The organism is Streptomyces sp. NPDC111628 (genome assembly GCF_055635195.1).
The window spans coordinates 314,801-369,163 of the sequence record NZ_JBVKBZ010000001.1 but is presented as its reverse complement, the minus strand read 5'-3'; the positions used below and the strand labels follow the sequence as shown (position 1 = coordinate 369,163).

57 protein-coding genes (1 of these 57 running past the window's edge) are annotated in these 54,363 nt (G+C 72.6%); 20 read left to right on the top strand and 37 right to left on the bottom strand.

Annotation, left to right across the window (positions count from 1 at the left end):
- Nucleotides 1–15 precede the first annotated feature (15 nt).
- Nucleotides 16–1,302 (bottom strand): acetyl-CoA C-acetyltransferase, encoded by a 1,287-nt coding sequence (locus ACZ7MF_RS01805; RefSeq protein WP_471473930.1) that lies wholly within the window; start codon nt 1,300–1,302, stop codon nt 16–18.
- A 140-nt stretch (nt 1,303–1,442) separates the two neighbouring features.
- Between ACZ7MF_RS01805 and ACZ7MF_RS01800 the strand changes: the two genes are divergently transcribed.
- Together ACZ7MF_RS01800 and ACZ7MF_RS01795 are read left to right on the top strand one after the other, a co-directional pair.
- Nucleotides 1,443–2,735: a 3-oxoacyl-ACP reductase gene (locus ACZ7MF_RS01800; protein ID WP_471473929.1), complete on the top strand. Its 1,293-nt coding sequence runs from the start codon at nt 1,443–1,445 to the stop codon at nt 2,733–2,735.
- Nucleotides 2,735–3,607 (top strand): MaoC family dehydratase, encoded by an 873-nt coding sequence (locus ACZ7MF_RS01795; RefSeq protein ID WP_471473927.1) that lies wholly within the window; start codon nt 2,735–2,737, stop codon nt 3,605–3,607. Before ACZ7MF_RS01800 ends, ACZ7MF_RS01795 begins: the two co-directional genes overlap by 1 nt.
- Here the strand turns inward: ACZ7MF_RS01795 and ACZ7MF_RS01790 are convergent.
- The 11 genes from ACZ7MF_RS01790 to ACZ7MF_RS01740 all read right to left on the bottom strand — a co-directional run bounded on the left by ACZ7MF_RS01790 (nt 3,592) and on the right by ACZ7MF_RS01740 (nt 12,572).
- The gene (locus ACZ7MF_RS01790) at nt 3,592–4,281 is read right to left on the bottom strand and encodes a TetR/AcrR family transcriptional regulator (protein WP_471473926.1); all 690 of its coding nucleotides are present in this window, start codon (nt 4,279–4,281) and stop codon (nt 3,592–3,594) included. The two genes, ACZ7MF_RS01795 and ACZ7MF_RS01790, sit on opposite strands and share 16 nt — an antisense overlap.
- A gap of 71 nt (nt 4,282–4,352) precedes the next feature.
- Entirely contained in the window at nt 4,353–5,675 is a 1,323-nt protein-coding gene (locus tag ACZ7MF_RS01785; protein ID WP_471473925.1) for a dicarboxylate/amino acid:cation symporter, read from the bottom strand.
- Between the two features lie 71 nt (nt 5,676–5,746).
- Nucleotides 5,747–5,848, bottom strand: coding sequence for a putative leader peptide (locus ACZ7MF_RS01780; protein WP_309546884.1), 102 nt, complete (start codon nt 5,846–5,848; stop codon nt 5,747–5,749).
- Between the two features lie 140 nt (nt 5,849–5,988).
- A complete protein-coding gene (locus ACZ7MF_RS01775; protein WP_104632392.1) occupies nt 5,989–6,288 on the bottom strand; it encodes a DUF4229 domain-containing protein in 300 nt (99 codons plus the stop codon).
- Between the two features lie 100 nt (nt 6,289–6,388).
- A complete protein-coding gene (locus tag ACZ7MF_RS01770) occupies nt 6,389–6,913 on the bottom strand; it encodes a GNAT family N-acetyltransferase (RefSeq protein ID WP_356855475.1) in 525 nt (174 codons plus the stop codon).
- A gap of 16 nt (nt 6,914–6,929) precedes the next feature.
- The gene (locus tag ACZ7MF_RS01765) at nt 6,930–7,568 is read right to left on the bottom strand and encodes a UdgX family uracil-DNA binding protein (RefSeq protein ID WP_471473923.1); all 639 of its coding nucleotides are present in this window, start codon (nt 7,566–7,568) and stop codon (nt 6,930–6,932) included.
- 204 nt (nt 7,569–7,772) lie between these two features.
- Nucleotides 7,773–8,936: an aminofutalosine synthase MqnE gene (gene mqnE, locus ACZ7MF_RS01760; protein WP_471473922.1), complete on the bottom strand. Its 1,164-nt coding sequence runs from the start codon at nt 8,934–8,936 to the stop codon at nt 7,773–7,775.
- A gap of 44 nt (nt 8,937–8,980) precedes the next feature.
- Nucleotides 8,981–9,439 (bottom strand): Lrp/AsnC family transcriptional regulator, encoded by a 459-nt coding sequence (locus tag ACZ7MF_RS01755; RefSeq protein WP_007443788.1) that lies wholly within the window; start codon nt 9,437–9,439, stop codon nt 8,981–8,983.
- 67 nt (nt 9,440–9,506) lie between these two features.
- Nucleotides 9,507–10,157, bottom strand: coding sequence for a UbiX family flavin prenyltransferase (locus ACZ7MF_RS01750; protein WP_471475167.1), 651 nt, complete (start codon nt 10,155–10,157; stop codon nt 9,507–9,509).
- A 55-nt stretch (nt 10,158–10,212) separates the two neighbouring features.
- Complete coding sequence (gene mqnP, locus ACZ7MF_RS01745) at nt 10,213–11,118, bottom strand: menaquinone biosynthesis prenyltransferase MqnP (RefSeq protein ID WP_471473921.1); 906 nt, start codon at nt 11,116–11,118, stop codon at nt 10,213–10,215.
- Nucleotides 11,115–12,572 (bottom strand): menaquinone biosynthesis decarboxylase, encoded by a 1,458-nt coding sequence (locus ACZ7MF_RS01740; protein WP_471473919.1) that lies wholly within the window; start codon nt 12,570–12,572, stop codon nt 11,115–11,117. Before ACZ7MF_RS01740 ends, mqnP begins: the two co-directional genes overlap by 4 nt.
- An 88-nt stretch (nt 12,573–12,660) precedes the next feature.
- On the opposite strand from ACZ7MF_RS01740, the gene ACZ7MF_RS01735 reads away from it, so the two are divergent.
- Nucleotides 12,661–12,969, top strand: coding sequence for a PLD nuclease N-terminal domain-containing protein (locus ACZ7MF_RS01735; protein ID WP_471473918.1), 309 nt, complete (start codon nt 12,661–12,663; stop codon nt 12,967–12,969).
- On the opposite strand, the gene ACZ7MF_RS01730 is transcribed toward ACZ7MF_RS01735, so the two are convergent.
- The 3 genes from ACZ7MF_RS01730 to ACZ7MF_RS01720 form a co-directional block, all read right to left on the bottom strand.
- Nucleotides 12,966–14,804 (bottom strand): serine/threonine-protein kinase, encoded by a 1,839-nt coding sequence (locus ACZ7MF_RS01730; protein WP_471473917.1) that lies wholly within the window; start codon nt 14,802–14,804, stop codon nt 12,966–12,968. The two genes, ACZ7MF_RS01735 and ACZ7MF_RS01730, sit on opposite strands and share 4 nt — an antisense overlap.
- A 128-nt stretch (nt 14,805–14,932) precedes the next feature.
- Nucleotides 14,933–16,708: a protein kinase domain-containing protein gene (locus ACZ7MF_RS01725; protein ID WP_471473915.1), complete on the bottom strand. Its 1,776-nt coding sequence runs from the start codon at nt 16,706–16,708 to the stop codon at nt 14,933–14,935.
- A 58-nt stretch (nt 16,709–16,766) separates the two neighbouring features.
- Nucleotides 16,767–17,174 carry a VOC family protein gene (locus tag ACZ7MF_RS01720; RefSeq protein WP_471475166.1) on the bottom strand — a complete coding sequence of 136 codons (408 nt, stop codon included), beginning with the start codon at nt 17,172–17,174 and terminating at the stop codon, nt 16,767–16,769.
- Nucleotides 17,175–17,276: 102 nt separating this feature from the next.
- Here ACZ7MF_RS01720 and ACZ7MF_RS01715 point away from each other — a divergent pair, with 102 nt between their 5' ends.
- A complete protein-coding gene (locus tag ACZ7MF_RS01715; RefSeq protein ID WP_471473914.1) occupies nt 17,277–18,284 on the top strand; it encodes a helix-turn-helix transcriptional regulator in 1,008 nt (335 codons plus the stop codon).
- 28 nt (nt 18,285–18,312) lie between these two features.
- Here ACZ7MF_RS01715 and ACZ7MF_RS01710 read toward each other — a convergent pair whose 3' ends face one another.
- Nucleotides 18,313–18,675: a DoxX family protein gene (locus tag ACZ7MF_RS01710; RefSeq protein ID WP_471473913.1), complete on the bottom strand. Its 363-nt coding sequence runs from the start codon at nt 18,673–18,675 to the stop codon at nt 18,313–18,315.
- Nucleotides 18,672–19,217: a cupin domain-containing protein gene (locus ACZ7MF_RS01705; RefSeq protein ID WP_471473911.1), complete on the bottom strand. Its 546-nt coding sequence runs from the start codon at nt 19,215–19,217 to the stop codon at nt 18,672–18,674. Before ACZ7MF_RS01705 ends, ACZ7MF_RS01710 begins: the two co-directional genes overlap by 4 nt.
- 81 nt (nt 19,218–19,298) lie before the next feature.
- On the opposite strand from ACZ7MF_RS01705, the gene ACZ7MF_RS01700 reads away from it, so the two are divergent.
- A complete protein-coding gene (locus ACZ7MF_RS01700; protein WP_471473910.1) occupies nt 19,299–20,180 on the top strand; it encodes a LysR family transcriptional regulator in 882 nt (293 codons plus the stop codon).
- On the opposite strand, the gene ACZ7MF_RS01695 is transcribed toward ACZ7MF_RS01700, so the two are convergent.
- On the bottom strand, nt 20,177–22,030 hold the full coding sequence (locus ACZ7MF_RS01695) for a serine/threonine-protein kinase (RefSeq protein WP_471473908.1): 1,854 nt from the start codon (nt 22,028–22,030) through the stop codon (nt 20,177–20,179). The genes ACZ7MF_RS01700 and ACZ7MF_RS01695 overlap by 4 nt on opposite strands.
- Before the next feature lie 177 nt (nt 22,031–22,207).
- Between ACZ7MF_RS01695 and ACZ7MF_RS01690 the strand changes: the two genes are divergently transcribed.
- Nucleotides 22,208–22,810 (top strand): TetR/AcrR family transcriptional regulator, encoded by a 603-nt coding sequence (locus ACZ7MF_RS01690; RefSeq protein ID WP_471473907.1) that lies wholly within the window; start codon nt 22,208–22,210, stop codon nt 22,808–22,810.
- 183 nt (nt 22,811–22,993) lie between these two features.
- Complete coding sequence (locus ACZ7MF_RS01685; protein ID WP_471473906.1) at nt 22,994–23,899, top strand: alpha/beta fold hydrolase; 906 nt, start codon at nt 22,994–22,996, stop codon at nt 23,897–23,899.
- A gap of 68 nt (nt 23,900–23,967) precedes the next feature.
- Here ACZ7MF_RS01685 and ACZ7MF_RS01680 read toward each other — a convergent pair whose 3' ends face one another.
- Nucleotides 23,968–24,570, bottom strand: coding sequence for an O-methyltransferase (locus tag ACZ7MF_RS01680; RefSeq protein WP_471473904.1), 603 nt, complete (start codon nt 24,568–24,570; stop codon nt 23,968–23,970).
- Between the two features lie 42 nt (nt 24,571–24,612).
- Here ACZ7MF_RS01680 and ACZ7MF_RS01675 point away from each other — a divergent pair, with 42 nt between their 5' ends.
- Both ACZ7MF_RS01675 and ACZ7MF_RS01670 read left to right on the top strand, forming a co-directional pair.
- The gene (locus ACZ7MF_RS01675) at nt 24,613–25,350 is read left to right on the top strand and encodes a MerR family transcriptional regulator (protein WP_471473903.1); all 738 of its coding nucleotides are present in this window, start codon (nt 24,613–24,615) and stop codon (nt 25,348–25,350) included.
- A 191-nt stretch (nt 25,351–25,541) separates the two neighbouring features.
- Nucleotides 25,542–26,963 (top strand): condensation domain-containing protein, encoded by a 1,422-nt coding sequence (locus ACZ7MF_RS01670; protein ID WP_471473901.1) that lies wholly within the window; start codon nt 25,542–25,544, stop codon nt 26,961–26,963.
- A 132-nt stretch (nt 26,964–27,095) separates the two neighbouring features.
- Here the strand turns inward: ACZ7MF_RS01670 and ccsB are convergent, their stop codons facing one another.
- From ccsB to hemL, 7 genes are all read right to left on the bottom strand, one after another.
- Nucleotides 27,096–28,238, bottom strand: a complete 1,143-nt coding sequence (gene ccsB, locus ACZ7MF_RS01665) for a c-type cytochrome biogenesis protein CcsB (protein WP_471473900.1) — start codon at nt 28,236–28,238, stop codon at nt 27,096–27,098.
- Entirely contained in the window at nt 28,235–29,977 is a 1,743-nt protein-coding gene (resB, locus tag ACZ7MF_RS01660) for a cytochrome c biogenesis protein ResB (protein WP_471473899.1), read from the bottom strand. The genes ccsB and resB overlap by 4 nt, the downstream gene beginning before the upstream one ends.
- Nucleotides 29,978–29,980: 3 nt before the next feature.
- The gene (locus ACZ7MF_RS01655) at nt 29,981–30,751 is read right to left on the bottom strand and encodes a cytochrome c biogenesis CcdA family protein (protein ID WP_471473897.1); all 771 of its coding nucleotides are present in this window, start codon (nt 30,749–30,751) and stop codon (nt 29,981–29,983) included.
- 1 nt (nt 30,752) lies between these two features.
- A complete protein-coding gene (locus tag ACZ7MF_RS01650; RefSeq protein WP_356855515.1) occupies nt 30,753–31,433 on the bottom strand; it encodes a TlpA family protein disulfide reductase in 681 nt (226 codons plus the stop codon).
- A gap of 66 nt (nt 31,434–31,499) precedes the next feature.
- Nucleotides 31,500–32,801 (bottom strand): polysaccharide deacetylase family protein, encoded by a 1,302-nt coding sequence (locus tag ACZ7MF_RS01645; RefSeq protein ID WP_471473896.1) that lies wholly within the window; start codon nt 32,799–32,801, stop codon nt 31,500–31,502.
- Between the two features lie 162 nt (nt 32,802–32,963).
- Complete coding sequence (locus ACZ7MF_RS01640) at nt 32,964–33,665, bottom strand: histidine phosphatase family protein (RefSeq protein ID WP_471473895.1); 702 nt, start codon at nt 33,663–33,665, stop codon at nt 32,964–32,966.
- Nucleotides 33,662–34,978 carry a glutamate-1-semialdehyde 2,1-aminomutase gene (gene hemL / locus ACZ7MF_RS01635; RefSeq protein ID WP_471473893.1) on the bottom strand — a complete coding sequence of 439 codons (1,317 nt, stop codon included), beginning with the start codon at nt 34,976–34,978 and terminating at the stop codon, nt 33,662–33,664. Before hemL ends, ACZ7MF_RS01640 begins: the two co-directional genes overlap by 4 nt.
- A 485-nt stretch (nt 34,979–35,463) precedes the next feature.
- Between hemL and ACZ7MF_RS01630 the strand changes: the two genes are divergently transcribed.
- Nucleotides 35,464–35,901 carry a hypothetical protein gene (locus tag ACZ7MF_RS01630; protein WP_003974483.1) on the top strand — a complete coding sequence of 146 codons (438 nt, stop codon included), beginning with the start codon at nt 35,464–35,466 and terminating at the stop codon, nt 35,899–35,901.
- 50 nt (nt 35,902–35,951) lie between these two features.
- Nucleotides 35,952–36,440, top strand: coding sequence for a hypothetical protein (locus ACZ7MF_RS01625; protein ID WP_471473892.1), 489 nt, complete (start codon nt 35,952–35,954; stop codon nt 36,438–36,440).
- 272 nt (nt 36,441–36,712) lie between these two features.
- Here ACZ7MF_RS01625 and arsB read toward each other — a convergent pair whose 3' ends face one another.
- On the bottom strand, nt 36,713–37,822 hold the full coding sequence (gene arsB, locus ACZ7MF_RS01620; RefSeq protein WP_471473891.1) for an ACR3 family arsenite efflux transporter: 1,110 nt from the start codon (nt 37,820–37,822) through the stop codon (nt 36,713–36,715).
- Nucleotides 37,819–38,127, bottom strand: a complete 309-nt coding sequence (locus ACZ7MF_RS01615) for an ArsR/SmtB family transcription factor (protein WP_471473889.1) — start codon at nt 38,125–38,127, stop codon at nt 37,819–37,821. Before ACZ7MF_RS01615 ends, arsB begins: the two co-directional genes overlap by 4 nt.
- A gap of 95 nt (nt 38,128–38,222) precedes the next feature.
- On the opposite strand from ACZ7MF_RS01615, the gene ACZ7MF_RS01610 reads away from it, so the two are divergent.
- The gene (locus tag ACZ7MF_RS01610) at nt 38,223–38,654 is read left to right on the top strand and encodes an arsenate reductase ArsC (RefSeq protein WP_471473888.1); all 432 of its coding nucleotides are present in this window, start codon (nt 38,223–38,225) and stop codon (nt 38,652–38,654) included.
- Here the strand turns inward: ACZ7MF_RS01610 and ACZ7MF_RS01605 are convergent.
- Nucleotides 38,623–39,012: a hypothetical protein gene (locus ACZ7MF_RS01605; protein ID WP_471473887.1), complete on the bottom strand. Its 390-nt coding sequence runs from the start codon at nt 39,010–39,012 to the stop codon at nt 38,623–38,625. The two genes, ACZ7MF_RS01610 and ACZ7MF_RS01605, sit on opposite strands and share 32 nt — an antisense overlap.
- 78 nt (nt 39,013–39,090) lie before the next feature.
- Between ACZ7MF_RS01605 and ACZ7MF_RS01600 the strand changes: the two genes are divergently transcribed.
- Both ACZ7MF_RS01600 and ACZ7MF_RS01595 read left to right on the top strand, forming a co-directional pair.
- On the top strand, nt 39,091–39,492 hold the full coding sequence (locus tag ACZ7MF_RS01600; RefSeq protein ID WP_471473886.1) for a DUF6153 family protein: 402 nt from the start codon (nt 39,091–39,093) through the stop codon (nt 39,490–39,492).
- 121 nt (nt 39,493–39,613) lie between these two features.
- Entirely contained in the window at nt 39,614–40,267 is a 654-nt protein-coding gene (locus ACZ7MF_RS01595; RefSeq protein WP_471473885.1) for a DUF305 domain-containing protein, read from the top strand.
- Between the two features lie 85 nt (nt 40,268–40,352).
- Here the strand turns inward: ACZ7MF_RS01595 and ACZ7MF_RS01590 are convergent, their stop codons facing one another.
- The 5 genes from ACZ7MF_RS01590 to ACZ7MF_RS01570 all read right to left on the bottom strand — a co-directional run bounded on the left by ACZ7MF_RS01590 (nt 40,353) and on the right by ACZ7MF_RS01570 (nt 45,381).
- Entirely contained in the window at nt 40,353–41,039 is a 687-nt protein-coding gene (locus ACZ7MF_RS01590; protein ID WP_471473884.1) for a response regulator, read from the bottom strand.
- A gap of 2 nt (nt 41,040–41,041) precedes the next feature.
- The gene (locus ACZ7MF_RS01585; protein ID WP_471473883.1) at nt 41,042–42,196 is read right to left on the bottom strand and encodes a sensor histidine kinase; all 1,155 of its coding nucleotides are present in this window, start codon (nt 42,194–42,196) and stop codon (nt 41,042–41,044) included.
- A gap of 30 nt (nt 42,197–42,226) precedes the next feature.
- Entirely contained in the window at nt 42,227–43,018 is a 792-nt protein-coding gene (locus ACZ7MF_RS01580; protein WP_471473882.1) for a hypothetical protein, read from the bottom strand.
- Nucleotides 43,019–43,147: 129 nt separating this feature from the next.
- Nucleotides 43,148–44,731 (bottom strand): oxidoreductase, encoded by a 1,584-nt coding sequence (locus ACZ7MF_RS01575; RefSeq protein ID WP_471473880.1) that lies wholly within the window; start codon nt 44,729–44,731, stop codon nt 43,148–43,150.
- Between the two features lie 62 nt (nt 44,732–44,793).
- Nucleotides 44,794–45,381 carry a hypothetical protein gene (locus ACZ7MF_RS01570; RefSeq protein WP_471473879.1) on the bottom strand — a complete coding sequence of 196 codons (588 nt, stop codon included), beginning with the start codon at nt 45,379–45,381 and terminating at the stop codon, nt 44,794–44,796.
- A gap of 154 nt (nt 45,382–45,535) precedes the next feature.
- On the opposite strand from ACZ7MF_RS01570, the gene ACZ7MF_RS01565 reads away from it, so the two are divergent.
- From ACZ7MF_RS01565 to ACZ7MF_RS01555, 3 genes are read left to right on the top strand one after another with little or no spacing between them, the layout of a single operon-like run.
- Nucleotides 45,536–46,186 carry a TetR/AcrR family transcriptional regulator gene (locus ACZ7MF_RS01565; RefSeq protein ID WP_471473878.1) on the top strand — a complete coding sequence of 217 codons (651 nt, stop codon included), beginning with the start codon at nt 45,536–45,538 and terminating at the stop codon, nt 46,184–46,186.
- A 45-nt stretch (nt 46,187–46,231) separates the two neighbouring features.
- A complete protein-coding gene (locus tag ACZ7MF_RS01560) occupies nt 46,232–46,639 on the top strand; it encodes a YciI family protein (protein WP_471473877.1) in 408 nt (135 codons plus the stop codon).
- 8 nt (nt 46,640–46,647) lie between these two features.
- Complete coding sequence (locus ACZ7MF_RS01555) at nt 46,648–47,799, top strand: RNA polymerase sigma factor (protein WP_471473876.1); 1,152 nt, start codon at nt 46,648–46,650, stop codon at nt 47,797–47,799.
- Here ACZ7MF_RS01555 and ACZ7MF_RS01550 read toward each other — a convergent pair.
- The 3 genes from ACZ7MF_RS01550 to ACZ7MF_RS01540 all read right to left on the bottom strand — a co-directional run bounded on the left by ACZ7MF_RS01550 (nt 47,771) and on the right by ACZ7MF_RS01540 (nt 51,960).
- On the bottom strand, nt 47,771–49,333 hold the full coding sequence (locus tag ACZ7MF_RS01550) for an MFS transporter (protein WP_471475165.1): 1,563 nt from the start codon (nt 49,331–49,333) through the stop codon (nt 47,771–47,773). The two genes, ACZ7MF_RS01555 and ACZ7MF_RS01550, sit on opposite strands and share 29 nt — an antisense overlap.
- 153 nt (nt 49,334–49,486) lie before the next feature.
- Nucleotides 49,487–50,572, bottom strand: coding sequence for a PP2C family protein-serine/threonine phosphatase (locus ACZ7MF_RS01545; protein WP_471473874.1), 1,086 nt, complete (start codon nt 50,570–50,572; stop codon nt 49,487–49,489).
- Between the two features lie 170 nt (nt 50,573–50,742).
- Entirely contained in the window at nt 50,743–51,960 is a 1,218-nt protein-coding gene (locus ACZ7MF_RS01540) for an MFS transporter (protein WP_471473873.1), read from the bottom strand.
- 88 nt (nt 51,961–52,048) lie between these two features.
- On the opposite strand from ACZ7MF_RS01540, the gene ACZ7MF_RS01535 reads away from it, so the two are divergent.
- The 3 genes in view from ACZ7MF_RS01535 to ACZ7MF_RS01525 are tightly spaced (at most 55 nt apart) and all read left to right on the top strand, a layout consistent with a single transcriptional unit that may run on beyond the window.
- Nucleotides 52,049–53,032, top strand: coding sequence for an ArsR/SmtB family transcription factor (locus tag ACZ7MF_RS01535; RefSeq protein ID WP_471475163.1), 984 nt, complete (start codon nt 52,049–52,051; stop codon nt 53,030–53,032).
- 10 nt (nt 53,033–53,042) lie between these two features.
- Nucleotides 53,043–53,564: a glutathione peroxidase gene (locus tag ACZ7MF_RS01530; protein ID WP_471473872.1), complete on the top strand. Its 522-nt coding sequence runs from the start codon at nt 53,043–53,045 to the stop codon at nt 53,562–53,564.
- Between the two features lie 55 nt (nt 53,565–53,619).
- On the top strand, nt 53,620–54,363 hold the 5' portion of the coding sequence (locus ACZ7MF_RS01525) for a MerR family transcriptional regulator (protein WP_471473871.1). Its footprint extends 135 nt past the window's final position; 744 of the gene's 879 nt are visible here — the first part of the coding sequence; it begins with the start codon at nt 53,620–53,622; its stop codon lies beyond the right edge, outside the window.

The window sequence follows — 54,363 nt, the reverse complement described above, 5'->3', positions numbered from 1 at the left end:
TTACCTGAGGGTAAGTCACGTTCGTTCCAGTATGGCGGTGACGCCCTGGCCGCCCGCCGCGCAGACGGAGATCAGGCCGCGCCCCGGTCCGTCCCGCTCGGCGAGCAGGGTGGCCAGGGTCGCCACGATACGGGCGCCGGTGGCGGCGAAGGGGTGGCCGGTGGCGAGGGAGGAGCCTGCCACGTTCAGGCGGGCCCGGTCCACCGGGGCCAGGCCGCGCTTCTCCCAGGCGGCCAGCGTGGCCAGCACCTGGGAGGCGAACGCCTCGTGGATCTCGACGAGGTCGAAGTCCCCGATGCCGAGCCCGGCCCGCTCCAGCATCCGCGGGACCGCGTACGCGGGCGCCATCAACAGGCCGTCCTCACCACCGGCCACATCCCCGCCGACGAAGTCCACGGCGGCCGTCTCGTACGCCGTGAGGTACGCGAGGGGTTCGACGCCCCGGGCCTCGGCCCACTCCTCGCTCGCCAGGAGCACCGTCGCGGCGCCGTCCGTCAGGGGTGTGGAGTTGCCCGCCGTCATGGTGGGGCCGGGGGCGTCGAGGCCGAACACCGGCTTGAGCGCGGCCAGTTTCCCGACGGTCGAGCCGGGGCGCAGGTTCTGGTCGCGGGCCAGGCCGCGGAAGGGGACCACCAGGTCCTGGAAGAGGCCGCGTTCGTACGCCGCCGCCAGCCGCTGGTGGCTCGTCGCGGCCAACGCGTCCTGGTCCTCACGGGAGATGCCCCAGGCCCGTGCGGTGACCGCGGCGTGCTCGCCCATCGACAGGCCGGTGCGCGGCTCGGCGTTGCGCGGGATGTCGGGGACCAGATGCCCCGGGCGGACCTTGGCCAGGGCCTTCAGTCTGCCGCCGGTGGACTTGGCCCGGCGGGCCTCCAGGAGGATGCGGCGCAGGCGGTCGTTGACGCCGAGCGGGGCGTCGCTCGCCGTGTCGGCGCCGCCCGCGATCGCCGACTCGGTCTGCCCGAGGGCGATCTTGTTGGCGGCGGCGATCACGGCCTGGAGCCCGGTCCCGCAGGCCTGCTGGATGTCGTAGGCGGGGGTGCGCGGGTCAAGGTCCGAGCCGAGGACCGTCTCGCGGGCGAGGTTGAAGTCCCGGCTGTGCTTGAGGACCGCACCGGCCACGAACTCGCCCACCGCGCCCGGGTCCTGGAGGCCGTGGCGCTCGACCAGCGCGTCGAGGGCCGCGGTGAGCATCTCCTGGTTGGAGGCGGTGGCGTACGGCCCGTCGGAGCGGGCGAAGGGGACGCGGGCGCCCCCGATGACCGCGACGCGGCGTGTGGGCTGGTGTGCCAGAGGACTCATCTCGACCTGCTCCTCACCCGTGACATAGGCTTACCTCCGGTAACCTTACTCCAGAGTAAGTAGCTCTGCGTAGGACTGCCTCGAAGCCCCCGAAGCCCCCGAAGACCTCTGGACCCGTCGCAACCGCCTGGGAGACAGACATGGCCGACCGCTATCTCAGCTTCACCGGCACCGCACCCGGCCGTTTCCTCACCCGCCGGCTGGGCCTGCCGCAGCCCGCGGCCCTGCGGCGGGACGCGCTCGACGGCGGCCTGCTGCACCTCACCGCCGGCAAGCCGGAGCTCGACCTCGCACCCGTCCTGGCCCGCACCGGCCTGCCCCGGGACGAGGACGGCCGGCCCGCCGCCGCCGTCCTCGACGCCACCGGCGTACGGGACGTCGACGCGCTGGCCGAGGTGCACGCCGCGCTGCACCCCGTCGTACGGTCCGTCGCCGCGAGCGGCCGTGTGGTGGTGCTCGGTGCCCCGCTCGACCCGGCCGACCACCACCAGGCCGCCGTCCAGCAGGCGTTGGAGGGGTTCACGCGCTCGCTCGGCAAGGAGATCGGACGGGGCAGGACGGTCAATCTCGTACGGCTCACCGACGCGGCGCCCGCCGAGTCCACCCTCCGCTTCCTCCTCTCCCCCGCCTCCGCCTACGTCAGCGGCCAGGTGATCGAGGTCGGGACGGCGGGCGGGGGCGCCGCCCCCGACGACTGGGCGCTGCCGCTCGCCGGACGCACCGCCCTGGTCACCGGCGCCGCCCGCGGCATCGGCGCGGCGGTCGCCGAGACGCTGGCCGGGCAGGGCGCCCAGGTCGTCGTCCTCGACGTGCCGCAGGCCGAGGAGGCGGCACGCCGGGCCGCCGAACGCCTCGGGGGCACCGCCCTCGCGCTGGACATCACCGCGGCGGACGCGGGCGAGCGCATCGCCGCCGCGCTGCCCGGCGGGCTCGACGTCCTCATCCACAACGCGGGCATCACCCGCGACCGGCGCCTGGTCAACATGCCGGCCGACCGCTGGAGTTCCGTGCTCGACGTCAACCTCGCGAGTGTCCTGCGCACCACGGACGCGCTGCTCGCGGCGGGCGCCGTCAACCGGGGCGGCAGGATCGTGGCGACGGCCTCCATCGCGGGCCTCGCGGGCAACGCGGGGCAGACCAACTACGGCGCGAGCAAGGCGGGGATCGTCGGGCTGGTCCGCTCGCTGGCGCCCCGCGCCCTCGACGATCACGGGGTGACGGTGAACGCGGTGGCGCCGGGGTTCATCGAGACGAGGATGACGGCGGCGGTCCCGCTCCTCATCCGCGAGGCCGGCCGCCGTATGAACTCCCTCGCCCAGGGCGGCCTGCCCGTCGACGTCGCCGAGACGACCGCCTGGCTCGCGCACCCGGCCTCCGGCGCGGTCAACGGGCAGGTCGTACGGGTCTGCGGCCAGAGCCTGCTGGGGGCGTGATGACCACCGCGGCCCCGACCCCCAGCACCCTGACCGGCGTCCCCGCCCTGGCCCCGCTCCTCGCGCGCGGCGCGCTGCTGTCGCCCCTCAAGCGCCCCCGCCCGGACGCGGACTTCCCCCGCACCCGGCTGGTCCTGCCCGGCCTGCGCGTCGACCTCGCGCGGCTCGCGGCGTACGAGCGGGTGTGCGGGTTCGCGACCGGCGCGGACGCCCTTCCCGTGACCTATCCGCACGTGCTGGGCTTCCCGATGGCCATGCGTCTGATGAGCGGCCGGGGTTTCCCGCTGCCCCTGCTCGGTCTCGTCCACACGTCCATCGGCATCACCCGCCGGGCCGCCATGCCCGCGACCACCGGGTACGAACTCACCGTGTACGTCGAGGGGCTGGCCGCGCACCGGCGCGGCACCGAGGCGACGGTCGTCACGGAGGTCCGCACGGGCACGACCCTCGTGTGGGAGTCCCGCAGCACCTACCTGGCCCGGCACCGCACCACCGCCCGGCCCTCCGCCGGGGAGACTCCCTCGGCCGACCGCGAGCCCCTCCCCGTACGCGCCGAGTGGCGACTCGCCGGTGACGTCGGACGCCGCTACGCCGCCGCCTCCGGGGACCGCAACCCTATCCACCTGCACCCGCTCACCGCCCGCCTGTTCGGCTTCCCGCGGGCCATCGCGCACGGCATGTGGACCGTGGCCCGGTGCCTCGCCGAGCACGGGACGCCGGACGCGGCCGTGGTACGGGCGGAGTTCCGGGCGCCCGTGCTGCTGCCGGGGGCGGTGACGTACGGGGCCGGGGACGGGCGGTTCGAACTGCGCGGCGCCCGGGAAGGGCGGCTGCACGTGTCCGGCGAGGTCGGGCCCTACCCCGCGGCCTGAGCCACCGGCGCGGGATCCGCCACCGGTCCGGGCTCCTCGGGCGCGGACCACGGCCGTCCCGCCATCAGGTCTCCCAGGCCGGCCCAGGCGAAGTTCATCAGGGTCGCCGCCGCCTGCTTCGCGGTGACGCCCTCGGTGGCGCCCGCCCAGTCGGCGAGCGACTCCGCGGCCCCGACCAGCGCCTCGGCCAGCCCGGCGACCTCGCCCTCGGCCAGGTGCGGGTCGCGGTGCGCGTCCCGCGCCGCGGCGGCGATCAGCTGCGTCACGAAGGCGACGATGTCCTCGCGCATCACCGCCACCTCGGCGGCGAACCGCTCGCCGTGCGTACGGGCGTGCAGGTGCAGCACCCGCCAGGCGTCCGGGTGGTGCGCGGTGTGGGTGAAGAACGCCCGCAGTCCCGACCAGAGTTGCCCGTCGGCGGGCAGCCCCGGACGCACGCCGGCCCGCACCGCCTCGGTGAGGGCGCGGGCCTCGCGGTCGATGCAGGCGCTGAAGAGGTCGTCCTTCGAGTTCAGGTACAGGTACACCAGCGGCTTGGACACGCCCGCCAGTTCGGCGATCTCGTCCATCGACGCCGCCATGTACCCGCGCCGGCCGAAGACGCTCACGGCGGCGTCCAGCATCTGCTGCTCACGGACCGCACGCGGCATCCGCTTGGTCTTCCCTGCACCCATGCGAATCAGCGTACGGTCCGTGCGGCGGTGTTCAGGACGTCAGCGCGACGCCGACACCTCGATCACGGCGGTCAGGCGGCGACCGGAACCGGTTCCGACGCCTGCTTCTCCCGCTCCGGCTCGTCGATCGGCGAGGCGTGCGCCTCGTCGTAGGCCTTGCGGTCGAGGATTCCCTCGCGGGCCGAGACGATCACCGGCACGAGGGCCTGGCCCGCGACGTTCGTCGCCGTCCGCATCATGTCCAGGATCGGGTCGATGGCGAGGAGGAGGCCGACGCCCTCCATGGGCAGGCCCAGGGTGGAGAGGGTCAGGGTGAGCATGACCGTGGCGCCGGTGAGGCCGGCCGTGGCGGCGGAGCCGACCACCGAGACGAAGGCGATCAGCAGGTAGTCGCCGACGCCCAGCTGGATGTCGAAGATCTGCGCGACGAAGATCGCGGCGATCGCCGGGTAGATCGCGGCGCAGCCGTCCATCTTGGTCGTCGCGCCGAACGGCACGGCGAAGGACGCGTACTCCTTCGGGACGCCGAGGCGCTCGGTGACCTTCTGGGTCAGCGGCATGGTGCCGACGGAGGAGCGGGAGACGAAGGCCAGCTGGATGGCGGGCCAGGCGCCCTTGAAGAACTGGAGCGGGCTGGCCTTGGCCACGGTGGCGAGCAGCGTCGGGTAGACCACGAACATCACGAGGGCGCAGCCGACGTAGATGTCGGCGGTGAAGGTGGCGTACTTGCCGATGAGGTCCCAGCCGTAGGTGGCGATGGCATTGCCGATGAGGCCGACGGTGCCGAGCGGGGCGAGGCGGATGACCCACCACAGGGCCTTCTGGAGGAGTTCGAGGATCGACTCGCTCAGGTTGAGGATCGGCTGGGCCTTCTCGCCGAGCTGGAGGGCGGCGATGCCGGCGACGGCGGCCATGAAGACGATCTGGAGGACGTTCAGCTCGGTGAACGGCGTGATGACGTCGGTCGGCACGATGCCGGTCAGGAAGTCGATCCAGGAACCGGTGTGTTCGGGCTTCGCGCCGTCGGCCGGGGTGAGGCCGGTGCCGGAACCCGGGTTGGTGACGAGGCCGATGACGAGGCCGATGGCCACCGCGATCAGCGACGTGATCATGAACCAGAGGAGGGTGCGGGACGCCAGGCGGGCCGCGTTGTTGACCTTCCGCAGGTTGGTGATCGAGACGAGGATCGCGAAGAAGACGAGCGGTGCGACGGCCAGCTTCAGCAGGCCGATGAAGGTGTCACCGACCTTCTCCAGGGTGGTGACCAGCCACGATATGTCCTGGCTGCGGGCCAGCCAGCCCAGCAGGACGCCGAGGACGAGACCGGCGAGTATCTGGGCCCAGAAGGGCACCTTGAGGTACTTCGTGAAAGAAGAGGGTGAAGACACGGACATGCTCCGTAGGGGGACGGGACGCGGGATGGGATGCGCTGAGCTGACGTGGGGACGACTGGTGAGGGGGAACGTCAGGGGCGACAGTTCGCGGACGCGCACCGGCAGAGGTCCACGTGCAGGCGCGCCACGAGCGCGAGGCGCTGTGGTGTGGTGGGCGCGGCTGCTTGCTTCATGCGCACGACTTTAACACCCATGCTTTGAGACACTCAAAGCCATACTTTGAGAGGCAGGAGTGCACTACTGCCCGCAAAACGCAAAGCGCCCCGGTTTCCGGTGAATTCGGAAGCCGGGGCGTGCGGGTGCGTGACGGACGTTACGAGGTCTGGCCCTGGGCGCGGGCCGTGTCGTCGGCGCTGTCCTCCTGGCCGCGGTTGGCCTCCAGGTTGGCCTTCATGCGGTCCACCCGGCCCACGACCTGGACCGAGGCCCGGTCCCGCTCCTTGCGCAGCGCGACGTAGCTGATGGGGGCGGAGATCAGCAGGGAGAGCAGGAGGATCCACATGCCGTTGGAGTCGCCGAGGCCGCGCGGGAACACTCCGGCGTAGACGAGCCCCCAGACGACCACGAGGCAGCCTGCGAAGATCCCGAGGCGCATCAGCGTGTAGCGGAGCATCTCAATCCACTCTTCCGTTTCTGGCACAAAGAGGCACTGTCCAGTGAAACATGCCGGGCCGTCGATCTTGCACGGGGGTCGGCCGGGCAGCGGCCGGGGGTCAGGCCAGGGGCAGCAGCAGGAAGACGTCGTCCCGGTCGTCGCCGGGGGCGACCCGGATCGCGCCGGGGACCCGGCCGACCTCCTTGTAGCCGCAGGACTCGTAGAACCGCTCCAGGCCGAGCCCGCCGCGGCAGGTGAGGCGTATCGCCTCGATGCCGTCGCAGGTGCGGGCGGCGTCCGCGGCGGCGGCCATCAGGTCCCGGCCGTAGCCGCGGCCCTGGTGGCGCGGGTGGACCATGACCGTGTAGAGCCAGAGCCAGTGCTTCATCAGCCGGTGCGTGTTGAGGGCGAGGAACGCGGTGGCGGCCACCCTGCCCTCCTCGTCGTGTCCGACGAGGAGGCGGGTACGCCCCTCGGCCATGCCCGTCAGGTGCTTGAGCAGCTCGGGGCGGACGTCCTCGCGCGTCACCGGCGGCACGAAGCCCACGGAGCCGCCGGCGTTGGAGACGTCGGTCCACAGGTCGAGGACGCCGTCACGGAGGTCGGGGGTGACGGCCGGATCGAAAGTGAAAGTAAGGGACACCGAGCCATAGTAGCTATTACGCGAGTGCTCGTGCGGCGACTTTCAGGTCCGAGAGCAGTCCCCGGTAGGCCGCGTCCCGGTCGTCGGCCCGCAGCACCGCCGAGGGGTGCACGGTCGGCACCAGCCGTTCCGGACGCCCGTGGATCTCCTCCTCCAGCACCGTGCCGCGCACCCGAGTGACCCGGAAGGACGAGCCGAGCAGCGCCTTGCCGGCCGTGGCGCCCAGCACCACGATCAGCTCGGGCTGCACGCGGTCCAGCTCGGCGGCCAGCCAGGGACCGCAGGCGGCCGTCTCGCGCAGGGTGGGCGCCTTGTGGATACGGCGCTTGCGGGGTTCGGCCCGCGTGAACTTGAAGTGCTTGACGGCGTTGGTGACGTACGCGTCCGCCGGGTCGAGGCCGGCTTCCGCCAGCGCCCGGTCGAGGAGGTGTCCGGCGGGGCCGACGAAGGGCTTGCCCTGCCGGTCCTCCTGGTCGCCGGGCTGCTCGCCGACGAGCATGACGCGGGCGGACGCCTTGCCGGCGCCGAAGACGGTCTGGGTGGCGGCCCTGTGCAGGGGGCAGCCGTGGCAGTCGGCCGCCGCACGGCGCAGGGCAGGGAGGCCGCCGCGGTCCGGAACGAAGGGCTGTGCGGTGTAGTCGTCCTCGGTGGCCATGGAACGCGGGTACCCGCCGTAGGGGTACGGACCCGTGCCGGGTGCGGGTGGTCTGTGGCTGGTCGCGCAGTTCCCCGCGCCCCTGAGGGCATGCACTCACGTTGCCTGAACAGCGCCGGGCACTGTTCCGACTCAGGGGCGCGGGGAACTGCGCAAGCGACCACCCACCGGCCCGCACCCGGCGGACAACCGAACCGCCCCTTGTCACACCCGCATCGGCTGCGGCGACTCCCTACGCGCCGCGTCGGGACCCTCGTACTCCCGGAGGATCTCGTACCGCGTGTTCCGCTCGACCGGCCGGAACCCGGCGTCGCGGATCAGGTCGAGCAGATCCTCCCGCGTCAGCTTGTTCGGCGTGCCGAAGTCGTCCGCGTCGTGCGTGATCTTGTACTCGACGACCGAGCCGTCCATGTCGTCCGCGCCGTGCTGGAGGGCGAGCTGGGCGGTCTGGACGCCGTGCATGACCCAGAAGACCTTGACGTGCGGGACGTTGTCGAAGAGCAGGCGCGAGACCGCGAAGGTCTTCAGCGCCTCCGCGCCGGTCGCCATCTGCGTCCGCGCCTGGAGGCGGTTCCTGACCTTGCCGTCCTTCATGTCCACGAAGTCGTGCTGGTAGCGCAGCGGGATGAAGACCTGGAAGCCGCCCGTCTCGTCCTGCAGCTCACGCAGGCGCAGCACGTGGTCCACGCGGTGGCGGGGCTCCTCGATGTGGCCGTAGAGCATGGTGCACGGGGTCTTCAGGCCCTTCTCGTGGGCCAGGCGGTGGATGCGGGACCAGTCCTCCCAGTGGGTGCGGTGGTCGACGATGTGCTGCCGCACCTCCCAGTCGAAGATCTCCGCGCCGCCGCCGGTCAGGGACTCCAGACCGGCGTCGATCAGCTCGTCCAGGATGTCGGAGGCGGACATCCCGGAGATGGTCTCGAAGTGGTGGATCTCGGTGGCCGTGAAGGCCTTGAGCGAGACGTCCGGCAGCGCGGCCTTCAGTTCCCTGAGCGAGCGCGGGTAGTAGCGCCACGGCAGGTTGGGGTGCAGGCCGTTGACGATGTGCAGCTCGGTGAGGTTCTCGCCCTCCATCGCCTTGGCGAGCTTCACCGCCTCCTCGATGCGCATCGTGTACGCGTCCTTCTCCCCCGGCTTGCGCTGGAAGGAGCAGTACGCGCAGGAGGCGGTGCACACGTTGGTCATGTTGAGGTGGCGGTTGACGTTGAAGTGGACGACGTCGCCGTTCTTCCGCGTCCGCACCTCGTGTGCGAGGCCGCCGAGCCAGGCGAGATCGTCCGACTCGTACAGCGCGATGCCGTCCTCGCGGGTCAGCCGCTCACCGGAGCGGACCTTCTGCTCCAGCTCGCGCTTGAGCCCGGCGTCCATGCGATACCTCTTTCTGAGACAGACGGGTCAACCGTACGCCCCGGTTACTGGACCTCTTCGGGCAGCTCGCCCACCCGGTTCTCCCACTTGGTGGAGAGAACGATGGTGGTACGGGTCCGGGACACGCCCTTGGTGCCCGACAGGCGCCGGATGATGCTCTCCAGGCCGTCCACGTCGGCGGCGCGCACCTTGAGCATGTAGGAGTCGTCGCCGGCGATGAACCAGCAGTCCTCGATCTCCCGCAGCTCCTTGAGGCGCTGCGCCACGTCCTCGTGGTCGGCGGCGTCGGAGAGCGAGACGCCGATCAGGGCGGTGACGCCGAGGCCGAGGGAGGCGGCGTCGACGGTGGCCCGGTATCCGGTGATGACTCCGGCCGCCTCCAGCCGGTTGATGCGGTCGGTGACGCTGGGTCCCGAGAGTCCGACGAGGCGCCCCAGCTCCGCGTAGGAGGCCCGGCCGTTCTCTCTCAGGGCCTGGATGAGCTGCCTGTCCACCGCGTCCATGCGATCGAAGCCTTCCACTGAAGAGTTCTGAAGATGTGGGTAACAAACGTGTGGGGGGAGTTGGTGCTCAGCCGGTGGGGCGGGCCCCGCCGAGGTCGCCGCGCCAGCGGCGGTAGAGGTCGTGTCCGACGCCCGCCGCGTCGAGGACGCGTCCGGCGACGAAGTCCACCAGGTCCTGGATGTGCGTCGCCCCCGCGTAGAAGGCCGGGGAGGCGGGCACCACGCTCGCGCCGGCGTCGTCCAGGGTCACCAGGTGCCGCAGGGTCCGGCCGTCCAGGGGGGTCTCCCGTACGGCGACGACGAGCCTGCGGCGCTCCTTGAGGGTCACGCTCGCGGTGCGCTGGAGCAGGTCCTTGGACAGCCCGAGCGCGACACCGGCCACGCAGGCCGTGGACGCGGGCACGATCAGCATGCCCTTCGTCGGGTACGACCCCGAGGACGGCCCGGCCGCGAGGTCGCCCGCGCTCCAGTGCCGTACGCCGGAGACGTCCGCGTCGAACGTGTCCGGCTTGCCGTCGGCTCCGCGGGCCAGCCACTCTCGCAGGTCGTGCTGCCAGTGGGCGTCGCGGAAGGAGATGCCGGTCTCGTCGAGCAGGGTGAGCCGCGAGGCCCGGCTGACTACCAGGTCGACGCTCTCGCCGGCGGCGAGCAGCGCACGCAGCACGGCGGCGGCGTACGGGGTGCCGGAGGCCCCGGACACCCCCACGATCCAAGGCACGCGCTGCGTCTGTCCTGGCTTCATGATGCCGAGCCTAGTCGCAGGCTCAGGGTTTTCAGACCGTGAGGCCCCGCACGAGCAGATCCAGCAGCGCGCACACGAAGAGTGCGATGCCGATGAAGCCGTTGACGCTGAAGAACGCCCTGTTGAGGCGGGTCAGGTCGGTGGGGCGGACGATGGTGTGCTCGTAGAGGAACGCGCCCGCGACGATCAGCAGGCCGAGCCAGAAGAAGACACCCGCGTCGGTGGCCACGGCGTACCAGACGAACAGGGCCGTGGTGAGCGTGTGGCAGGCGCGGGCGCCCCAGATCGCGGCGGGGATGCCGAAGCGGGCCGGGACGGACTTCACGCCGACCTGCCGGTCGGTCTCGACGTCCTGGCAGGCGTAGATCAGGTCGAAGCCGCCGATCCAGATGCCGACCGCGAGACCGAGGATCACCGCCTCCCAGGACCACTCGCCGGTGATCGCCAGCCAGCCGCCGATGGGGCCCATGGCCTGGGCGAGGCCGAGGATGGCCTGCGGGAAGTTCGTGAACCGCTTGCCGTACGGGTAGACCACCATCGGGATGACGGCAATGGGGGCGAGGGCGAGGCAGAGCGGGTTGAGCAGGGCCGCGGCGCCCAGGAAGACGACGAGGGCGATCAGCGCGCCGGTCCAGGCGTGCTTGACCGACATGGCGCCGGTGACCAGTTCGCGGTGGGCGGTGCGCGGGTTACGGGCGTCGATCTCGCGGTCGATGATCCGGTTGACCGCCATCGCGAAGGTGCGCAGGCCCACCATGGCGACGGTGACCAGGAGCAGCCGGCCCCAGTGGATGTTCTCGTCCCACAGGTACATCGCGGTCAGCGCGGCGATGTAGGCGAAGGGCAGCGCGAACACCGAGTGCTCGATCATCACCAGGCGCAGGAACGCCTTGGTGCGCCCCGGCTGCTGCGGCAGGGCGGCGGAAGCCGACGTCACAGTCCGTACTCCTTCCAGCGGCGGTCGACCTTCGCCGCCGTCTCCGGGTCGGACAGCACCATGTCCGGCCAGCCCCCGTCGCGGGTGTACCCCTCCTCGGGCAGCTTCCGCGTCGCGTCGATGCCCGCCTTGCCGCCCCAGAACTGCTGGTAGGAGGCGTGGTCGAGGTGGTCGACCGGGCCCTCGACGACGGTGAGGTCGCGGCCGTAGTCGGTGTTGCCGAGCGCCCGCCAGGCGACCTCATGCAGGTCGTGGACGTCGCAGTCGGAGTCGACGACGACGATCAGCTTGGTCAGGGACATCATGTGGGCGCCCCAGATGGCGTGCATCACCTTCTGGGCGTGCTTGGGGTACTTCTTGTCGATCGAGACGATCGCGCAGTTGTGGAAGCCGCCGGCCTCGGGGAGGTGGTAGTCCACGATGTCCGGGACGATGATCTTGAGGAGCGGGAGGAAGAAGCGCTCCGTGGCCCGTCCGAGGGGGCCGTCCTCCGTCGGGGGGCGGCCGACGACGATCGACTGGAGCAGCGGGCGCTTGCGCATCGTCACGCAGTCGATCTTCAGGGCGGGGAACGGCTCCTGCGGGGTGTAGAAGCCGGTGTGGTCGCCGAAGGGGCCCTCGGGGAGCATCTCGCCCGGCTCCAGCCAGCCCTCCAGCACCACCTCCGCCTGCGCGGGGACCTGGAGCGGGACCGTCTTGCAGTCGACCATCTCGATCCGCTTGCCCTGCACGAACCCGGCGAAGAGGTACTCGTCGATGTCGCCGGGGAGCGGGGCGGTGGAGGCGTAGGTCACGGCGGGCGGGCAGCCGAAGGCGATGGCGACCGGCAGCCGCTCACCGCGGCGGGCGGCGACCTGGTAGTGGTTGCGGCTGTCCTTGTGGATCTGCCAGTGCATGCCGATGGTGCGCCTGTCGTGGCGCTGGAGGCGGTACAGCCCCAGGTTCCGGATGCCGGTCTCCGGGTCCTTGGTGTGGGTCAGGCCCAGGTTGAAGAAGGAGCCGCCGTCGTCCGGCCAGGTGAACAGGGCCGGGAGGCGGTCCAGGTCCACGTCGTCGCCGGTGAGGACGACCTCCTGGACGGGCGCGCTGCCCGGCTTCACCTTCTTCGGCGGTACGTGCGTCATCGTGCCGAGCTTCCCGAAGGCCTCGCGCACGCCGACGAAGCCCTGGGGCAGCTCGGGGCGGAGCAGCCCGCCGATCTTGTCCGAGATGTCGGAGTACGACTTGAGGCCGAGGGCCTTGAGCAGGCGGCGGTCGGTGCCGAAGACGTTCATCGCGAGGGGCATGTCGGAGCCCTTCACGTTCTCGAAGAGCAACGCGGGCCCGCCCGCCTTGTTCACCCGGTCGACGATCTCCCCGACCTCCAGGTACGGATCCACCTCGGCCTTGATGCGCTTGAGGTCGCCCTCGCGCTCCAGCGTCCTGAGCAGGGAGCGAAGATCGTCGTAAGCCATGCCGTCCAGTATCCCCGAGCGGCTACCCTGGCCCTGTACCTGGGGGCCGTGACGCGTCCCCACCCCCTCGCTTGAGCTGGAGAAGCCCATGCTCCGGGTGCTGATGTTCCTCGTTCCACTGGCCCTGAGCGTCTATGCGTTCATCGACTGCATCAGCACGAAGGACGCGGACATCCGCCACATGCCCAAGCCGCTGTGGGCGATCCTCGTGCTGCTCTTCCCGCTGGTCGGCTCGGTCTCCTGGATCATCGCCGGGAAGAAGCGGCAGCCCGCCGGCTCCTCGCCCTGGCAGGGCGGCGGCGGGCGGCGGCAGTGGGTGGCGCCGGACGACAACCCCGACTTCCTCAAGTCGCTGGAGAAGGACGACGAGCGAGACAAGGACGGGGACAAGGACTAGGACCTGGTCCAGCTCTGGGACGCCGAGCCGGAGCACGCGCGCCGCATGATCATGCCGCTCGGGGAGGCGTGCTCCAGACACAGGTCGTGGCTCGTGAGGACCACGGTGCCGCCCGAACCGAGACGCCACTCCTGGGCGTTGTCCGCGCCGCAGGCCGCGCTGTGCATCGAGCCGTAGCCGGACAGGCAGGTGCCGGACGCCTGGTGGACGATCCGGTACGTGCCGGACGAGACGCCCCGCAGGCTCCAGCGGGCCGTCGCGGCACCGCAGCCACCGCCGGAGACCTGGCCGTACGAAGTGCCGGCGGAGGCGACGAGACACTGGTCGCTAGACGCGTTGAGCAGGGTGAAGCCGCCCGTCGAGGGGGCCTTGGTCTCGGTTCCCGTGCCGGAGGAGGAGTCGCCACCGCCACCGCTGCCACCACCGTCACCACTGCCGCTGCCGCTGTCTGAGTCGTCGGTGCCCGGGCCTGTTCCGGCGCCCGTGTCCCGGCCGCCGTCGCCCTTGCCGTCCTTGCCGTCTTCCGCGTCCGCCGCCCCGGGGGCGGTCGCGGACTCCTTTCCCTCCGGCTTCGGCTTCTTCGAGGAGGAGGCACTGGTGGACGGCGACGGCTTCGCGGACCCGTCGGCGGCGCCCGACGGTGCCGTGGGGGCGGAGACCGTGACGGACGCGGAGGGTCCGGCTTCCGCGGCGTCGCCGGAGTCCGTGACGTGGGGCAGGAGCTGGAAGGCGAGGGTGCCGCCCGCGACGACGGCCACGACGGGGACGAAGACGGGAAGGATGCGACTGCGGCGGCGCTCTTTGCGGGACTTCTCGGGTTTGTGCTCCACGACCGGCTCGGGCGCCTGGTCCGGTTTCGGGTCCGCTGCGGTCGTGGGTGCCGGCGGCGGGAGGTCGCCCGGCTCCGGTGTGCGCGCCGCGAAGGCGGCCCGTTCGGTCAGCCGTTCGGTGACGGCCTCCGGCCACAGCGGCGGCTCGTACGGTCCGTGCCGCTCGGCGCGTTCGACGAGTTCGGCGGCGGTGGGCCGGCCCTCGTGGTCCTTGTCCAGGCAGGACGCGACGACGTCGGCGAGTTCGGGGTCCAGGTCCCGCAGCGGCTGGAGGTCGGGCTCCTCGTGCACGATGCGGTACAGCACGGCGTGCCCGGACTCGTCGCCGAAGGGCGGGCGGCCGGACGCCGCGTACGCGATCACCGAGCCCAGCGCGAAGACGTCGACGACGCCGCTGGACGCCCGCTTCCCGGAGGCCTGCTCGGGCGACATGTAGGCGGGCGTGCCCACCACCATGCCGGTCCTGGTCAACTGGCTCTGGTCGGCGGCCCGGGCGACGCCGAAGTCGATGAGGGTGAGTCCGTCGACGGTCAGCATCACGTTGGACGGCTTCAGGTCCCGGTGGACCATGTCCAGCGCGTGCACCGCCGCGAGTCCGGTGGCGGCCTCCCGCAGGACGAGCCACAGCGCCTCGGCGGGCAGGGGCCCGTGCAGGTCGACGGCCTCGCGCAGGGTGAGGCCGGGGACGTAGGCGGTGGCGAACCACGGCGGCCGGGCCTCCCGGTCCCCCGCGAGCAGCGGCGCCGTCGCCTCCTCGGGCAGCCGGGCGAGGTTGTCCAGCTCGTGCCCGAAACGGCGCAGGAAGTCCTTGTCCTCCCCGGCGACCGACGGCAGCACCTGCTTGACGGCCGCGTACCGGCCCTCGTGGACGCCGAGGTAGACGCGGCCCATGCCGCCTGCCCCCAGCCTGCCCAGCAGCGGGATCGGTCCGATCCGGCGCGGGTCGTCGTCCTCCAACGGCTCGGCACCACTGCCCGTGAGGCCGGATCCGGCTTCCCCGCTCAACTCTCTCCCCGTTCGCAGGCGCCGCGTGCTCCGTGCGGGTGCCGCGGCCACTCATCGGAAGCTACATCTTTAGCACGACCGTCCCAACTACCGCTTCACCGACCGCCGATGAGCTTTCGTCAGCCGGATCACGCGAGCTTCGCGACCCGCTCCGGGCCGAGCGCCCGGTCGAAGGCCCGTACGTCGCGGATGGCGCCGGGGAAGAAGTCGCGGGGCTGCCCGTCGAAGGAGGCCCGGCCGATCATGAAGGCGCCGGTGGCGGGCGCGGGGCCGGTGTCCTCGACGACCGCCTCCTGGGCGCCGTTGACATACAGGTGCAGCTTGCGGGCCGGGCCGTCGCAGACGCCGGTCAGGTGGGTCCAGACGTGCGCTTCGGGAGCGGTACGGCCGACGGCGCGCAGGCCGGGGCGGGCGAAGGCCCAGCCCTGGTCCTCGCTGGAGTACTGGAGGTAGAAGGCGCTGGCGTCTTCGCTGTCCTGGCTGACGGCGGTGGCGAAGACGCCCGGCACGGCGGAGAGGCGGACCCAGGCGGCGACGGTGAAGCTGTGGCCCGCGCCGGTCTGCAGCACCGGACCGGCGGTCACGACCTGGCTGCCGGTCCCGTCGAAGACGGCGCCTCCCCCGGCGCCCTGCCAGGCGACGCCGGTCACGGTGCCGTCGTGCCCGCCCGCGGTGTCCCGCGCGACCCGGCCGGAGGCCTCGTTGAGGGGCCAGAGTCCGACCAGGCCCGGGGGCGGGGAGGGGGCGGACGAGGGTGACGGCGAAGGTGCGGGCGGGGAACCGTCCGCCGGGTCCGGGTCCGCCGGGCGGTTGAGCCAGAAGCCGGTCCCCACGCCGAGGGCGGCGAGCGCGCCCGCGCCGGAGAGCAGGAAGGCCCGTCGGCTCCGGCGGCCGCCGTCCCCGGTCGCCGTCGGGCGTACGTCCGCCGGTGCGGGCGCCGACGGGTACGCCTGCGGACGTGCGGTGTCGACGCGGGTGTGCGGATGCGCCGGGGGTGCCGCGGCCGGCGGGACGATCTGCGTGGGCACGGCGTCCGTGCGGGTCGGACGGGCGGCCGGCGTCCACTGCTGGGCGTGCGGCAGGGCCGTAGCGCTCTCGCCGCCCAGCGGTCCGATGCGGGCGAGGATCTCGCGCGGGGCGGGGCGGTGGGCCGGGTCCTTGGCGAGGCAGTCGGCGATCAGGGAACGCAGGGCCGGGTCGGCGACGGCGGCGACGTCCGGGGCGTTGTGCACGACGCGGTAGAGCAGCGCGGGTGTCGGTCCGGCGCCGAAGGGGCCCGCGCCGGTCGCCGCGAAGGCCAGTACCGCGCCGAGGCAGAACACGTCGCTGGCCCAGGTGACCTCGTCCCCGTTGACCTGCTCCGGGGACATGAAGCCCGGGGAGCCCGCCATGTGCCCGGTGCCGGTGAGGGAGTCGGCGTCGACGCTGCGGACGATGCCGAAGTCGATGACGCGCGGCCCGTCCTCGGCGAGCAGCACGTTGGAGGGCTTGAGGTCGCGGTGGACGAGGTGCGCGGCGTGGATCGACACCAGCGCCTCGGCGAGCCCGGCGGCCAGCGTGATCACCGCCTGCGGGTCGAACGGCCCCCGCTCGGCCACCGCCTGCTCCAGCGACGGCCCGGCGATGTAGCTGGTGACCAGCCAGGGCAGCGGCGCGTCCGGGTCGGCGTCGACTACCGGGGCGGTGAAGGCGCCGCTGACCATCCGGGCCGCCTGGACCTCGCGTCGGAAGCGGTCGCGGAACTCCGGTCGGCGCAGCAGCTCGGCGTGCACCACCTTCACCGCGACGAGCCGCCCTCCCGGGGACCGGCCGAGGAAGACCCGGCCCATGCCGCCCGCACCCAGCCGGCTCAGCAGCCGGTACTCCCCGACGGAGCGCGGGTCGTCCGGCTCCAGCGCTGACACAGATCCCTCCCGGCGTGCGGTCCTCGCCCCTGCGGGCGGGTCCAGCATAGGGGGGCCGTCAGCGGGCGACGTCGGCGAACTTCTCGACGGCGGCCGGGGTGACCGGCGTGAAGAAGTTGACCAGGTTGCCGTCGGGGTCGCGGAAGAGGAGCGCGCGGTTGCCCCAGGGCATGGTGGTGGGTTCCTTGACGAACTCGTCCACGAAGCCGGTCAGGTTCCGGTGCACGGCGTCCACGTCGTCGACGAGGAACTCGATGATCACGCTGCGGTTGTCGGCCGGGCGGGCCGAGCCGGGGGCGAAGAGCGGCACGGTGCGGGTGCTGCCGATGGCGAGCGTCCCGGACGGGGTGCGCAGTTCCGCGAAGTCCTCGGTGGCCCAGGTCGCGCGCAGGCCGGTGGCGCGCTCGTAGAAGCCGACGAGGCGGGCGACGTCGTCGGTGATGACGCGGAGCGAGACGAGGTTCACGGGTCGCATGGGGTGCCTCCTGGGGTCGATCAGTGCTTACGGCCCCACGCTAGGAGCGATACCGGTCACAATCCGGCCGGTATCGACGGCAGACTTACGGGCATGTCACGTCCCGTGTCCCGCGTCCTCACCCTGCTCGAACTGCTCCAGTCCGGCGGGGTGCGCACCGTGGCCGAACTGGCCGACCGGCTCGGCGTCGGCGAGCGCACGGTGCGCCGGTACGTCGACCACCTCGTCGACCTCGACGTCCCGGTGGAGTCGGTGCGCGGCCGTTACGGCGGCTACCGGCTGGCCCCCGGCCACCGCATGCCCCCGCTGATGCTGACCGACGACGAGGCGCTGGCCGTCCTGCTGGGCCTGGTCGCCGCCCGGCGGACGGGGATCACGGCGGCGGCGGGCACGGCGGGCGAGACGGCGTCGGCGAAGGTCCGGCGGGTGCTGCCGGAGCGGCTGCGCCTCCGTCTGGACGCGGTGCTCGACTCGCTCACGTTCACGACCGCGCCGGCCGGGTCCGCCGCCCCGGAGGCCGCCGTCCTGCTCCCGGTCGCCGACGCGGTGCGCCATCACCGTCCGCTGGCGATCCGGTACACCGGCGGCAGGCGCGGGGGCGGGGGCGGGGGCGGGGGCCGCGGGGAACGCACCCTGTACCCGTACGGGCTCGTCGCGCACGCGGGCCGGTGGTACGTGACCGGCCGGGACCTCTCGGTCGGTGCGGAGCGGACGTTCCGCCTCGACCGCATCGACGGCGCGCGGGTCCTGCCCGGCACTTTCGAACCGCCACCGGGGCCCGGTCCGGCGGAGCGCGTGCTCACGGCCCTGGCCACCGCGCCCTACCGGCACGAGGTGACGGTACGGGTCCGGGGGACGGCGGAGGAGATCCGCGCCCTGCTGCCGGGCAGCGTGGCCGTCGTCGCCGATGCAGACGGCGACGGCGACGGATGGTGCCGGGTCGAGATCCGGGCCGAACGCCTCGACTGGCTGCCGGGGCTGCTCGCGTCGCTGGACCGCCCGTTCGTCGTCGAGCGGCCGGACGAGCTGCGCGGTCTCGTCGCGGACCTCGCGGGCCGGCTCATGGACGCGGCCCGGGGCACTCCGCCGCCGCGCGGCTGACGGCGGACGGCTGACGGCGGACGCCGGGTCACAGCCGGGCCGTGGCGAGCCAGACGGTGACGGCGGCGGTGACCAGGAGGGTCAGGTTGAGGGCGACCTGCCGGTCCCCGAGACGCAGGTGGACCCCGGTCGCGCCGATCTGCAGGACCACGAACCCGACGGCCGCGGCCGGGGCGAGCCAAGGCGCGACGCCGGTCAGCGGCGGGAGGACCAGCCCGGCCGCGCCGAGCACCTCGACCACGCCGACGGCGCGGACGGCGGGCATCGGCATGCTGTCCACCCAGGCCATCATCGGCCGGAGCGCGTCCCGGCTGCGCGCCACCTTCACCGCGCCCCCGTAGAGGTAGAAGGCGGCGAGGAGTCCGGCGACGATCCAGTACGCGACGTTCACGACCCGGTCCCCCGGGGCCGGGCGTGGGCCGGGGCGAAGTCGGTGGCGGGCTCGGTCGCGTAGCGGCCCATCGTCCCGAGGCTCTCCTCGGGAGTCGGGGTGCGGCCGTCGGCGTACAGCTCCTCCAGGTCCCGGAAGTACTGGACGTACAGGTCGGGGGTGAACGTGCTGAGCATGCGGGCCGGTTCGCCGGTGGTGTTGGCGAAGGTGTGCGGCGCGCCGGGCGGGACCATCACGAGGGTGCCGGCCGTCGCGTCGATGTCCTCGTCCCCCACCGTGAACCGGACGGTGCCGGAGATGACGTAGAAGCCCTCGTCGTGCCGGGCGTGGCGGTGCTGGGGCGGCCCGGGGGTGTGCGGGGCGAGTACGGACTCGGCCATGCCGAGGCGGTGGCCGGTGTGACTGCCGTCCTCCAGGACACGCATGCGGGTGGTGCCGAGGAGGATCGTCTCGCCGTCTCCCGGACCGACCACCGACACGGCGGGGTCCGCGCCCGCCTCGCTGTTCTCGCTGCTCTCGCTGTTCCGCGGTTCGTCGTTCATGCCCTCGATTCCACCGCCGGGGCACCGGCGGCGTCCAAGACCCCTTCCGCACACTCGATACCGCACGGGTATCGTCGCAGGATGGACCGGGTGAACCGGAGGGACCGGCTTGAGCTGCGGACACTGCGCTACTTCGTGGCGGTCGCCGAGGAACTCCACTTCGGCCGGGCCGCCGTCCGGCTGCACATGAGCCAGCCGCCGCTGAGCCGGGCGATCAGGGCACTGGAGACGGAACTCGGCGCCACGCTGTTCCACCGCACCTCCGCGGGCGTCACCCTCACCGGAGCCGGTGCGGTGCTGCTCGACGAGGCGCACACCCTGCTCGACCGTGCCGAACGCGTACCCGCCCGCGTGGCGGCCGCGGCCGGGGCCGCGACCCTCACCGTCGGCATCCTCGGCGACAGCACCGACCCGGACGTGGTCCGGCTGGCGGACGCCTACCGCCGGCGCCATCCGCACGTCGAGGTCACCGTCCGAGAGACCGACCTGACCGACCCCACCTGCGGGCTGCACGCCGGTCTGGTCGACGTGGCCCTCACCCGCGGCCCCTTCGACCCGACCGGCCTGACCACGCACACCCTGCGCGCCGACCCGGTGGGCGCCCTGCTGCGCGCCGACGATCCGCTGGCCGACCGGGCGAGCCTGACCCCGGCCGAGCTGGCCGACCGCCGCTGGTTCCGCTTCCCGGAGGGCACGGACCCGCTGTGGCAGGCGTACTGGAACGGCGGGGAGCCGCGGCGGGGGCCGGTGGTGCGCACCGTACGGGAGTGTCAGCAGGTCGTGCTGTGGAACGGCACGGTCGGCATGACCCTCGCCGACCACGTGCCCGCGGAGGGGCTCACCGTGGTCCCGCTGACGGGCCTGCCGCCGAGCCGAGTGGTGGTGGCCTGGCCCCGGACCGACCCGAACCCGCTGATCCGCTCGTTCGTCCGGCTCGCGGTCGCGGTGTACGACACTCCCTAGGTCCGCGTCCAGCGTTGCGAGGCCGTTCCCGACTGGCAGGGCTGCGAGGAGACCCCGCCACCGAAGGCCAGGTCGAGGCAGCCGTCGTTGAAGACACTCGTCATGCTGCCCCCGGAGCCGGGACGCCACAGGTGGGCGTTGCCGAAGGAGCCGCAGTCGACGGTGGAGACGGCCTGGCCCATCATGTTCGCGCCCAGGCAGGCACCCGTGGACGTGTTGACGACCTTGACCGCGCCGTCCGCCGCGCTCCGGAAGCTCCAGGTCGCGGTCGAGCTGCCGCAGGAGCCGTCGTCGGCGGCGCCGTAGACCTGGGTGAGGCACTTGCCGTTCTCGGCGTTCTTCAGGGCGAACGTGCCCGAGGAGGGCGTGTCGGTGTTTCCGGATCCGTCACCGGACGACGAGCCACCCGCCCCGGACGATCCACCGGAACCGGACGAGTCTCCGGCACCACCGGAATCGCTGCCCGAGCCGCTGCCCGAGCCTGCGTCACCGGTACCCGTACCCGTACCCGTCCCCGTACCGGTACCGGCCGCCCGTTCCGCTCCCCCGCCGCCGTCGCCCTCCCCGGGGCCTTCGCCGCTCGCGCCGTCTTTGCCGTCGCGGCCGTCCTTCCCGTCCTCGGCGTCCTTGCCGGCCCTGTTGTGCGAGGCCGACGGACTCGGGGTCGGCCGGTCCTGCGCCGACGCCGAGGCCGGGGCCGAGGCCGTGGGATCAAGGGCCGCGGAGACGGACGGGGACGGCGCGGTGCCCGCCTCCGCGGTGTCGTGGGAGGCGTAGGGCAGGAGCTGGACGGCGAGGGTCGCCCCCGTCGCCAGCACGATCGGGACGACGCCGACGAGGATCCGGGTCCGGCGCCGGTTCCCCCGCCTCCCGGGCTCCTCGCTCTTCGCGTCCCTCGTCGGGGGCTCCGGATCGGGCAGGTCCGCCGCTCGGGGTAACTCCTCGACGAACGCGGCTCGTTCGGCCAGGACCTCGGCCACGGCCCGCGGCCACAGCGGCGGTTCGTACGGGCCGTGCCGCTCGGCGGTCCCGAGCAGTTCGGCGGCGGTCGGACGGCCCTCGTGGTCCTTGTCCAGGCAGGACGCGACGACATCGGCGAGTTCGGGGTCCAGGTCCCTGAGCGGCTGGAGATCGGGCTCCGCCGTCAGGATGCGGTGCAGCACCGGCAGCGCCGAATCGTCCCCGAACGGCGCGTGCCCCGACGCCGCGTACGCCAGCACCCCGCCCAGCGCGAAGACGTCGACCGCCCCACCGGGCGTCCGGCTCCCCGACGCCTGCTCCGGCGACATGTAGGCCGGCGTCCCCACCACCTTGTCCACCGACGTCAACTGGCTCTGGTCGGCGGCCCGGGCCACCCCGAAGTCGATGACCGTCAGGCCCTCCACCGTCAGCATCAGGTTCGACGGCTTCAGGTCCCGGTGCACCATCTCCAGCGCGTGCACCGCCACCAATGCCTTTGCGGCTTCCCGCAGGATGAGCCAGAGCGCCCCGGCGGGCAACGGCCCGCCGTGAACGTCCAGCGCCTGGGACAGGGTGATGCCCGGCACGTACGCGGTGGCGAACCACGGCGGGCCCGCCTCGCGGTCCCCCGCCAGCAGGGGCGCGGTCACGCCCTCGGGCAGCCGGGCGAGGTTGTCCAGCTCGTGCCCGAAGCGGCGCAGGAAGCCCTTGTCCTCGGCGGCGACCGAGGGCAGCACCTGCTTGACGGCCACGTACCGGCCCGCGTGGACGCCGAGGAAGACCCGGCCCATGCCGCCGGCGCCGAGGCGTCCGACCAGCGGGATCGGCCCGATCCACCGCGGATCCCCGTCCTTCAGCGGCTCCGCCCCGCTGCCGTCCAGCTCCAACACGTCGACCCCGTCCCCCCGTTGTCCCGGCACCCGGGACCCGCGGCCCGCCCGCTCCCCTCCGAAGTCCGGGCGGACACACGCGTCCCGCAGGGGACAGTCTGAGTCAGACGGACCTAGGATTGGAAGAAGCTTCTAGAAAATTGTTCTAGAAAACGGGAAACGAGAGCGCGCCTGCCCATGAGCCCCAAACAACACCGCGGCGAGGTCACCTCCGACCTCCTCCTGGACGCCGCGCTCCGCCTCTACACGGAGTCGGGCGAACAGGGCGTCACCGTCACCGCCGTCACCCGCACCAGCGGGGTCAGCCTCGGCAGCCTGTACCACCACTTCGGCAGCCTCGACGGCCTGCTCACCGCACTCACCGAGCGCTGGACCGGACGGCTCCTCGAACAGCTGGTCACCGCGCTGACCAGTACCGAGACCGCCCGCGAGGGCATCCGGGCCGTGGTCGGGGCCTATCTGGCCTTCGTCCGCGACCACCCCGGCGCGGCGCTCCTCGTGCACTCCCCGAGCGCCGACCGGCGCCTGATGGCGCGGGGCCGGGAGATGCGGGACGCGCAGCAGCCGGCCGTCTCGGCGATGGCCGGGTGGATCCAGCCCCGCATCGACGCCGGCGAAATCGCCCCGCTGCCCATGCCGTTGCTGGAGACCCTGGTCCTGGGCCCGGTCGTGGCCGTCGCCCGGCGCCGTCTGTCCGGGGTCCGGGACGTCGACCTGGACGAGGCCGCGCGGGTCCTGCCGGAGCGGATCTGGCGGTCGGTCGGCGCGGACGGGGCGTAGCGGCCGCGCGGGGCGGCGGGGCTGTCCCCCGAGGGAGCTACGGGCAGGTGTCCACCGCGGGGTGACGATCCGGGGCCGGTGGATCCATAGAGTCTTCATCAGTCGCCGAGCACCACAGGCCGACTGGAAGAACTCCCCCCAACACCGCGTCCCTACCCCACCCTTGTCTGCTGGAGGCCCCCCATGTTCCGCACCTTCGCCAAGGCGATTGCCGCGATCGCCGTCGTCTGCGCCGTGGCCGGCGCGGGACTCGTCCTGAACGAGGAATACGGCAAGGACGACTCCGACGCGAAGGACACCACCGCCTCCGCGGGAGCCTCCTTCACCGGCACGAAGCAGATCGACGTCGACGGTCACAAGGTCAACGTCTCCTGCTCCGGCCACTCGGACGCGGACCAGCCGCTGGTGATGCTGATGGCGGGCGGCGGCGAGGGCCTGGGCAACATGGCCGCCCTCCAGAAGTCCCTGAGCAAGACGGACCGGGTCTGCTCCTACGACCGCCTCGGCGAGGGCAAGAGCGACAAGCCCGCCAAGGACGAACTGCAGACCGTGAACGACACCAGCGTCCTGCTCACCAAGCTCCTCGACCACCTCGCGGGCGACCGCCCGGTCGTCCTGGCGGGGCACTCCCTGGGCGGCTACATCGCCGCCCGCTACACCCCCGACCACCCCGAGCGCGTCAAGGGCCTGGTCCTCCTGGACGCCACCGTCCCCCACCTCACCCGTGACATGAAGGCCACCATCCCCGCCGACGCCACCGGCGGCGCGACCCAGGTCCGGGACGGCGCGATCGGGGCCAACGAGGGTAAGAACGCCGAGCAGTTCCTCATCGCCGACGGCCCGGTCCACTCCGCCGGGGACATCCCCGTCGAGATCCTCAAGCACGAGTCCCAGTACGCCGCGGTCCCGGAGTACGGCCCCGCCCTGGAGCAGATGTGGGCCAAGGGCCAGCAGGAGTGGCAGCAGCTCTCCACCAACGCGAAGCTCACCACCGCCAAGGGCAGCGGCCACTACATCCACACCGACCGCCCCGACCTCGCCCTCAAGGCCGTCCAGAGCGTCACCGACCGCGTCACCGACGCCCGGTAGCAGCCGCCACCTCCACAGACCGGCCCTGGGCCGTGGCTTCCCCCGCCACGGCCCAGGGCCTCTTCCCGTCAGTCCCGGAGCCGGGTCCCGACGATCGCGGCGAGATCCGGGGCCAGGCGGAGTTCGGTCGTGTGCAGTGCGGGGTGCTCCAGCCAGTGGAGCCGGGGGTGGTCGGGGGCGCCGTCGAAGAGGGGCGGCCAGGTGGTGGCCGGGGTGAAGTCGTCGACCACCAGCGTGCCGCCGGGGGTCAGCAGACGGGCGGGGTCGGCGGCACCGTCGCCCTTCGCCTGGCCTCCGCCGTCCAGCACCAACAGGTCGTACGGGCCGTGTTCCTCGACGCGTCGCCAGTCGCCGTGGAGGATCTCGACCTCCTCGTGGTCCCGGAAGACCTGCCTGGCCACGCGGGCCCGCTCCGTGTCGCGTTCGACGCCGACCAGCCGGGTTCCCGGGCGGGCGCCGGAGGCCAGCCAGGCCAGGCCCACGCCGCAGCCCGTGCCCGTCTCGGCGATGGCGTGCGTGGCTCCCGCCGCCAGCAGGTGCAGCAGGCGGCCCTGTTCGGGGCGGCACGAGTGGGCGAAGCCGTGCGCCCGTGCCGCCGCCACGGCCCGGGCGACCAGCGCCGGGAGCGTGCCGTCGGCGTTCCGGTGGGCGTCCGTCCCCTGGAGCGACATGCCTGCATTATGGCCGCCCCGGTCCCGCATAGGCTGCGCCCGGTGAGTAGCCGCGAGCGTCGTCTGCGTACCGTCGATCTGGCCCGGGCGGCCGGGCTGTCGACGCAGCAGGTCCGCAATTACGAGGACGCCGGTGTCCTGCCCCCGGCCGGACGCACCGACGCCGGGTACCGGGTGTTCGGGGAGCGGCACCGGGACGCGCTGCTGACGTACCGGGCGTTGCAGCCGGGGTACGGGGCGGTGACGGCGACGCGGGTCATGCGGGCGGTGCACGCCGGGGACGTGGCCGGTGCCCTCGCGCTGGTGGACGCCGCGCACGCCGCGCTGCACGAGGAGCGGGTCGCGCTGCGGGCCGCGGGCGAGGCGCTGGACGCGCTGGAGCGGCCGGCCGGTCAGGAGGCCACCGCGGCCCGGGCCCCCTCCGGCGACGGGCCGCACGGGCCGCACGAACTGCGTATCGGCGAGGTGGCCGCGCTGGTCGGCGTACGGACCTCCGCGCTGCGGGTGTGGGAGGCGGCGGGGCTGCTCGTGCCCGGGCGGGAACACGGCACCGGGTACCGCGTGTACGGGCCCGCCGACGTGCGGGACGCGCGGGTGGTGCGCACCCTGCGCCGCAGTCACCACCTCTTCGAGCAGATCCGGCCCGTGCTGGAAGACCTGCGGCGGGCGGGCAGCAGCGCGGCGCTGCGGGCGGCGGTCGAGGCCCGCGGGCAGGCCCTCACCGCGCGGACGCGGGCGATGCTGGCGGGGGCGGGCGCCCTGCACGCCTATCTGGAGTGAGAGGTGAAGCGAGGCTGGAGTGCGGGGTGAAGGGTGCAGGGGGGACTGGTGAAGGGTGCACGGACTGTGGGGGCGTATCGGCGTTCGAGAGGCCATCCGTTCCGTTGAACAGTGTCGACACACCAGGTGCGCGGCCGCGGAGACGGCATTCCCTTGGTCGGGTCTGTACATCTGCGAACGGAGACCTCCTCGTGCGAATGACCGACATCCAGCGCTGCGAGATCCGGCCCGGGCGCCTCGTCGAGTGGACGCTCAGTCCCGCGACGCTCGACATCGCGGCGGCGCTGCCCGAGGACGCGCGCCCGCCCGCGTACATCCAGGAGTCGCACATCCGGACGGCACGGTCGGTGCGCGAGGACGGCCTGTTCGTGCCGACCTGGCTCGGGGCCGCCTTCGACATCCCGGGGCCGGTCGATCTCGACGTGCTCCAGGAGGCGTTGCGGGCCTGGACGCTGCGGCACGAGACGCTGCGCAGCGGTTTCCGGTGGAGCGGCGAAAGCGGCGACACGATGCGGCGGTTCACGCTCGACGCGGACGCCGTGGCGCTGCACCGCGAGGAGGTCGGCGACTTTCCGGACGCGGCCGAGCTGGCCCGGCACCTCCAGGACCGCTTCGACCGGGTCGCGGACGCGCTGCGCTGGCCCAACCTCATCTACACGGCGGTCGTCCGCGACGACGGCGTCAGCGTCTACATGGCCTTCGACCACAGCAACGTCGACGCGTACTCCATCTACCGCATCCCCGCCGAGGTCGGCGAGTTGTACGCCGCAGGAGTCGCGGGGCGGACCGTGCCGCACCCCCGGGTGGGCTCCTACGTCGACTTCTGCGAGGCGGAGCGGGCGGACGCGGACCGGATCGACGGCGGCCACGACATCGTCGCCCGCTGGCGGGAGTTCATCCGCCGCTGCGACGGGCGGCTGCCGTCCTTCCCCGTCGACCTCGGCGTCAGGACCGGCGACCCGCTGCCCGAACAGCGGCTGCTGCGCGAGCCGTTGGTGGACGCGGCCGACGCCGCCGCGTTCGAGGCGTACTGCCGTCCCTACGGGGGCAGCCTGGTCGGCGTGCTGGCCGCGACCGCGCTGATCGTCCACGAGATCGGCGGCGAGCCCGTGTACCGCACGGTCGTGCCCTTCCACACCCGGTCGCGGTCCCAGTGGACGGAGTCCGTCGGCTGGTACGTCGGCGGCGCCCCGATCGAGGTCCCGGTGGACCGGGCCCACGACTTCCCCAGCGCCCTCGCCACCGTCCGCGCCGAACTCCAGGCCAACCGGCGGCTGTCCCGCATGCCGATCGACCGCGTGCTGCGCCTGCTCGGCACGGACTTCCGGCCGACCTCGCCCGACCTGTACTCGATCGTGTCGTACGTGGACGCCCGTGGCGTCCCCGGCGCCGACAGCTGGCCGGACCGGACGGCGTACGCGCTGCTGAGGGTCTCGTACGGCGACCAGGTGTGCGCCTGGGTCACCCGGCTGCCCGAGGGACTGTGGTTCGCGAGCCGCTATCCGGACACGGACGTCGCCCACAAGAACCTGCGGCTGTACGTCGAACGGCTGCGGGACGTCGTCACCGGCGTCGCCCGCGGGGACTTCGGTCCGCCGCCCACCGCTCGGTGAGCAGGACGCCGCCCGCGTGCAGGCGCCCGTCGCCGCCGTCGAAGTACGACTCCCACGGTTCCCGGACGGCACACACGAAAGGCCGGCTCCGGTGACCTGGGTCACGGGAACCGGCCTTTCGCCGTGCCTTGTTCAGAAGCCGACGGACTGGAGGGCACCCAGGCCGACGTCCGCGTAGGAGTGCTTGCCGGAGACGAAGATGTTGACGCCGTAGTAGTTGAACAGCCAGCAGCCGAAGGCGATCAGGGCCAGGTAGGCGGCCTTGCGGCCCTTCCAGCCGGCGGTGGCGCGGGCGTGCAGGTAGCAGGCGTAGGCGACCCAGGTGATGAAGGACCAGGTCTCCTTGGGGTCCCAGCCCCAGTAGCGGCCCCAGGCGTCGCCCGCCCAGATCGCGCCCGCGATGATCGTGAACGTCCACAGCGGGAAGACGGCGGCGTTGACGCGGTAGGCGAACTTGTCGAGGGAGGCCGCGGCGGGCAGCCGGTCCAGGACCGAGCTGGCGAAGCGGCCGGGGGTGCCGCCGGAGGCGAGCTTGTTCTCGAAGCTGTCCTTGAAGAGGTACAGGATCGTGGAGACCGCGCCGACGTAGAAGACCGCGCCGCAGAAGATCGCCGTGGAGACGTGGATGTACAGCCAGTACGAGTGCAGGGCCGGGACGAGCTGGTCGCTGGCGGTGTAGAGGACCGTGACGGCGAGACCGAGGTCGAGCAGGACCGTGATGGTCAGCGGCAGGCCGAGCCAGCGGACGTTCTTCCTCAGGGCGAGCAGCGCGAGGTACACGCCGACGGCGACCGTCGTGAACGTGATGTTGAACTCGTACATGTTGCCCCACGGCGCCCGCTCCACCGACAGGGCGCGGGTGAGGACGCCGCCCGCCTCGATGGCGAAGGCGAGGACCGTGAGCGAGATGGCGACCCGCCCGTACAGGTCGCCCTTCTCGGTGCCGCCGTGCGCGCCGGGGCCGTCGGGCACGTCACGGGTGCCGGACGCGGTCCGTACGACGACCTCGGGCCGCTCCAGTACGGCGGTGCCGCCGGCCTTCTTCACGGTGACCGCGGGGCCGGACCCGGCCTTCACCCTGGCACCGGCCGTGTCGCTGGTGAGCGCGGCGGCGGTGCGGCCGACCTTGCTGCGGCTGCCGAAGAGCCACTCGGCGATGTACGCGAAGAAGGCCAGCGTGTAGACGGCCATCGAGGAGTAGATCAGCGTGTTGCTGACGTTCGCGAGGTTCTCGTTGGTCGCGGCGGCCAACTCGGTTGCGGCGGCGAGATTCACTTCTCAGCCCCTTCGGCAGGTACGACGTGGGTGTCGGGGGAATCGGGGGTGTCGTCGTTCTCGGGTCCGTCGGGTCCGTCGGGTGCGTCGGGTGCCTGGTCGTACAGGGTTCCGGCGAGGTCGCCGAGTTCCTCGGGGACCTTCGCGGACTCGCTGCGGCCGAGGCCGGCCATCTCCACGACGGTGACGCCGTCGGCGCCGCGCACGGCCCGCACCCAGACCCGGCGGCGCTGGATGAACAGGGAGCCGGCCAGGCCGAAGATGGCGACGACGGCACCGCCGAGGGCCCAGCCGCTGCCGGGCTGCTGCGTGACCTGGAAGCCGGCCCACTCCTGGACGCCGTTGAAGGTGACCGAGCCGGCGCCGTTCGGGAGGGTCATGGTGTCGCCGACCTTGAGCTGCTGCTTGAACAGCTTGCCGTCGGAGCCCTTGAACTCCTCCAGGTTGGTCTTGTCGAGCTGGTAGATGCTCTGCGGGATGCCCGCGTCGACGCCGAGGTCCCCGTGGTAGGCGGAGAGCGCGAGCATCGGGTTGATCAGCGCCGGGAAGCTGGAGAGCATCGTGCTGCCCTTGCCGCCGTACGTCGGCAGGAAGAACGCGTTGAAGCCGAGCTGCTCCTTCTCCCCCTTGGCGTTGCGGTAGCCGTCCATGACCTTGACGGCGCCGGAGGAGGTGACGTTGGCGTCCAGCGGCAGCAGGGCGACGGCCTGCTTGTCCATCACGACGTCGCCCTTGGCGTCCTTGACGGTGAGGATGGGGGCGTAGCCGTGGCTGACGAGGTACACCTTGGAGCCGTCGACGTTCAGCGGCTTGTTGACCTCGACGGTCTTCGTCTTCTCGGCACCGTCGGCACCCTCGCTGTAGGTGACCTTGGCCTCGTAGATGCGCGGGGTGCCGCGGTTGGGGCCGGTCGCCTCGTAGGTGCCGTGGAAGTCCTTCAGGGTGAAGCTGAAGGGGGCCAGGTCGTGGGCCGCGTCGAAGAGGTTCCCGGACTTGAAGTCGTCGTACTGGGTGAGCGTGTTGGAGAAGCCGTCGCCCTCCAGGATCAGCTTGTTGCCCTCGTACTTGAACAGCTGGCCCCAGGCGAAGGCGATCAGCATCACGATCAGCGCGATGTGGAAGGCGAGGTTGCCGACCTCCCGCAGATAGCCCTTCTCGGCCGCGACGGCGTCACCGGAGGGGTCCGCGTCCGCGCGGAAGCGGCGCTTCTTCAGCAGCTTCAGGGCGGCCTCGCGGACCTCCTCGGGCTCGGCGCCGGTGCGCCAGGTGGTGTAGGCGGGCAGCCGGTCCAGGCGCCGGGGGGCGCGGGGCGGACGCCCGCGGAGCTGGCCGACGAACTGCCAGGTGCGCGGGACGATGCAGCCGATGAGGGAGACGAACAGCAGGATGTAGATCGCGGAGAACCACACCGAGCTGTAGACGTGGAAGAGGCCGAGCTTGTCGTAGACCGGCGCCAGGAGGTCGTGGTTGTCGCGGAACTCCTGGACCTTCATGGCGTCGACGCCGTCCTGCGGGATCAGCGACCCGGGGATCGCGCCCAGGGACAGCAGCAGGAGCAGGAGCAGCGCGACGCGCATGGAGGTGAGCTGGCGCCAGAACCAGCGGGCCCAGCCGATCACGCCGAGCGAGGGGAGGTTCGGGGCCTCCTCCTTGGGGGCGGTGGACAGCTGGGAGCCGGCGGCGCCGAGGTCCTGTTCCTCGTCGGTCGTCGGGGTCTTGCCCGTGGTGGTGTTGCTCATCGGTCAGATCCCTACAGTGAAGCCGTTGGACCAGGTCTGCATGTCCTGCACGATGCTGTCCCACGCGCCGGTCAGCAGCAGCACGCCGGTCGCGATCATCATGGCGCCGCCGATTCGCATCACCCAGACATAGTGGCGCTTGATCCAGCCGAAGGCGCCGAGCGCCTTGCGGAAGGCGACCGCGGCGAGCACGAAGGGCACGCCGAGGCCGACGCAGTACGCGACGGTCAGTATGGCGCCGCGGCCGGCGGTGCCCTGGTCGGCGGAGAGCGCGAGGACGGACGCGAGGGTCGGACCGATGCAGGGCGTCCAGCCGATGCCGAACAGCGCGCCCAGCAGCGGCGCGCCGACCAGGCCGGTCACGGGGCGCTTGTGGAAGCGGAACTCGCGCTGGGTGAACCAGGGCATGAGGCCGACGAAGAAGACGCCCATGAGGATCATGAGCACGCCGAGCACCTTGGTCAGGGTGGAGCGTTCCTCCTGGAGCGTGGAGCCGAAGTAGCCGAAGAGCGCCCCGCTGGAGACGAAGACGGCGGTGAAGCCGAGGACGAAGAGGGAGGCTCCGGCGACCATCCGGCCGCGCCGGGCCTCGCCGAGGTCCGTGCCGGTGACGCCGGTCACGTAGGAGAGGTAGCCGGGGACGAGCGGCAGGACGCAGGGCGAGAAGAAGGAGACCAGGCCGCCGAGGAGCGCGATGGGGAGGGCCACGAGCAGGGCGCCGTTCAGCACCGTGCCGTTGTAGCCCTCGGCGGCGAGGGTGGTCACTGCGGACACGTCACTTCTCCGGCTGGAGGTACGGGGCGAGCATCTTGCGCAGCTTCTCCTCGCTGAGCGCCTGGAGGGTGCGCGCGGCGACCTTGCCCTCCCGGTCGATGATGAGCGTGGAGGGGACGGCCTGCGGGTTGAGGGTGCCCTTCTCGAAGCGCAGCATCAGTCTGCCCGCCGGGTCGTACAGGCTCGGGTAGGTGACGCCGTAGTCCTTCTCGAAGGCGCGGGCCGGGCCGGTGGAGGTGTCGCGGGTGTTGATGCCGACGAACTGGACGCCCTGGTCCTTGACGTCCTGGTAGACCTTCTCGAAGTTCTTGGCCTCGGCGCGGCAGGGCGGGCACCACGAGCCCCAGACGTTGAGGACGACGACCTTGCCCCGGTAGTCGGCGACGTCGACCTGTCCCCCGTCGACGGTCTCGCCGGACAGCTCGGGGGCGTCGGCGCGCTCGCCCTTCTTCGCGGTGGCGATGCCGTCGGAGCCGGTGATGAAACCGGTCTGGCCGCCGCCGCCCGAGGTGCCGCCGGAGCTGCACGCGGACACGAGGAGCGCCGCGGCGGCCGCGCCGACGGCGGCCCGGGCGGCCCGGCTACGGACGCGGGCGCGGGCGTCGGTGATGCGCTCGACGGTGCGCTCGGTGGTGCGGTTCGAGCGGTTCGAGCGCAGGGGGGCGCGGCTGGCGGCACTCATGTGAAAAGTTTCGCATGTCCGTTCCGAGGATCTTGCGCACCCCCCTCGCGGCCGGAAACCCGCATCTCAGGCGGCGTTCCCGCTGGGTGTCGAGCCCGGGGCGGAGGTGTCCTTCAGGAAGGCGTTCCAGCCCCCGGCCGGCTGCTGCCCCACCTCGACGGTCCGCAGTTTGGCGAGCACCTCGGGCTTCTGCACGTCCAGCCAGTCGGTGAACTGGCGGAAGGAGACCAGCCGGATGTCCTCGCCCTTCTCCTTCTCCCGCGCGATGTGCTTGAGGGCGTTCTCCACGGCGTCCATGTAGATGCCGCCGTTCCACTCCTCGAAGTGGTTGCCGACGAAGAAGGGTGCCCGGTTCGACTCGTATGCCCGCTTGAAGCCGGATATGTACGCCTTCGTGGCCTGTTCGCGCCAGCCCGGGTAGTTGTGCGCGGGGGCCTTGGTCGAGTTGACCGACTGGTTGGCGAGGATGTTGTAGTCCATCGAGAGGACCTCGAAGGAGTGGCCGGGGAAAGGTATCTGCTGCAACGGCAGGTCCCAGATCCCGTCCTTCTTCACCGGCCACACCTGGCGGCCGCCGGGCGAGGAGGCGTCGTAGCGCCAGCCCAGCTCGCGGGCGGTGGGCAGCAGCTTGTCCTGGCCGAGCAGACAGGGCGTGCGGCCGCCGACGAGCTCCTTGTCGTAGTCGAAGGGCAGGGACGGCAGGTCGGTCCAGCCGCTGTTGGTCCGCCACTCCTTGACGAAGGACTTCGCCTGGTCGATCTCGCTGCGCCACTGCGCGGACGTCCAGTTGCCGACGCTGCCGCCGCCCCCGCAGAAGTGGCCGTTGAAGTGGGTGCCGATCTCGTGCCCGTCCAGCCAGGCCCGGCGGACGTTGGTGAGCGTCGCCTTGATGTGCTCGTCGGTGAGGTAGCCGATGTCGGAGGCGCCGCGCGGGTTGTTCGGCGGGTCGTAGAGGCGCTTCTTCGACTCGGGCAGCAGGTACAGGCCCGAGAGGAAGAACGTCATGTGCGCGCCGTGCTCCTGGGCCAGGTCCAGGAAGCGGGGGAAGAGCCCGTTGCCGACCTCGCCGGCGCCGTCCCAGGAGAAGACGACGAACTGCGGCGGCGTCTGGCCGGGTTCCAGCGGCACGGGGGCGTCCGGCTGATGCGGCTGCTTGCCGGTGTACGACGTGGAGCCGTCGCCGATGGGCTTCGCCGGGGCCTTGCTGCTGCCGGAGGGCGACGGTTTCCCGGCGTCACCGGCCTGGTGCGAGCCGTCCGACGAGGGGTGGGAACCGGTGCCGCAGCCCGCGAGCCCGACCGCCGCCGCGGCCCCCGCGCCGAGTCCGAGCATTCCCCTGCGGGTGAGAGTGCGGTTGGAAGTGCGCATCGCAACCTCGTTCGTCGCGTCCTTGGTGGTCACTAGGTGAGAGGACGCGACGAACGAGCGGGTTCCGGAAATTTGTGCGGGTTGGGTAACAGTGGACAGCGGACCCACAGAAAGGAGCCGAGGCCCGGGGGCCGGGCCCGGGAGCCGGGCCCGGGGCGACCGTCAGGCCCCGTACGCCTTCCCCTGCCCCTTCACCGGCTTGGCCCCCGAGAGGAGGTGGGCCGGGACGAGGTCGCGGGCGGGCTCGGTGTAGCCGACGGAGACGATCCGGTCACCCCGGTAGGTGAACGTCGTCAGGGACGCCAGCGTGCACTGCCGCTTGCGCGGGTCGTGCCACAGCCGCCGCCGCTCGACGTAGGACCGCAGGATCCAGATCGGCAGCTGGTGGCTGACGACCACGGCCTCGTGCCCGCGCGCCCGGTCCCGTGCGGCGTCGATCGCGCCCTTCATCCGCACGACCTGGTCGACGTACGGCTCGCCCCAGGACGGCTTGAACGGGTTGACCACGTGCTTCCAGTTGGCGGGCCGGCGCAGCGCGCCGTCACCGATGCCGAAGGTCTTGCCCTGGAAGACGTTGTCGGCCTCGATGAGGCGGGTGTCGGTGTCGAGGTCGAGCCCGTGCGTCTTGGCGATCGGGGTCGCCGTCTCCTGCGCCCGCTCCAGCGGGGAGGCCACGACGTACGTCACGTCGCGGGGCGCGAGGTGCTCGGCGACCCGCTCGGCCATCCGCCGGCCCAGCTCGGAGAGGTGGTAGCCGGGCAGCCGCCCGTACAGGACACCGGTGGGGTTCTCGACCTCGCCGTGCCGCATGACGTGGACGACGGTCAGCTCTTCGTCGCGGTCGTGGTTGCCGTGGTCGCTCATGCCGTCGCCTCCGCGGCCGCGCGGGCCGCCGCCGGGAGGGCGTCGGCGATGCGCTGGACGGCCCGCTCGTCGTGGGCGGTGGACACGAACCAGGACTCGAAGGAGGACGGCGGCAGGTAGACGCCGTTCGAGAGGAGGGAGTGGAAGAAGGCGGTGAACCGGAAGGACTCCTGCGCCTTCGCGTCCTCGTAGTTGACGACCGGCCGGTCGGTGAAGAACACGGAGAACATGTTGGAGGCGTTCTGGAGCGTGTGCGCGACGCCCTCCTTGGTGAGCGCCTCGGTCACGAGCGACTGGATCCGCGCGGACACGGCGTCGACGGTGTCGTACGCGGCGTCGTCGAGGAGCCGCAGCTGGGCGAGCCCGGCGGCGGTGGCGACCGGGTTCCCGGAGAGGGTGCCGGCCTGGTAGACGGGCCCGGCCGGCGCGAGGTGCGCCATGACATCCGCCCGCCCCCCGAACGCGGCGGCGGGGAATCCGCCTCCCATCACCTTCCCGAAGGTCATGAGATCGGGCACGACCCCCTCCACCCCGTACCACCCGGCGCGGCTGGTCCGGAACCCGGTCATGACCTCGTCGGACACGAACAGCGCGCCGTCCGCGGCGCAGGCGTCCTTGAGGCCCTGGTTGAACCCGGGCAGCGGCGGCACGACGCCCATGTTGCCGGGCGAGGCCTCCGTGATCAGGCAGGCGATCTCGCCGGGGTGGGCGGCGAAGACGGCGTGCACGGCATCGAGGTCGTTGTACGGCAGCACGATCGTGTCGCTCGCCTGGGCCCCGGTGACGCCGGGGGTGTCGGGCAGCGCGAAGGTCGCGACGCCGGAGCCGGCGGCGGCGAGCAGCGAGTCGACGTGACCGTGGTAGCACCCGGCGAACTTGATCACCTTGGTGCGCCGGGTGAACCCGCGGGCGAGCCGGATGGCGGACATGGTGGCCTCGGTCCCGCTGGACACGAGGCGGACCTCCTCCAGCGGCGCGACCCGCTCGACCATGGCCTCGGCGAGCGCGACCTCGCCCTCGGCGGGCGTACCGAAGGACGTCCCGCGCGCGACGGCCTCCTGCACGGCGGCGATCACCTCGGGGTGCGCGTGCCCGAGGATCATCGGCCCCCAGGAGCAGACCAGGTCGACGTACTCACGCCCGTCGGCGTCGGTCAGATACGGCCCGGCGCCGGACACCATGAACCGGGGCGTGCCGCCGACGGCGCGGAAGGCGCGTACCGGGGAGTTCACACCGCCGGGCGTGACGGCCGCGGCGCGGTCGAACAGAGCCTGCGAGGCCGGTGCTTCGTATGGATATGCCAGTTCGCTCATGACCTGCGACTTCTCCGACCTTCTCGACCTTCTCCGACGTATCGGACCCTGCGCGGCCTCTGGTTGCCCAGGGTGACTTCGTCAAGGGTAGACAACCGCCCCCAATGCCGTGCCGTCTGCCAGACTGGAACTCATCCACGCAGCTCACCGGGGCGACGCGGACGGGGCTGCCGACCGTCCGGCGGGCATATGTCCCACCGCACGTTTCGGCGAGCGGCCGTGGGGGAGGTCACTGACACGATGATCGGGTTGCGCGGCGGGGGCCCCGCGTCCTAGAAAAGCAGTCGGGTGGAGATATGCATCGCGGTGGCGGACTGGGCGAGGGGACCGATGACCTGGGTCCTCGACGTGCCCGGCGGGGAAGGCACCGACGCGAGGCGGAGGAAGCGTCCGAAGCACGTCAGGCACACGGCACCCCGGGCGAGCCCGACCGGCTCGACCGGCGGGCCGACCGGCTGGGGGCGGGGAGCGGGAATGGTGGTCGGGTGGGGGTGACCTACAAGTACTTCGGCGCGCCCGACGGCGCGACCGCGGCCCGCGTCCCGATCTCGATGCGCCCCGAGGAACTGGGCGGCGACGAGCTCGGGATGAACGGCATGTTCACCAAGATCAAGCCGGAGACCATGGCCGCCATGGTCCTCACCGGCATCGAGGGCGTGCCCCTGCACAAGGTGCCCCCGCTGGAACTGGTCGTCCTGCACCCCGACTACGCGGTCGTCAAACTCCCGATGACCGTGGTCGACCCCTTGCGCGGCATCGGCGAGGAGGCGGTCGGCGCGGCGGCCTTCATATGGTCCACGGTCCCGGACCGCGGCGGCCCGAGGGACGCGTTCAACGTGTACCAGCTGCTGCACGAGTGGCAGGACTTCTCACACCGGCTGCACGAGGCGGGGCATCAGCCGTACTGCCTGGTGTGGCCCTGAGTCGGCGCTCTTCCTCCGACGGGCGGGGCCCCGGGGTCCCGCCCGTACCCGTGGCCCGCCTCAAGGACCGCCGCTTCAACGGCTATCTGGGCCTTCGCCTCCCCCACGAACGGGACGCCACCGTCGAGGCGGTGATCACGTCGTACATGAGGAGCCCCGCCCCGGTCCGGCAACGGGCGATCGACGACCTCGACACCCGGAGCGCGTCCGTGCTCAGCGTGTACGGGCAGCGCATGGCCTCGGCCGCGGTCCGTGCCGGGTCCGTGGACACGCTGCGCCGCGGCCTCGTCGCCGTCGGCATGGCGCAAGTACGCCTCGACGACGCCCGCGAGAACCTGTACCCGCTCGTGGCCCTCAACGACGCCGCGTCCCTGCTCGGCACATCGCTCCGGACCTTGATCGCCGAGGTGTCGGACTCGCTGCCGTCCTCAGCGGTCGACGAGCTGCGCGCCTTTGATCAACGTCGGGAACAGGACAAGTCGCTGGAGTCCATGGGCCTGAGGCGACTCGGAAGCGGCCAGACCCTCCGCTACTCCTGACCCGCTTCACCGAGGCGCACGCCTGGCACCACCACGCGGAGCAGGCTGATCACGACTGCGGGGACGGCCTGGGGCCCAGCAGCTCCAGCACTTCCTCCCAGCGGTAGCGCTCGGCCCCACCGTCAGTGTGCGCAGCGCATAGGCCAGGCCGATCATGCTGACGGCCAGTCCGGCCAGGAAGACCGGCGTCGGCACCAGCCGGGAGAAGTTCATGGCCGCCATGCCCGACCTGCGCGGCTGGCCGCCGGTCTCCTCCATCCCCGCCCGCCTGGTCACGGGGTCGTCGTCACCGCGTCGGACGCGAATCTGCTTCGCCAGGCGAGCGCGACGTGGACGAGACCGATCAGCACCGGGACCTCGATGAGCGGGCCGACGACTCCGGACAGCGCCTGGCCGGAGGTGACGCCGAAGGTCGCGATGGCGACCGCGATGGCCAGTTCGAAGTTGTTGCCCGCCGCCGTGAAGGCGAGGGTCGTGGTGCGGTCGTAGGCCAGGCCGAGGCCCTTGCCGAGGAGGAAGGTGCCGAAGAACATGACCGCGAAGTACACCAGCAGCGGCAGCGCGATGCGGGCCACGTCCAGGGGCTGGGAGGTGATGGTCCCGCCCTGGAGGGCGAAGAGGACGACGATCGTGAACAGCAGCCCGTACAGCGCCCAGGGGCCGATCTTCGGCAGGAAGCGGGACTCGTAGCCCTCCCGGCCCATCTTCTTCTCGCCGATCCGGCGGGTCAGGAAGCCGGCCAGCAGCGGGACGCCGAGGAAGACGACCACGTTGAAGGCGATCTCCCACATCGAGATGTCCAGGTGCTCGCCGTCGCCGAGGCCGAGCCAGCCGGGCAGCAGGTCGAGGTAGAACCAGCCCAGCAGGCCGAACGCCAGGACCTGGAAGACCGAGTTGAGCGCGACGAGCACGGCCGCGGCCTCGCGGTCGCCGCAGGCGAGGTCGTTCCAGATGATCACCATGGCGATGCAGCGGGCCAGGCCCACGACGATCAGTCCGGTGCGGTACTCGGGGAGGTCCGGCAGGAAGATCCATGCCAGCGCGAACATCACCGCCGGACCGAGCAGCCAGTTGACGACCAGGGAGGAGATCATCAGCCGCCGGTCGCCGGTGACCGCGTCCAGCCGGTCGTAGCGGACCTTCGCCAGGACCGGGTACATCATGATCAGCAGACCGAGGGCGATGGGCAGGGAGATGCCGCCGATCTCCACCTTCGCCAGCGCGTCGTCCAGTCCGGGGATCACCCGCCCGAGGCCGAGGCCGACGGCCATCGCGATGAGGATCCACACCGCCAGGTAGCGGTCGAGGGTGGAGAGCTTCTTGACGATCGAGTCGTCGCCGCCCCCGGCCTGCGCGGAGGTGACGGGCTCGGTGGAGGTCACGGGCAGGCCCTCTTGTTCTCGGCGGCGGTGCGGGCGGAGGCGGCGAGTTCGGCGAACTGCCCGGAAAGACCGGCCAGGACCTCGGGCTTGAGCTTGTAGTAGGTGAAGCGGCCGCAGGGCTCGGTCTCCACGATCCCGGCCTCGCGCAGCACCTTCATGTGGTTGGAGAGGTTGGTCTGCCTGGCTCCGGTCTCCTCGACCAGGTGCGTCGTGCAGAGCGTCTCGCGCGCCAGGAGGGTCACGATCCGAAGGCGCAGCGGATCACCGAGCGCCCGGATCACATCAGGATCGACTGAAGTCAGCATGCGCTGATATTCTCACATCACTGCTCGCTGATACCAGCGAGGGCTGAAGTCATCGGCGGCCGCGTTCCGCCGTGCGACGAGAGAGAACGACCACCATGGCCGACAAGCCGTCCGTCCTGTTCGTCTGCGTACACAACGCCGGCCGCTCCCAGATGGCCGCGGCCTGGCTGGCCCACCTGGCCGGCGACCGCGTCGAGGTCCGCTCCGCCGGCTCCGCCCCCGGCGATCGGGTCAACCCGGCCGCCGTCGAGGCGATGGCCGAGGTCGGCATCGACATCGCCAAGGAGACGCCGAAGATCCTCACCGTCGACGCGGTCCGCGAGTCGGACGTCTGCATCACCATGGGCTGCGGCGACACCTGCCCCGTCTTCCCCGGCAAGCGCTACCTCGACTGGAAGCTCGACGACCCGGCCGGCCAGGGCGTGGAGGCCGTCCGCCCCATCCGCGACGAGATCAAGACCCTGGTCGAAGGACTGATCGCCGAGATCGCCCCGGTCAGGCGTCAGGGTCGACTTCGGGGTGCGTGAACCGCAGGGGCTTGCCCAGCGACCGGGCGTAGGCGATTTCGGCCCGGGTGCTGTCCCCGATGTAGTCGCCGACCACGAGCACCTCGTCGGCGAGCCGGATCTTCGCCCGGTGCAGCTCGTCGAGTCGAGCCTTCAGCGCCTCGGCCTCTACGGGGTCGGACCAGAGCGGGTGCGGCGACTTCAGGTCACAGCCCGGTTTGACGACGATCCTTCCGGCTTCGGTCTCCCGCAGATCGGCCTCGGCCATCTCGGCCATGAAGCGGGTGGAGCCGCAGATCACGACGATGCGCGGGAGGCTCAGCCGCTTCTTCGCGTCGGCGAGCGTCTCCTCGGGGGTGGGCGGTCGCGGGTGTGACACCGGTTCCTCCAGGTGGTGTTCGCGTGACCTGATGGTCTCTTACGAGGGCGCGCCAAGGGAGGCCCGTACGATGAGCGCGTGACCAGGAGCACCCGATCCAGCAGCCGTCCGGCCGGGCGGCTGTTCGTGCTGCTGGTGCTGGCGGTGCTGGCCGGTGTGCTGGGCATGCACGGCCTCGCCCCCGGTGCGATGCCGCCGGGTCAGGCGGGTACTGCTCACGGGATGGTGACGACCGCGGCGGACGGCGTTCCGCACGTGGACGGGGAATGCACGCACCCGGACGGCGGATCGGGCCACCTCGATCATGCCGACGGGACGTGTGCGGCGGCCGGCACCGGTTCGGCGTACACGCCGCCCGCGCTGACCGGCGCCCTGCCGGACGCGCCCGCGGACCCCACGCCCGCCGGGGCGTTCCCGGGGGCGCCGCACGACGGCCGGGCTCCGCCCGACCTCTCCGAGCTGCAACTCCTGCGGATATAGAGCGGCCCGCCCGGCTCCCGTGCGCCCGGCTCTCGCCGGTGACGGGTGCCGTGCTTGCGCGCCCATACATCCGTTCCCACCGCGTGCCGCGCGACGGCGCGCGTCAAGGAGTTGCACCACCATGATCCGCAAGCGTTTCCTCCTGCGCCGCACTGCCGTTGCGGCCGCCGCGGGCGCGGCAGCACTGGTTCTGGCCGCCTGTGGCGGCAGCGGCGACGACGGCTCGGCCGGGCACGGCGGCCGCGCCGCCACCACATCCCCCTCCGCCCCGGCATCGGCGTCGGCCTCGGCGTCACAGGGGCAGCACAACGCCGCCGACGTCACCTTCGCGAAGGGGATGATCCCCCACCACCGCCAGGCCGTCGAGATGGCCGACCTCGCCCCCGGCCGTGCGCGGTCGGCCGAGGTGAGGAAGCTCGCCGCCGACATCAAGAAGGCCCAGGACCCGGAGATCAGGACGCTCTCCGGCTGGCTGACCTCGTGGGGCGAGGACGTGCCCGCCGAGGGTGCCATGGACCACTCCATGCACGACATGGGCGGCACGGGCGGCATGATGACGGCCGAGGAGATGACCGGGCTCGCGGACGCCTCGGGCAAGGCCTTCGACACCGCGTTCACGGAGCTGATGATCAGGCATCACGAAGGCGCGGTCGAGATGGCGAGGACCGAGCAGGCCGACGGTGCCTACGGACCGGCCAAGAGGATGGCCGGAGAGATCATCGACTCGCAGAGCGCGGAGATCGAGCAGATGAACGCACTGCTCGGCAAGGGCTGACCGCACCGAGCCGGTGCGGGGCGGGCGCCGAAGGCGTCGGCCCCGCACCGGGCCCGCGCCCGCCCCAGGGGATCCGGCCACGGGCTCATGCCCCGCGCCGTCCCTCGCCCACCAGCCCGGTCTCGTAGGCGACGATCACGAGCTGGGCGCGGTCGCGTGCGCGCAGCTTGGCGAGGAGGCGGCCGACGTGGGTCTTGACCGTGGCCAGGCTCAGATGGAGGTGCTCCGCGATCTCCGTGTTGGACAGACCCCGTGCGATCAGCCCGAGCACCTCCGCCTCCCGGTCGGTGACCCCCTCCAGTGAGCGGTGGGGCGGACGGGCGGGCTCCGGGCGGCGGGCGAACTCCGCGATCAGGCGGCGGGTCACCGAGGGGGCCAGCAGCGCCTCGCCCGCGGCGACGACGCCGATCGCGGTGAGGACGTCGGCGGGCGGGGTGTCCTTGAGCAGGAAGCCGGCGGCGCCGGCGCGCAGGGCTGCGTAGACGTACTCGTCCAGGTCGAAGGTGGTGAGGATGAGGACGCGGGCGGCGGACAGGGCCGGGTCCGAGCAGATCTGCCGGGTCGCCCCGATGCCGTCGAGGACCGGCATGCGTACGTCCATCAGCACGACGTCCGGCCGTTCGCGGCGGGTCAGCTCGACGGCCTCCGCTCCGTTCGCGGCCTCGCCCACGGCCGTCAGGCCGGGGGTGTGGTCGACGAGGACCCGAAAGCTGCCGCGCACCATCGCCTGGTCGTCGGCGATCAGTACCCGGACCGGGGTCGCGTCGGTCATGGTCATCGGTTCCCTTCGGTGGGCAGACGGACGGACACCGCGAAGCCGCCCTCCGGCCGGGGGCCCGCCTCGAAGCTGCCGCCGTACATCGTCGTCCGTTCGCGTATGCCCAGGAGGCCGTGTCCGCCCGGCGGTTCGCGGGTCTGCCGCCCGGGTCCGGGCGGGGGTCCCTCGTCGGCGACGTCGATGCGGATCTCCCCCGCGTCCGCCTCCACCGTGACCCGGCAGCGGGTCGGGGCGGCGTGCCGGATCGCGTTGGTGAGCGACTCCTGGACGATCCGGTAGACGGTCAGCTGTGTCCCCTCGGCCAGGTCCTCCCCGGCACGGACCGTCAGGGCGACGTCCACGCCCGCCCGGTGCGCCTGCGCCGCCAGCGTGTCGAGGCCGTCCAGGCCCGGGGCGGGGCCCATGGGCGCGCTGTCGGTCCGCAGTATGCCGAGCGTGCGCCGCATCTCCGCCAACGCCGAACGGCTGGTCTCCTCGATGACCTTGAGGGCGGTCCGCGCCTCCGCCGGGTCGGCCTGCGCCACGTGCCCGGCGACGCCCGCCTTGACGGCGATCATGCCGAGGTGGTGGGAGACGATGTCGTGCAGCTCGCGGGCGATCCGCAGGCGTTCCTCGTCCAGTGCCCGCTCCGCCCGGCGCCGCTGTTCCGCCGCGGCCGCGGCCCGGCGGCCGCGCACGGTGAACCCCACGCCCCAGGAGCCGGCGATCACCAGCAGCACGAGCCCGGCCACCCCGACGGCGCCCCGCGCGTCCTCGGCGGGAGTGACCACCGCCTCGCCGAGGTACACCGCGCCGCACGCCACCGGCAGCGTCACCGCGAGTGCGGGCACGGACCGGCGGGCGGGCTCGGCGAGTCCGACCAGGTAGGCCGCGAGCCCGGCGGCGGCGTACGGCTCGCGCGGGATGTCGAGGAGCGACGCCGTGGCCAGGGCGGCCAGCACGGTCACCAGGACCGCGAGCGGCCAACGGCGGCGTACGGCGACCGGCAGACCGACCGCGGCGGCGAGCAGGCAGCCGAGCCAGAACGGTCCCGTGAAGACGGGCTGGCCGTCGTCGGCGGTCAGCCGGGCGAAGCCCGCGTACACGGCGGTCAGGATCAGGGCCGCGCCGAGATCCAGGGCGTGGAGATGGTGCTGCCGCTTGCGCCTCATGGTCCGACCGTACGGGGGCGGCGGGTGCATTCAGCCGGCCTGTCCGAGCAGCATCATCAGTCCGAGGACCGCCAGGGTCAGCGGTACCCAGCGCAGCACCGCCGCCCGGCCGGGGCGGGGCGCCTCGGACAGCAGCGCCAGGCCCAGCGGCACCAGTGCGACGCACAGTCCGGCCAGGGCCACCAGCGACAGCGGGGTGGTCCCCTTCAGGACTCCGAGGGGCAGTGCCGCGGTGAGGGCGAGTGCGGCGGCGCGGACCGGGCCGAGCACCCGGGTGCGCCAGGCGCCGAGGGCGAGGACGATCCACCCGGCGAGGATGGCGAGGTTCAGCGCGCTGAAGACGTGGAAGGCGCCGTAGCCGGCCGAGACGGCTTCGGTGGCGGGCCCGGCGCCTCGGGAGCGCACCAGCTGGAAGGCCAGGTGGTCCACCCCGGCATGGAAGGCGCGGGCGAACAGCCCGGACATCGCCAGGACCCCGCCCCACAGGCCCCAGCCGGCGCTCCGCGCCCCGATCCGTCCGGCCAGCACCGCCACGGCGGGCCACAGCAGCAGGCTGCCCGCGGCGAACAGGCCGTACGCGGTGGCCATCGGGGTGGGGTGCCGCTCGTACGCGGAGAGCTGGTCGGGGAAGAAGAAAGGGACGCGGGCCCGCAGCAGCGCGCCGGCCAGCATCAGCAGGGGGCCCAGCACCATGGCGGTGCCGCCCACCCAGCGTCCGGGGAAGCCGGTGGCCCCCCACGGCGTCACGGGGAGCGCGGCACGCAGGCGGACACCGGTCGTCGTGTCCGGGGCGGCGGTCGTGGACGCGGTCGGATTCCTCATGCCGAGGACGATGCCTCCATCCGCCCCCGCGGGGCGTCGGACCAGGAGCTGAACCGGGGGGTCAGACCCGGGTATGACCCCGCCGCCGTGCCGCCGGATCGGGCTCCTGCCGGGGGGCGAGGGGCCGGGTCACTGTCGGCTCAGTGCGCGGGACGCCCCCGCGGTGACCGTCGTGGCCAGGATCCAGCCCGCCGTGATCAGGGCGTAGGACAGCCACTGGCCGGTGCCTCGTGGCGCGAAGGCGGGCTCCTGGCCGAAGGTGACGATCGGGACGAGGAGGTCGAGGGTGTAGAAGACGGCGTTGAAGGGCGGGGCCTTGGCCGCTTCGAGGGGGGCCGGGGTGTGTTGGGCGAAGTAGAGGGCTCCGCAGGCCAGCAGGGCCAGGAGCCACAGACCGGCGCGGAGGGGGCGGTAGCCGTAGCCGACGGAGACGTCCTGGACGTGGCCCCACAGGCGGGTGTGCGGGGGGAGGGTGGCACGGCGGTGGCGCTGTTTGGCCAGCAGGACCGTGCGGGCCTCGTCCTCGTGGCCGAGCCGCCGGTAGGCCGCCGCCAGTTGCTCGTACGGCTGGGGGAGGTAGTCGCCGGTGGTGCGTCGGATCCAGCGGACGCGTTCCGAGGCGGTGAGCGGGAACGCCAGGGTCTCGTACGTCGCGTCGGCCAGGCGGAGGTCGGTGGGCCAGGTGTCCTGGGCGTCGTACAGCGTGCCCAGCCGGGCGTTGCGGGCGTCCACCGCGTCGATCGGCCGGCGGGTGCGGAGGTCGGTTTCCCGGGCCTGGGTCGCCCTAAGGGACAGGGCGGTGCCGTCCTTGTGGGTCAGTTCGGCGTCGCGGAAGCTCAGTTCGGTGCCGACGCGGGTGCCGTCGAGCCGCACCGCGCCGTCGACCGTGAGTCCGAGACCCAGGTCGAAGTTGCGGTCGACCGTGACGTCCACCGCCTCCAGGGCGATGTCACCCGGGTTGCTCAGCCGGGCCCCGCAGAATCCGACGGCCGCCGCGACGGTGGCGCCGGAGAGGATGATCCGGCCCTCCGCGCTGAAGCCGGGGTGACAGGTGAAGTCCTCGGCGACACGGACGTGGTAGGCGTCCAGGGCGTTGCCGCCGGGGGCGCGGAGCGAGGCGCCCTCCAGGTCGAACTCGCCCTCTATGGAGGCGCCGGAGAGCCGGAACGTCCCCTCGACGTCCAGGTTCGCGCACAGCGCGTCGCCGCCCACCTGGGCGTGGACGGCCGGTATGGCCTCCCCGGTGGGGAAGCGGACCGCCGTGTCGCGCAGGTCCAGGTCGCCGTTGATCTGGGTGCGGGTGAGGACCAGGGGGCCCGTCAGGGTGCAGTGGGAGACGACCAGCCTCCCGTCGATCTGCGCCGTGTCGGCCACGAACCCGGGCAGGACGCATCCCGTCAGGGCCAGCTCGCGGGTCCGGGCTCCCTGGAACAACGGCGCTTCGTCGAAACGGCATTCGGCGAGGCGAACCGGTACGGCGACCTCCGTGAAGCCGAGATCCAGACGGCCCGTGAGGTGCGCACCGGTGAGCCGGAGAGCGGGGCGGTCGCCGGGGGTGTGGTCGGCGTTGGCGCCCAGCAGCAGGGCCGCCACGACCTCGGACCGGACCACCGGGTCCGAGGGTGCGGGATCGTCGCGGAGGTCGACGGGGCGGCCCTTGGGGAAGGCGTCCCACAACCGGCGTTCTTGGGCGTTGAGTTCGTCGAGGCGCACGAGTGACGATCTTCCCGGGGCAGGAGCGTGCCGGACAAGCCGTTTCGTCGCCGCGGTCCCCCTCAGGCCGAACCGCGTCCCGCGCGTCCCTCGCGTCCCCCGCGTCCCAGGCGCAGGGCGGAGACCAGGAAGAAGACGCCGCCGAGGAAGGCGTAGCCCGCGAGGCTGCTCAGCGAGGGGTCCTCGGCGCCGGCCTGCGTGACGAAGGAGAGGCCGGCGAGCGTGGAGATGGCGCCGCTGACGATCATCGGCCACTGTCCGCCCAGCCGGCGGCGGACGGCGCCCGCGACGAGCTGGACGATTCCCGCGGTGACCGCCCACGCGCCCCAGACCCGCAGGACGGCCGGGATGCCCGAGGTCGCGGCGAGGGCGAGGCCGAGGACGGTCACGGAGCTGATCGCGATGTTCGCGTACAGCGGCGTGGTGGGGCCGCCGTTCGCCCGCGCCGACCGGACGTCGACGACCGCGGCCGCCACGTCGAAGAGCGGATAGACCAGGAGCAGTGCCGTGCTCAGCGGGCCCAGCGCGTCGGCGGTGGTGAAGAGCAGGGCCGCCCACACGGCGGCGAACGCGAAGCGGACGAAGTACAGCTTCCGGAGCGTGACGGGGACGGGGACGCTGGCGGGCGGTGCGACGACGGCGGTGTCCACGGTGGGTGCCTTTCGGTGCGGCGGACGGAAGGGGCAGGGACGGAGCGGACCACCCGATGAGGTAGAACGTTCGGTCTCGTCATGCAGTCAACGGCCTCCTGCCTCCCCTGTCAAGACCGAACGTTCTACCTCGCCACCTTGATACGGTGGACGCATGAGCCCGAGCACGGAAGCCGCAGCCCGCACCCCCTCCGAAGCGCGAGCCCGGCTGCTCGGTACCGCCACGAGGATCTTCTACGCCGAGGGCATCCACTCGGTCGGCATCGACCGGATCACCGCGGAGGCGCAGGTCACCCGGGCCACGCTGTACCGGCACTTCGCGGGCAAGGAAGACCTCATCCTCGCCTACCTCGACCAGGCCGACCGGGGCATCCGGGCGCAGGTGACCGCGGCCAGGGACGGCAGTCCGTCCGCCGCCGGGCAGGTCCGGGCCGTCGCACGGTCCATCGTGGACGGGATCCGGTCCCCCGGTTTCCGCGGCTGCGCCTTTCTCAACGCCGTGGCCGAGTACCCGGACCCGGCCCACCCCGTGCACCGGGCCGTACTGGCCCACCGGCAGTGGTTCCTGGACACCGTCACGGAGCTGCTGGCGCAGGTCGGTGACGGTGACGGCGTCGCCGCGGGGCGGCACCTCGTCATGCTCCGGGACGGTGCGATGGCGGCCGGGTGCCTCTTCGACCCGGAGCTGATCTCCGAGACCTTCCTGCACGGCGTGGAAGGGGTCCTGAGAGACGTCTCGGAAAAAGTTTCCGCCCGGCCCGGCCACCGTGTCGAGAACGCGCGTCCCGCTCCGTCCCAGGGGTGAAGGCGGCCACAATGGGCCGCACCAGCACCGAGGAGACCACCCGTCATGGCCAAGTACCTGCTGCTCAAGCACTACCGAGGCGCCCCGGAAGCGGTCAACTCCGCGCCGATGGACCAGTGGACGCCCGAAGAGATCTCGGCCCACATGCAGTACATGCGGGACTTCGCGGACCGGCTCGAGAAGACCGGTGAGTTCGTCGACGGGCAGGCGCTCGCCCCCGAGGGGGCGTGGGTCCGGTACGACGGCGAGGGGAAGCCGCCGGTCACCGACGGGCCGTTCGCCGAGACCAAGGACCTCATCGCGGGCTGGATGGTGATCGACGTCGACAGCTACGAGCGCGCCGTCGAGCTGGCCGGGGAGCTGTCCGCCGCCCCGGGCGCGGGCGGGAAGCCGATCCACGAGTGGCTGGAGCTGCGTCCGTTCCTGACCGCTTCCCCGACCGTCACGGACTGACCCGGCCGATGGACGAGGCCCTGATCAGGAGCCTCACGCCCGGCGTGCTGACCGTTCTCGTCCGCCGCGGAGCCGACTTCGCGGCGGCCGAGGACGCGGTCCAGGACGCGCTGGTCGAGGCGGTCCGCGGATGGCCGGCCGACCCGCCGCGGGACCCGAAGGGCTGGCTGGTCACGGTCGCCTGGCGGCGGTTCCTGGACGCGACCCGCGCCGACACCGCCCGCCGGCGGCGCGAGGACCGCGTCGAGGAGGAACCGGCGCCCGGCCGGGCCCCGGACGTGGACGACACGCTCCAGCTCTACTTCCTGTGCGCGCATCCGTCCCTGACGCCGTCCTCCGCGGTCGCGCTGACCCTGCGCGCCGTCGGCGGGCTGACCACCCGGCAGATCGCCCAGGCCTACCTGGTGCCCGAGGCGACGATGGCGCAGCGGATCAGCCGGGCCAAGCGCACCGTGTCCGGGGTCCGGTTCGACCGGCCCGGTGACGTCGCCACCGTGCTGCGCGTCCTCTACCTCGTCTTCAACGAGGGCTACTCCGGTGACGTCGACCTCGCCGCCGAAGCCGTCCGGCTCACCCGGCAGCTCGCGGCCTCGGTCGACCACCCGGAGGTCGCCGGGCTGCTGGCGCTGATGCTGCTCCACCACGCGCGGCGGGCGGCCCGGACCGCGCCCGACGGGAGTCTGGTGCCGCTCGCCGAACAGGACCGCGGCCGGTGGGACACCGCGTCGATCGCGGAGGGCGTGCGGATCCTTCAGGCGGCGCTCGCCCGGGACCGGCTGGGCGAGTTCCAGGCCCAGGCCGCGATCGCCGCCCTGCACGCCGACGCGCCCACCGCCGGGGAGACCGACTGGGTGCAGATCGTGGAGTGGTACGACGAGCTCGCGCGCCTGACCGACAACCCCGTCGTCCGGCTCAACCGCGCGGTCGCCGTAGGGGAGGCCGACGGGCCGCGCGCCGGTCTGGCGGCGCTCGCGGCGCTGGACGACACGCTGCCCCGCCACACCGCCGTGGCGGCGTACCTGCACGAGCGCGACGGCGACCTGGACACGGCCGCGCGGCTGTACGCCGAGGCGGCCCACAAGGCACCCGGGCTGGCCGAGCGCGACCACCTGACCCGCCAGGCGGCCCGCCTCAACTCCCGTCGCCGTGAGCGCCGGTGACCGGGGCGCGCGAACCGGGCTCCCCTGGCGCCGCCGCGTTCACGCCGTCCGGCCGGCCGCCCGGGTGCCGCAGGGCGCAGAAGTAGCCGATCGCGAGGACGACGGCCATGCCGTAGAAGACCCACTGGTTGGCCTCGGCGAAGTCGAGGCGGATGGCGGGCATCGCGTCCCGCATGGCCGTCGCGGTCGGGCCGTCGCCCGTCGGGGTGCGGGCGTCCGCGTTGCCGGTGATCGCCTCCGTGACGTCCCGGGCCATGGAGTGCCGCCCGTCCGACGGCACTCCGCGCGCACCGAGGGTCTCCTCGACCCGGTCGGTCATGCGGTGCGTCAGCATGGTGCCGAAGACGGCCAGGCCGACGCTGGCGGCGTAGTTGCGGACGGTCTGGGTGATGCCGGTGACCTCGCCGTAGGAGGAGTCGATCGAGCGGTTGACGGCGTCCGTCGACGCGGGGGCGAGGATGAAGCCGATGCCCGCGCCGGCGAGCGCGACGTAGGGCCACTGGTCGTGCATGGACAGGTCGGTGAGCTTGCCGGCCCACAGCGCGAAGCCGACGGCGCCCAGCGCGCAGCCGATCCGCAGCGCCGGGCGGGCGCCCCGCTTGTCGAGGATGCGGCCGCCCCACTGGGAGGCGATGGCGAACCCGGCGAAGAAGTACAGCAGGTACAGGGCGGCCTGGTTGGGTGAGGCGCTGAGCGAGACCTGGGCGTAGACCGAGGCGAAGAAGAACAGCGGGACGAACGCCAGCATGGCGAAGAAGAGCACCAGCGCGTCCACCGTGAAGGCACGGTCGCGGAAGACCGCGAGGTTGACCAGGGGGTGGCGGGTGCGCAGTTCGTAGCGGCAGAAGACGTAGAGGATCGCGAGGCCGCCCGCGATGCAGACCAAGGTCGCCGCGTTGTCCCAGCCCCAGGCCGCCGACTGCTGGAAGCCGAGCACGCTCAGGCCCATGCCGGCGACGATCAGCAGCGCCCCCTTCACGTCCAGCGACTCCTCGCGCCGTCGGTCCGGGATGCCGGCCAGCGCCGTCAGGACCAGCGCCGCGATCGCCACCGGGACGTTGACCCAGAAGATCGCCCGCCAGGTCCACGCGGTCAACCAGCCGCCGAGCAGCGGGCCCACGGCGGTCAGGGCGCCGGTGAGGCCGAAGAACAGGGCGAGCGCGCGGCCCCTTCGCTCCACCGGGAACACGGCGACGACCACGGCGAGCGCGGCCGGGAAGAGCAGCGCGGCGCCCAGGCCCTGGGTGGCGCGGAAGACGATCAGCCAGGTCAGCGCGTAGTCGCCGGAGGGCACGCAGCCGCACAGGACCGAGGAGACGACGAAGACCAGGGTGCCGATGACGACCACGCGGCGTGGGCCCCACAGGTCCGCCAGGCGTCCGCCCAGGGCGAAGAAGGCGGCCAGGGCCAGCAGGTAGGCGTTGATCACCCACTGCATGCCGGAGGCCGACAGGCCCAGTTCGGAGACGATGTCGGGGGCCGCGATCGAGACGATTGTCTGGTCGATGAACGTCATCGCCACCGCGAACATCATGGCGGCGAGGGCCAGCGACTGGGAGGGAGGACGGCGACCGGCACCGGGCGTGCTCGGGTCCCGCTTCGGCTGCGTTCCGCTCACCCGGCCAGTCTGCGTCCGCTCCGGTGACCGCGCATCCGGGCGCCGGCGCGGCACGTCACGCCGCCACGCCTAGGCGCTCGGCGCGACGCCGGACCCTCTCTGGTAACGCAGCAGCAGCATCGCCGCGTCGTCGTGGTGGGGTCCCGCCGCGTGCCGGACCAGGTCCTCGCGCAGGGCGTCCAGGGCATGGTGGATGTCGGGGTCCTTCAGGAGGTGGGCGCGCTCGGCGAGCGGGTAGAAGCCGCCCCGCTCGTCCCGGGCCTCCGTGACGCCGTCGGTGTAGAGGAGCAGTTGGTCGCCGGGGCGGAAGGGCACCGGGAAGGGGTCGGGGCCGGGCCCGCCGTGCGCGGCCAGGCCCAGCGGGAGGGCGTACGCGGGCGGCTCCGGGAAGTCGGAGGTGCCGTCGCCGTGGACGAGCAGCGGCGCCGGGTGGCCGTAGTTCAGGAGGACGACCCGGTGGTCGTGGCCGATCTCGGCGAGGATCGCGGTCACGAACTTCTCGTCCTCCTGCTCCCGGGCGACGCTGCGCTCGAGCCGTTCGCCGAGTCCGACCAGGTCCTTCTCGTCGTACGCCGCCTCCCGGAAGGCGCCGAGGACCCGGGCGGCGGTCTCCACCGCGGCCAGCCCCTTGCCCTGGACGTCGCCCACGATCACCCGGACACCGTGCGGCGAGGCCACCACCTCGTACAGGTCGCCGCCGATCCGGGCCTCGGCGAGGGCCGAGGTGTACGACACCGCCGCGTGCAGCGGGCCCGCGGTCAGCGGCACCGGGCGCAGCAGGACCCGCTGGGCCGCCTCCGCGATCGAGCGCACGCTGGCCAGCTCCGCCTCGCGGCGCGAGCGCATCACGGCCGCCGCGATGCCGACGCCGGTCACACCGGCCACCGAGAGCATGGCGGTGTAGCCGCGGGGGCGGTCGAAGAGCCCGTTGTACATGCCGAGGCCGACGCAGAGCAGCAGCGCGGCCAGTCCGATCACCGCGGTGCGCCGCCAGCCGCCGACCAGTCCGGCGAAGGCCGGGCCCAGCGACACCAGCGGCAGCAGACCCACCCCGGGGCCCATCGTGAGGTCCACGACGGCGACCACGGCCATGGCGGCGACGGGCATCAAGGACAGCACCACCGCGGAACCGGGCGTCGGCTTCTTCACGGTCATGACTACTCCGGTGTCGCAGCGCTCAAGAGCCGCCCTCTCCCTGTCCTCAGGCGTCCTCCCCAGCCTCCCACCCTAGGCAAGGGGCGGTGCGCGCAGGAGTTTCCGGACGGTCCTTAACCCAATCGAGGCCGAGTCGCACCCGCTGGACCACACGTCACGCGGACCGCGCCTCACGCGGACCGCACCGCCGCCCTGGTCGGCAGCAGTCCGCCGTCGGGTGCGCCCCGCCGGCTCGCCGCCGTCAGCGTGAGCGTCACCGTGAGCGAGGCGAGCGCCATCACGGACATGGCCGTCGCCGGTGAGGTGAACTGGGCCACCGTGCCCGCGAGGACCGCGGCGAGGCCCTGCAGGGTGAGCATCCCGGCGGAGTGCAGCCCGAGGGCGTGCCCGGAGAGTTCGTCGGGGGTCAGGGCGACCAGGCGCTCCTGCTGCACCAGGCTCGCGCCGAAGCCCACCGACGCCAGGCCGACCAGTACGGCCGTCAACGGCAGCGGCGGACGCAGGAAGAGGACGAGGTACGGAGCGGCCAGCAGCGCCAGGAGCGGGACGCCGAGCCGTGGGCGCAGCCGGGCGGGCAGCAGCCGGCCGACCGTCACGTCCCCGGCGAGCATGCCCAGCGCCCCGCAGGCGAACAGGGTGCCCGCGGCGCGCGGGTCGTAGGAGACGAAGAGCGACTCGCAGCCCACGACGAGGCCGTTGGGGATCCACAGCGCCAGGTACACGTGGCGGCGTGGACGGGCCGACCAGAGCAGGGCGTTGGCACGCCAGGTGGCCCGGACGGAGGGGCGGCCGGAGACCCGGGGCGGACGGCGGGTCAGGCGCAGGGCGAGGGCGGCCGACGTGCCGTACAGACCGGCCGCGAGCAGCAGGCACAGGCGCGGCGACAGCAGGGTCACCAGGACGCCGCCGGTCGCGTATCCGGCGATCTGCATGAGGCCGCTCATCATGTTGAAGAGCGAACGCCCGGTCAGGTAGCCGTCCTTGGCGAGGATCTCGGTCAGCAGGCCCCAGCGGACCCCGCCGCCGAGCGAGGCGATCAGCCCCTCGACGAGGACGATGACGAGCATCGCCCACACCGGCAGGCCGGGCAGCGCGAGGGCCGCGGTGGCGGCGGCGAAGGAGAGCGAGAGCCCCGCCAGCGTCGCGCGGGGCGGCAGCCGGTCGGCGCCGGAGAGGAAGAAGGTGGCGCCCAGCACCTGGGCGAGCGCCGGGCCGAACATGCTGACCGCGGACAGCAGCGGCGATTCCGTCGCCCGGAACACCAGGGTGCCGAGCGCGAGCCCGCTCACCGTCTGGGCGGCGATGTTGGCGGAGGAGGAGAGGAAGAGGGGGCTGAACTCGGGGGTGCGGAAGAGGTCCGCGTAGGTCCTGCGGGGTGTGTCCGGCATGCGGGGAGTGTGGGGTGGGCGGAGGACCGGCCGTTATTGTTTCGCGTGGACGCGAAAGGTCATGAGCGGCGCGGAGGGCGACGACGGTATGGGCTGGTGGGAGATCAACGCCGACACCCTCGCGCGCGGCCGTTTCGTCGTGTCCCCGCTCGACGAGACCCTCGCCTGTCTGAAGATGCTGCACGCGGGCGTGGCCGGGCATCCCGGTGAGCGGGCCTGGCTCGACACCCACCGGCCCGCCCATCTGCGCCGCATGGCGGCCGACCCGGTGACCGCGCTGCTGGTGGCCTCGGGCCTGGGCCGGGAGTGGAACGCCGACTTCCTCACGCCCACCCCGGCCGAGGGCCGGAGCTTCGCGGAGGGCGTCGCGCACATCCGGGCGACCCGCCCCGAGGTGGCGCGCGCCGACCTGGCCGTCTCCCTGGGAGGCACGCTCCCGGCGGCCCTGGACCGCGACGACCTGCCGGAGCGGGCCGCCGCGCTCCTCGAGGAGGTCTGGGCCGAGGCGGTACGGCCGGACTGGGACCGGCGCCGCCGGGTGCTGGAGGCGGACGTCGTCGCGCGGACCGCGCAGGTGAGCCGGGGCGGCTGGGCGACGGTGCTGGACGACCTGCGGCCCGGCACCCGCTGGCTGGGCGACAACCGGCTCCAGATCAACCTGAACCCGTACCCGCCGCGCGAGCTGTCCGGGGCCGAGCTGCTCCTCGTGCCGATCACCGCGCAGCGGCACGGCTGGGTGGCCTGGGAGGAACCGGAACGGTACGCGATGGTCTACCCGTGCGCGGGCACCCTCGCGGACGACGGCGCCCGGCGCGTGCCCGCCGCCCTCGGCGCGCTGCTCGGCCCGGCCCGCGCGGGCGTGCTGACGCTGCTCGGCACCCCCATGAGCACCAGCCAGCTGGTCGGCGTGACCGGGCAGGGCCTCGGGTCGGTCGGACGGCATCTGCGGGTGCTGTTCGACGCGGGCCTTGTGGAGCGGCGCCGCGCGGGCCGCTCGGTGCTGTACTCGCGGACACCGGCCGGTGAGGTGCTCGTGGAGGCGGGCGCCGGGAGCGGTACGGGGCCGGACTAGCATCCGTTCCATGACGACCTCACCGAACACGCGGAACGACGACAGCCTTCCCCTCGACGTCGAGATCGGCGCCCTCCAGGGCGGGACCGCGGACCTCTCCCAGTACGCCGGCCGGGTCGTGCTGGTGGTCAACGTGGCCTCCAAGTGCGGGCTCACCCCGCAGTACGCCGGCCTTGAGCGACTGCACGAGCGGTACGCGGAGCAGGGGTTCACCGTGCTGGGCGTGCCCTGCAACCAGTTCATGGGCCAGGAGCCGGGCAACGCCGGCGAGATCGCCGAGTTCTGCTCGGCGACGTACGGGGTCACCTTCCCGATGACCGAGAAGGCCGAGGTCAACGGCGAGGGCCGGCATCCGCTGTACGACCGGCTGACCGGCTTCGCGGACGCCGAGGGCCACAGCGGGGACATCCGCTGGAACTTCGAGAAGTTCCTGATCGGGCGGGACGGCAAGGTCGCCGCCCGCTTCTCGCCGCAGACCGAGCCGGAGGCGGCCGAGGTCCTGGCGGCCGTCGAGGAACGCCTCGCCGGTTGACCTTGCCCCTGGGGGAAGCCCGAGCGTCCTCGTCACCGGGCGGAACAGCCGCCCGGTGACGGAGGATGACGGCGTGGACGAGGCGCGCGAGGACGAGTTGCTGACCATCGGCGTGTTCGCCGCGCGGGCCCGGCTGTCTGCCAAGGCACTACGGCTGTACGACCGGCTGGGTCTGCTGGCGCCCGCCCACGTGGACGGCGCGACCGGCTACCGCTACTACCGCGCCGGGCAGGCCGAGAGCGCCCGGCTGGTGGCACTGCTGCGCCGGCTGGACATGCCGCTCGCGCGGATCGCCGAGGTGGTCCACGCGGACGGCCACCGGGCCGCCGGTCTGCTCGACGCCTACTGGGCGGACGTGGAGGCCCGGGTGGCCGGGCAGCGCACGCTCGCCGAGTACCTCCGTGCACGGCTGACGGGAAAGGACTCCGAGGTGTACGGAAAGTTCGTGGTCGAGACGGTGGACGTGCCCGAGCAGGTGGTGATCAGCGAGAGCCGGCACGTGCTGGCGGACGAGCTGCCCACGTGGATCGGTGCCTCGCTGGGGCGTCTGGAGGAGGCGGCCCGGGGCTGCGGGGGTGTGACGGCGGCGCCGTTCGTCGCCTACCACTCGGACGTGTCGACGGAGAGCGACGGCCCGGCCGAGTCCTGCGTGCCGGTCGCCGACGAGGCGGCGGCGCGGGCGTGGTGCGAGGAGCGGGGACGGGCCTGGCAGACGCGGGTGCGGGTGGAACCGGCCGGACGGCTGGCCTACACCCGGATCACCAAGGCCCAGGTGGCGTATCCGCAGATCCTGGCCGCC

Excerpts from the sequence above, each read along its gene's own strand:
- ACZ7MF_RS01805 (WP_471473930.1), bottom strand. The coding sequence starts at position 1,302 with ATGAGTCCTCTGGCACACCAGCCCACACGCCGCGTCGCGGTCATCGGG.
- ACZ7MF_RS01800 (WP_471473929.1), top strand. The coding sequence starts at position 1,443 with ATGGCCGACCGCTATCTCAGCTTCACCGGCACCGCACCCGGCCGTTTC.
- ACZ7MF_RS01795 (WP_471473927.1), top strand. The coding sequence starts at position 2,735 with ATGACCACCGCGGCCCCGACCCCCAGCACCCTGACCGGCGTCCCCGCC.
- ACZ7MF_RS01790 (WP_471473926.1), bottom strand. The coding sequence starts at position 4,281 with ATGGGTGCAGGGAAGACCAAGCGGATGCCGCGTGCGGTCCGTGAGCAG.
- ACZ7MF_RS01785 (WP_471473925.1), bottom strand. The coding sequence starts at position 5,675 with ATGTCCGTGTCTTCACCCTCTTCTTTCACGAAGTACCTCAAGGTGCCC.
- ACZ7MF_RS01780 (WP_309546884.1), bottom strand. The coding sequence starts at position 5,848 with ATGAAGCAAGCAGCCGCGCCCACCACACCACAGCGCCTCGCGCTCGTG.
- ACZ7MF_RS01775 (WP_104632392.1), bottom strand. The coding sequence starts at position 6,288 with ATGCTCCGCTACACGCTGATGCGCCTCGGGATCTTCGCAGGCTGCCTC.
- ACZ7MF_RS01765 (WP_471473923.1), bottom strand. The coding sequence starts at position 7,568 with ATGGCCACCGAGGACGACTACACCGCACAGCCCTTCGTTCCGGACCGC.
- mqnE (WP_471473922.1), bottom strand. The coding sequence starts at position 8,936 with ATGGACGCCGGGCTCAAGCGCGAGCTGGAGCAGAAGGTCCGCTCCGGT.
- ACZ7MF_RS01755 (WP_007443788.1), bottom strand. The coding sequence starts at position 9,439 with ATGGACGCGGTGGACAGGCAGCTCATCCAGGCCCTGAGAGAGAACGGC.
- ACZ7MF_RS01740 (WP_471473919.1), bottom strand. The coding sequence starts at position 12,572 with ATGGCTTACGACGATCTTCGCTCCCTGCTCAGGACGCTGGAGCGCGAG.
- ACZ7MF_RS01735 (WP_471473918.1), top strand. The coding sequence starts at position 12,661 with ATGCTCCGGGTGCTGATGTTCCTCGTTCCACTGGCCCTGAGCGTCTAT.
- ACZ7MF_RS01715 (WP_471473914.1), top strand. The coding sequence starts at position 17,277 with ATGTCACGTCCCGTGTCCCGCGTCCTCACCCTGCTCGAACTGCTCCAG.
- ACZ7MF_RS01705 (WP_471473911.1), bottom strand. The coding sequence starts at position 19,217 with ATGAACGACGAACCGCGGAACAGCGAGAGCAGCGAGAACAGCGAGGCG.
- ACZ7MF_RS01700 (WP_471473910.1), top strand. The coding sequence starts at position 19,299 with ATGGACCGGGTGAACCGGAGGGACCGGCTTGAGCTGCGGACACTGCGC.
- ACZ7MF_RS01690 (WP_471473907.1), top strand. The coding sequence starts at position 22,208 with ATGAGCCCCAAACAACACCGCGGCGAGGTCACCTCCGACCTCCTCCTG.
- ACZ7MF_RS01685 (WP_471473906.1), top strand. The coding sequence starts at position 22,994 with ATGTTCCGCACCTTCGCCAAGGCGATTGCCGCGATCGCCGTCGTCTGC.
- ACZ7MF_RS01680 (WP_471473904.1), bottom strand. The coding sequence starts at position 24,570 with ATGTCGCTCCAGGGGACGGACGCCCACCGGAACGCCGACGGCACGCTC.
- resB (WP_471473899.1), bottom strand. The coding sequence starts at position 29,977 with ATGAGCAACACCACCACGGGCAAGACCCCGACGACCGACGAGGAACAG.
- ACZ7MF_RS01650 (WP_356855515.1), bottom strand. The coding sequence starts at position 31,433 with ATGAGTGCCGCCAGCCGCGCCCCCCTGCGCTCGAACCGCTCGAACCGC.
- ACZ7MF_RS01645 (WP_471473896.1), bottom strand. The coding sequence starts at position 32,801 with ATGCGCACTTCCAACCGCACTCTCACCCGCAGGGGAATGCTCGGACTC.
- ACZ7MF_RS01640 (WP_471473895.1), bottom strand. The coding sequence starts at position 33,665 with ATGAGCGACCACGGCAACCACGACCGCGACGAAGAGCTGACCGTCGTC.
- hemL (WP_471473893.1), bottom strand. The coding sequence starts at position 34,978 with ATGAGCGAACTGGCATATCCATACGAAGCACCGGCCTCGCAGGCTCTG.
- ACZ7MF_RS01615 (WP_471473889.1), bottom strand. The coding sequence starts at position 38,127 with ATGCTGACTTCAGTCGATCCTGATGTGATCCGGGCGCTCGGTGATCCG.
- ACZ7MF_RS01610 (WP_471473888.1), top strand. The coding sequence starts at position 38,223 with ATGGCCGACAAGCCGTCCGTCCTGTTCGTCTGCGTACACAACGCCGGC.
- ACZ7MF_RS01595 (WP_471473885.1), top strand. The coding sequence starts at position 39,614 with ATGATCCGCAAGCGTTTCCTCCTGCGCCGCACTGCCGTTGCGGCCGCC.
- ACZ7MF_RS01590 (WP_471473884.1), bottom strand. The coding sequence starts at position 41,039 with ATGACCGACGCGACCCCGGTCCGGGTACTGATCGCCGACGACCAGGCG.
- ACZ7MF_RS01585 (WP_471473883.1), bottom strand. The coding sequence starts at position 42,196 with ATGAGGCGCAAGCGGCAGCACCATCTCCACGCCCTGGATCTCGGCGCG.
- ACZ7MF_RS01580 (WP_471473882.1), bottom strand. The coding sequence starts at position 43,018 with ATGAGGAATCCGACCGCGTCCACGACCGCCGCCCCGGACACGACGACC.
- ACZ7MF_RS01565 (WP_471473878.1), top strand. The coding sequence starts at position 45,536 with ATGAGCCCGAGCACGGAAGCCGCAGCCCGCACCCCCTCCGAAGCGCGA.
- ACZ7MF_RS01560 (WP_471473877.1), top strand. The coding sequence starts at position 46,232 with ATGGCCAAGTACCTGCTGCTCAAGCACTACCGAGGCGCCCCGGAAGCG.
- ACZ7MF_RS01555 (WP_471473876.1), top strand. The coding sequence starts at position 46,648 with ATGGACGAGGCCCTGATCAGGAGCCTCACGCCCGGCGTGCTGACCGTT.
- ACZ7MF_RS01550 (WP_471475165.1), bottom strand. The coding sequence starts at position 49,333 with ATGATGTTCGCGGTGGCGATGACGTTCATCGACCAGACAATCGTCTCG.
- ACZ7MF_RS01545 (WP_471473874.1), bottom strand. The coding sequence starts at position 50,572 with ATGACCGTGAAGAAGCCGACGCCCGGTTCCGCGGTGGTGCTGTCCTTG.
- ACZ7MF_RS01540 (WP_471473873.1), bottom strand. The coding sequence starts at position 51,960 with ATGCCGGACACACCCCGCAGGACCTACGCGGACCTCTTCCGCACCCCC.
- ACZ7MF_RS01535 (WP_471475163.1), top strand. The coding sequence starts at position 52,049 with ATGGGCTGGTGGGAGATCAACGCCGACACCCTCGCGCGCGGCCGTTTC.
- ACZ7MF_RS01530 (WP_471473872.1), top strand. The coding sequence starts at position 53,043 with ATGACGACCTCACCGAACACGCGGAACGACGACAGCCTTCCCCTCGAC.